This is a genomic window from Pseudomonas sp. LD120 (assembly GCF_009861525.1).
Classification (GTDB): domain Bacteria; phylum Pseudomonadota; class Gammaproteobacteria; order Pseudomonadales; family Pseudomonadaceae; genus Aquipseudomonas.
In genome coordinates this window covers 1,201,180-1,257,590 of record NZ_WVHL01000005.1, presented here as the reverse complement: position 1 = coordinate 1,257,590, position 56,411 = coordinate 1,201,180, and the positions used below count along the sequence as shown (strand labels likewise).

The following is a 56,411-nucleotide window of genomic DNA, read 5'->3' as shown; positions in this document are numbered from 1 at the left end:
GGCTGTTGTTCGGGATCTGGATGATGGCCATCCAGTACATCGACTACCCGGCGGACAACCACAAGATGAGCTGGCAGGACATGATCGCCTGGCTGCGCCAGAAGCGCTGGCAGAGCCTGGGCTTTGGCGGCATCGTCTACCTGGCGCTGATGATCCCCTTCGTCAACATCCTGATGATGCCGGCCGCCGTGGCCGGGGCGACGCTGTTCTGGGTGCGTGAGCGTGGGGTGGAAAACCTGCCGGGCAAATAAGCCCGGGACGTCATAAATCCATCACCCTAAGGTCACAATGACGACATGGCCTCAGTCGACACTGAGGTCATGACGACCGCCCTGCATATCACCCTGATCACTGAAACCTTCCCACCGGAAATCAATGGCGTGGCCAATACCCTTGGCCGCCTCTGTGAGGGGCTGCGTGCTCGCGGGCACCAGGTAGAACTGGTGCGCCCGCGTCAGGGCTGCGACCAGAGCCGTATCAGCGACGACACTTTGCTGCTGTGCCGAGGATGGCCACTACCGGGCTATCCGGGACTGCAATGGGGCCAATCGTCGATGCACAAACTGTTGCGACGCTGGCAGCGCCAGCGCCCAGACGTGCTCTACATCGCCACCGAGGGACCGCTGGGGCTATCGGCGCTGCGGGCTGCCAAACGCTTGGGAATTTCGGTGGTCAGCGGTTTCCACACCAACTTCCAGCAATACTCCAGCCAATACGGCCTGGGTTTGCTGACTCGCTTGTTGACGCACTATCTGCGTTGGTTTCACAACCGCTCGAAGCTGACCCTGGTGCCCAGCGCCAGCCAGCGCCTGGAGCTTGAACGCCGGCATTTCGAGCGCCTGGCGTTGCTGTCGAGGGGCGTCGACAGCCAGCTGTTCCACCCCGCCAAGCGCGTCAATGAGCTACGGGCCAGTTGGGGCCTGGACCACGATGACCTGGCGGTGATCCATGTCGGGCGCCTGGCCCCAGAGAAAAACCTCGGCCTGCTCAAGCGTTGCTTCGAGCAACTCAAGGCGACGTATCCACAGCGCAAAATGCAGTTGATCGTGGTGGGCGACGGCCCGCAACGCGCCGCCCTGGAAAAGACGCTACCCGATGCCTTGTTCTGCGGCAGCCAGCGCGACGAGACCCTGGCGGCCCATTACGCCTCAGGGGATGTGTTCCTGTTTCCCAGCCTCACCGAAACCTTCGGCAACGTGGTGCTGGAAGCCTTGGCCTCGGGGCTGGCAGTGGTGGCCTACGATCAAGCCGCGGCGGCGCAACACATCCGCCATGGCTACAACGGCGTGCTGGCCATGCCCGGAGATGAAAGCGCCTTTTGCGATGCGGCCAGTTGGCTACTTGAAGAAGCGGAAACCTTGCGCCGGGTGCGCCTCAACGCCCGGCAACACGCCAGCCGCCAAGGTTGGCCCGCCGTCATCGAGCAGTTTGAGGATCAATTGCGCAGCGCTTGCCAACACACACCAACAGAGCCGTATTCAGGGCAGATTGCAGCAGCGGCCAAACCCAGGATCGCCGCCAAAAGCCTCGGCGCGGCAAGGGAGCTGCCCCCCTCACCGCCTGGCGCGGGCAGTTAAACCAGAGTCATCAGCGCTTCACGACTGAATGGCTGGATGTCCTGCTCACGCCCCTCACGGACCTTCTGCGCCCAGTCCGGGTCCACCAGCAGCGCACGCCCCACAGCCACCAGGTCGAACTCATCATTGTTCAGGCGCTGCAGCAGGTTTTCCAGGCTGGCCGGTTGCGCCACCTTGTCGGTGTTGACCATGAACTGCAGGAACTCGCCATCCAGGCCAACGCTGCCCACCGTGATGGTGGGCTTGCCGGTGAGCTTGCGGGTCCAGCCTGCCAGGTTCAGGTCCGAGCCTTCGAACTCCGGCTCCCAGAAGCGTCGGGTCGAGCAGTGGAAGATGTCCACACCGGCGTCCGCCAGCGGCTTGAGGAAGGCGCCCAGAGCCTCCGGGGTCTGCACCAGGCGGGCGCTATAGTCCTGCTGCTTCCATTGGGAGAAACGCAGGATGATCGGGAAGTCCGGGCCCACGGCTGCACGCACGGCCTGGATCAGCTCGATGGCAAAACGCGAACGCTGGGCCAGGTCGCCACCGTACTCATCGGTCCGCTGATTGCTACCTTCCCAGAAGAACTGGTCCACCAGGTAACCGTGGGCGCCATGGATTTCCACGCCGTCCATACCGATGCGCTGGGCATCCTTGGCAGCCTGGGCAAACGCTGCGATCACTTCCTGAATGTCCTGGTGGGTCATGCCGTGCACCAGCACCTTGCCGTCCTTTAGCTTCTCGCTCGGACCATATCCGGGCACGCTGGCGTCCGGCTCGGTGCCCAGGCGCCGCACATTACCCACATGCCAGAGTTGCGGAACGATCCTACCGCCTTCAGCGTGAACCGCGTCCACCACCTTCTTCCAGCCAGCCAAGGCCGCTTCGCCGTAAAACTGCGGCACATTGGGGTAACCATTGGCGGCCGCGTGGCCCACCGTGGTGCCCTCGGTGATGATCAGGCCGACACCCGCGGCAGCACGACGACGGTAGTACTCAATGACCTTGCTATTGGGCACACCGCCTGGGGAAAACGAACGGGTCATGGGCGCCATTACCACGCGGGTCGGCAACTCCAACGTGCCGAGCTGGAAGGGTTTGAACAGGGCTTGAACAGGCATGCAGCACTCCGACAGTAAGGGCGTGAGTCAATGATCGACTGACCAGACAGCACCGGAAGCGGGCCCCGGCGCACTTATGATGAGGATAATATTCACCCCTCAAAGCGCCGCACAGCATTATTGATTTAAGTGATTTAGATGCAAAAACGCCGCAACACTGCGGCGCAAAACGGACGGAACAACAAGCCGGGCCAGTACGCCCGGCTGCCGGTTAGCTCAGGGCCTTTTCAATCGCCTGGACCACAAAGGGATCATCGGGAGCGGTGCGCGGCGAAAAACGCGCCAGTACCCGGCCGTCCTTGCCGAGCAGGAATTTTTCGAAATTCCAGGTGATGTCCCCAGGAAACTCGGCGCCCTCGCCCGCCAGCAGGCGGTACAACTGATGACGCTCCGGACCGTTCACCTCAAGCTTGCTGCTCAAGGGAAAAGTCACCCCGTAGTTGAGGCTGCAGAACTCCTGGATCTCTTGTTCACTTCCAGGCTCCTGCCCGGCGAACTGATTGCAGGGCAGGCCCAGTACGCTGAAACCCTGGCCCTTGTATTGCTGATAGAGATTCTCCAACGCCGCATATTGTGGTGTCAGACCACATTTGGAGGCGACATTGACCACCAGCACGACTTGCCCCTTGAAGGGCTCGAGCGGCAGCTCCTGACCATCCAGGGCTTTCAATTTAAGGTCGTGAAAAGCACTCATGACGAACTCCAAATTCCTGTGTTCTTACAGAAACAGCCTCTCGACAGTACAGCCAAAAGCCGCAGACTAAAAAAGCGCCCTCGCAGGCTGTGTGAAAACGTCGCGAGTGCAGGCAAGACAAGGCAAAAACAGGCGAGGAACGACCGGGGGCGCGTTCGACTTTAGGAGCCTAAATGAGCACTCCAATCTGAGTCGCGCACGAGCCTGTTTTTAACGCAGTATTGCCAAACGCAGTAGTTTTCACACCGCCTGCTCGGGCGCCTCTCCAGCACGCTTGAGCTTAGCGCAGAAAATCAGTGCTGATGGCCACCTTCGCCATGGACGTGGCCATGCGCGACTTCTTCTTGGCTGGCATCACGAATGGCAACGATCTTGACCTGGAAATTCAGGCGCTGACCGGCCAATGGGTGGTTGCCGTCGACGGTCACGTCGTCGCCGTCCAGATCACGGATGGTCACGATCTGCATCTGGCCATCTGGAGCCGACGCGTGGAACTGCATGCCCACTTCCAGTTCGTCGACACCTTCGAACATGCTGCGGCTCAAGGTGCTGACCAGCTCAGCTGTGTACTCGCCGTAGGCATCTTCAGGTTCTACGGAAACGTTCAGCTCGTCACCGACTTGCTTGCCTTCCAGAGCCTTTTCCAGACCAGGAATGATGTTACCTGCGCCTTGCAGGTAAACCAGCGGGGCGCCGCCGGCAGAGCTGTCGATGACCTCACCAGCGTCATTGGTGAGGGTATAGTCGATGGAGACAGCCTTATTGGCGGCGATCAGCATGGGGCGGGACCTTTTGCATAAGAATGAAGAACGGGCAAGTTTAGCGAAGCAATCGCTCGAAAGCGAACGGAACCCGGACCAACGGAACGGGAAAACTCCTCCAACAATCCGCGGATTTCATCAAGATGAAGACGGCCACTGGGTGGTCGAGCTGTCTTGCGGGCACACCCAGCACCTGCGTCACCAGCCGCCCTGGCAATCCCGGGCCTGGATCCTGGACCCACAGCGGCGAGCAGAAGAAATAGGCCAACCCTTTGCCTGTGGCTGGTGTGCTCAAGCACCGGATAACGCTAACCTTAGTGCCTGACGATTCGGCAGACGGCCTTAGACTGTCGCCCTTGCCATGCCCCCTCTGAGAATTCGCATGCAAACTTTTTTTATCGCCCCCACCGATTTTGGTGTGGGTCTGACCTCCATCAGCCTCGGGCTGGTGCGCACCCTGGAACGGGCCGGCCTCAAGGTCGGCTTCTTCAAACCCATTGCCCAGCCTCACCCCGGTGATACCGGCCCCGAGCGCTCCACCGAACTGGTGGCCCGTACCCACGGCCTGAAACCGCCGCCCCCCCTAGGCTTGGCTCATGTCGAACGGATGCTTGGCGACGGCCAGCTGGATGAGCTGCTGGAAGAAATCATCACTCTTTATCAGCAGGCAGCCATCGGCAAGGACGTACTGATCGTCGAAGGCATGGTACCGACCCGCAGCGCCAGCTACGCCGCGCGGGTCAACCTGCACCTGGCCAAAAGCCTGGATGCCGAAGTGATTCTGGTTTCGGCCCCGGAAAACGAAGTGCTCACCGAGCTGTCCGGGCGAGTCGAGCTGCAGGCGCAGTTGTTCGGCGGCCCGCGAGACCCGAAAGTGCTGGGGGTGATCCTCAACAAGGTGCGCACCGACGAAAGCATGGAGGCGTTCTCCGCACGCTTGAAGGAGCATTCGCCATTGCTGCGCAGCGGCGATTTCCGCCTGCTGGGGTGCATTCCCTTCCAGCCAGAACTCAACGCCCCACGCACCCGCGACGTGGCCGACCTGATGGGCGCCCAGGTGCTCAACGCCGGGGACTACGAAAGCCGGCGCATGACCAAAATCATCATTTGTGCCCGCACCATGCGCAACACCGTGGAGCTGCTCAAGCCTGGCGTACTGGTAGTGACTCCGGGCGATCGCGACGACATCATCCTCGCCGTGAGCCTGGCGGCGATCAACGGCGTGCCCCTGGCCGGCCTGCTGCTGACCAGCGACACCCTGCCCGACCCACGGATCATGGAGCTGTGCCGCGGCGCCCTGAACGCCGGCCTGCCAGTGCTTTCAGTGAGCAGCGGCTCCTACGACACCGCCAACCAGCTCAACGGTCTGAACAAGGAAATCCCCATCGATGACCGCGAGCGTGCGGAAATCATCACCGACTTCGTCGCCAGCCACCTGGACGCCAACTGGCTGCATCAGCGCTGCGGCACCCCGCGGGAAATGCGCCTGTCGCCCGCGGTGTTCCGCTACCAGTTGATCCAGCGCGCCCAGCAGGCCAACAAACGCATCGTCCTGCCCGAAGGCAGCGAACCCTTGACCGTACAAGCCGCCGCCATCTGCCAGGCGCGGGGCATTGCCCGCTGCGTACTGCTGGCCAAGCCGGAAGAGGTCCAGGCGGTGGCCCGGGCCCAGGGCATCGAGCTGCCCGAAGGCCTGGAGATTCTCGACCCGGACCTGATTCGCGAGCGCTACGTGGAGCCCATGGTGGCCCTGCGCAAGAGCAAGAGCCTCAATGCGCCGATGGCCGAGCAGCAACTGGAAGACCCGGTGGTGATCGGCACCGTGATGCTGGCCCTGGACGAAGTGGACGGCCTGGTGTCCGGGGTTATCCACTCCACCGCCAACACCATCCGTCCGGCCCTGCAACTGATCAAGACCGCCCCAGGTTGCACCCTGGTGTCCTCGGTGTTTTTCATGCTGTTCCCCGAGCAGGTGCTGGTCTACGGCGACTGCGTGATGAACCCGCACCCCAGTGCTAGCGAGCTGGCGGAAATTGCCCTGCAGAGCGCCGACTCGGCGGCGGCCTTCGGCATCACTCCGAGGGTCGCGATGATCAGCTATTCCAGCGGTGACTCGGCCAGCGGCGAAGAGGTGGAAAAGGTCCGTGAAGCGACCTTGCTGGCCCATGAGGCCCAACACTCGTTGCTGATCGATGGCCCGCTGCAATACGACGCCGCGGCCAACGAAAACGTCGCCCGGCAACTGGCCCCCAACAGTCTTGTGGCAGGCAAAGCCACGGTGTTCGTGTTCCCCGATCTGAACACCGGCAACACCACCCACAAAGCGGTACAGCGCAGCGCCGACTGCGTGAGCCTGGGTCCGATGCTGCAAGGCCTGCGCAAGCCCGTGAACGACCTGCCCCGGGGCGCGCAAGTGGACGACATCGTCTACACCATCGCCCTGACCGCGATTCAAGCCGCCAACCGACCGATGGACGTCTAAATGCTGGAATTTCTCCCTGCCGTAACACGCGGGATCATCGCCTCGCTCCTGCTGGCGCTGAACACCATCCTACTGTGCTCGTTCCTGTTCTGCGTGGCGATCTGCAAGGCCCTGCCTTTTGCCCTCACCCAGCGCTTTACCCTCTGGCTGATGAACCATACTCACGAAGCCTGGATCAGCAACAACAAGGCCTGGATGCAACTGGTGTGTCGCACCCGCTGGCACCTCAGCGGCCTTGAGGGCCTGGACTACCAGCACTCCTACCTGGTGACCAGCAACCACCAGAGCTGGGTCGACATCATGGTCTTGCAGTATGTGCTCAACCGACGCATCCGCCCGCTGAAGTTCTTCCTCAAGCAGGAGCTGATCTGGGTACCCGTGATTGGCCTGGCCTGGTGGGCCCTGGGCTTTCCGTTCATGAAGCGCTACTCCAAGGCCTATCTGCAGAAACACCCGGAAAAGAAAGGCAAGGACCTGGAAACCACCCGCAAGACCTGCGCGAAGTTTCGCAACAACCCGGTGGGCATTTTCAACTTCGTCGAAGGCACGCGCTTCACCGAAGCCAAGCATGCCCAGCAACAGTCGTCGTTCCGTTACCTGCTCAAGCCCAAGGCTGGCGGCATCGCCTTTGTGCTCGACGCCATGGGCGAGCAATTGCAGTCGATCATCGACGTGACCCTCCACTATCCCGCTGGCCGGCCCGGCTTCTGGGACCTGCTGTGCGGCAAGGTCAAAGAGGTGGTGGTGCACGTTGAAGAAGTGCGGATTCCGGGGCAGTTCATTGGCCGCAACTACGAGCAAGACGCGGCCTATCGCCAGGAATTCCAGGGCTGGATCAACCAGCAGTGGCTGGCCAAGGATGCCCTGCTGGAGAAGCTGCATCGCGAGTATCCGGCAAAGTCCTGAGGGGCTGTTTGCTGGCAAGCCGGCTTGCGGGGCTGTACCGTCCTTGCCGGCGAAGGCTATCTGAAGCGCACAAAAGCCCGCAGCCGATCACTCGACTGCGGGCTTTTTGCTACGGCTTAGATCGCGCCGCGGCGACGCAACAGGTCCAGTACCTGCTTGACGCTCTCTTCCACCGACAGCACCTGGGTATCGATCACCAGATCGGCATTGAGCGGCACGTCATAGGGGAAGGATTGGCCCGGGATGTTATCCCCACCAGCCGCGTACAGGCCTTGCGGATCACGCTCGGCGCACACCGCTGGCGAGGCCTGAACGTAAACGGTCAGCAAGCGATCCTCGCCGATCAGGTCCTTGGCCTGCTCGCGCCCTTCGGCACTCGGCGCCACGAACGCGGCCAGGGTCAGCAAACCGGCTTCGTTGAACTGACGGGCCACGTGCGCGGCACGACGCCAGTTCTCGGTGCGCCCGGCACGGTCGTGTGACAGGCCCTTGTTCAGGTCATGGCGCAGGTTCTGACCGTCGAGGACAAATACCGCACGTCCCATGTCGAACAAACGGCGCTCCACCGCGTAGGCCAAAGTGCTCTTGCCGGCGCCCGACAGGCCGCTGAACAGCACAGTAGCCGGTTGCTGGCCAAAACGCTGGGCACGCTCCTCGGTGGCTACGTGGGCCAGCTTGCCATGGTGGGTGGCGCTGCCATGAACCACTGGCTGGGCGATGATCATGCCGGCGCCGACAGTGCCATTGGTCAAACGATCGATAACGATGAAGGCGCCGGTGGTGCGGTTGCTTTCGTAGCCATCCAGGGCGATGGGCGCGTCGAGGCTGATCTTGACCTTACCGATCTCGTTCAGTTGCAGCGCACTGGCCGCGCCCTCTTCCAGGGTGTTCACATCGACCTTGTGGGCAATGCTGGCGATCGAGCCCGGCACGTAGCTGGTGGCGCGCTTGATGTCGTATTTCTTGCCCGGCAGCATCGGTTCTTCAGCCATCCACACCAGCATGGCTTCGACGTTGTCGGTGACCGGCGGTACGTTGTCGGCATGCACCAACAGGTCGCCACGGGAGATATCGATTTCGTCTTCCATGGTCAGGGTCACGGCCTGGCCCGGGCCGGCATGCTCCAACTCACCTTCGAAGGTGACGATGGATTTGACCCGGCTGCTCTTGCCCGACGGCAACACCACGATTTCGTCGCCCTTGTGCACGATGCCACTGGCCAGGGTACCGGCAAAACCACGGAAATTCAGGTTCGGACGGTTGACGTACTGCACCGGGAAACGCAGGTCGGTGAAGTTGCGGTCACCTGCCACTTCCACGGTTTCCAGGATCTCCATCAGCGACTGGCCGGTGTACCAGGGCGAACGCTCGCTCTTGTTCACTACGTTGTCGCCCTTGAGCGCCGACATCGGCACGAAGTGCAAGCTGGTGGGCTGCATCTTCAGGCCCTGGGCGAACTTCAGGTAGTCGGCCTTGATCGACTCGAACACGCCCTGATCGAAGTCCTTGAGGTCCATCTTGTTGATGGCCACAACGATGTGTTTGATGCCCAGCAGGGAGGCAATGAAGCTGTGGCGACGGGTCTGGGTCTGCACGCCATAACGGGCGTCCACCAGGATGATCGCCAGGTCACAGGTGGACGCGCCGGTGGCCATGTTGCGGGTGTACTGCTCATGGCCGGGGGTGTCGGCGATGATGAACTTGCGCTTGGCAGTGGAGAAGTAGCGGTAGGCGACATCAATGGTGATGCCCTGCTCGCGCTCGGCCTGCAGGCCGTCCACCAGCAACGCCAGGTCGATGTCGTCACCGGTGGTGCCGACCTTCTTCGAATCCCGGGTGATGGCTTCCAGATGGTCTTCGTAGATCATCTTCGAGTCGTGCAGCAGGCGCCCGATCAGGGTGCTCTTGCCGTCGTCGACGTTACCGCAGGTCAAAAAGCGCAGCAGCTCTTTACGTTCGTGCTGGCCCAGGTACGCGAGGATGTCCTCGCTGATCAAATCAGATTGATGGCTCATAGCGTTCAAGCTCCAAGCTGTACGCCTCAAGCGGCAAGCTTGTCGGCGTACAACTAGTCAGAATTTTTTTGATCAAGCCGCAGAGCATTTTGGAAAGCTCGCGAGTTTCTTTAATCCAATTTTCAGCCAGCGGCTTTGCTATGTAGGCAATCTCACTGCCGATGATGATCTGCGTGCGCAACTCCCCGTTGGAAGCTTTTGCAATCCAGAGAAACCAGCTTTTCTCCCTGGCACTACGTCGCTCCATACCTTCAGCGATATTGGAGGGCACCGAGAGTGCCGAGCGAGTGATTTGATTTTTGAAACCAAAGTCCTCGCATCGTGCCATCTCTCTAAAGATATCTACCGCTAGAGCCTTGCTTCTCTGCCAAACAACCAGCTTCTCGCAATCCATGCCGAGTCACTCGATGCAGGCTCACAGCAACCCGCTGCAAGCATCAAGCTGCAAGCTACGCATCACGCTTCTAACTTGCAGCTTGCCGCTTGTAACTTGAAGCTTAAAAGTAACCTTGACGTTTCTTGTCTTCCATCGAGCCGGCGCCATCGTGGTCGATGACCCGGCCCTGGCGCTCGGAAGTTCGCGTCAGGAGCATTTCCTGGATGATGTCCGTCAGGCTCTCGGCCTCGGACTCCACCGCGCCCGTCAACGGGTAGCAGCCAAGGGTACGGAAACGTACTTTCTTCTTGACGATGCGGGCTTTCTCTTCATCGGACAGATGCTCAAGGATGCGCTCGTCATCGATCATGATCAGGGTGCCGTTCTTCTCGATCACTTCACGCTCGGCGGCGAAGTACAGCGGCACGATCGGGATGCCTTCCAGATAGATGTATTGCCAGATGTCCAGCTCGGTCCAGTTGGACAGCGGGAACACACGGATCGACTCGCCCTTGTTGACCTTGCCGTTGTAGACGTTCCACAACTCGGGGCGCTGGTTCTTCGGGTCCCAGCGGTGCTTGCTGTCGCGGAATGAGTAGACGCGCTCTTTGGCGCGGGACTTCTCTTCATCGCGGCGGGCACCGCCGAACGCGGCGTCAAAGCCGTGTTTATCCAGGGCTTGCTTGAGGCCCTCGGTCTTCATGATATCGGTGTGCTTGGCACTGCCGTGGGTGAACGGGTTGATGCCCTGGGCCACGCCATCGGGGTTGACGTGGGTGATCAGGTCCAGGCCCAGATCCTCGACCATGCGGTCGCGGAACCGGTACATTTCCTGGAATTTCCACTGGGTATCGACGTGCATCACCGGGAACGGCAACTTGCCGGGGAAGAACGCCTTGCGGGCCAGATGCAACATCACGGCGGAGTCTTTACCGATGGAGTACAGCATCACCGGGTTATCGAACTCGGCGGCCACCTCGCGGATGATGTGGATGCTTTCCGCCTCCAGCTGTTTCAGATGCGTCAGTTTGTCGACCATGGCTACTCACGAAAGCTTTCTTATGGACGGCCAGCGGGCCGTGTTCGAGCGGGGCATGCTAGCACAGCAACCTGCTTCTAATCAGGACGCCAACTAGAACGAAACGATATATGAATATACCGCCCGGTTAGGCGCCAACACACCTGACCTGGCAGGCCCATGCAGGCACCGGCTGGATAGCCAAGGCGCCCTCGAAAGCACTGCGAGTGCCTAAGGAACGCCTCGCCGGCAAGCCGTTTCCTACAAGGTTCAGATGGGGTTTGGACAGTCGATGAACAGGTGTTCCAGGGCAAAGCGTCGAGCCAGGTAATCACCCAGGGCCTGGACCCCATAACGCTCGGTGGCGTGATGGCCGGCGGCAATGAAACTGATGTCGTTTTCCCGGGCGCTGTGGAAGGTCTGCTCCGAAGCCTCGCCACTCAGGTACAGATCGACACCGGCCTGCACCGCCTGATCGATGTAACCCTGGCCCCCCCCGGTGCACCAACCGACCCGGCGGATCATCGCGCTGCCGTCGATCAACAGGGGCTCGCGGCCCATCACTTCCTGCACCCGCCGGGCAAAGTCACGCGCGGTCATGGGCTCACCGAGCGACCCCACCAACCCGACGGTCTTGGGGTTCTCCGGATCCAGCGGCCCTTCCACGGTGATGTCCAATTGCCGGGCCAATTGCACGTTGTTACCCACCTCCGGGTGCAGATCCAGGGGCAGGTGATAGGCCAACAGGCTGATATCGTGCTTGAGCAGGGTTTTCAATCTACGCTGCTTCATGCCAACGACGCAGGGGTTCTCGCCCTTCCAGAAGTAACCGTGATGCACCAGCACCAGGTCGGCCTTGGCCTCCACCGCCGCATCCAACAGGGCCTGACTGGCCGTGACGCCACTGACAATACGCATCACCTGCGGACGCCCTTCGACCTGCAAACCGTTGGGACAATAGTCGGCGATACGTGAACTGCCCAGGTAACGATCCGCTTCTTCCACCAGTGTGCTCAGGGCAACCGCCATAAAAGACTCCTAAATATCCCGTTCAGAGGCGCGCGGCCTCGTATAATGCGCGACATTATGGGCCGTGCGCAGCCCTTCGTAACCACCCAGGACTTGCTCAATGCTCAAGGCTCTGCGTTTTTTTGGCTGGCCGCTTCTGGCCGGTGTGCTTATCGCGTTGTTGATTATTCAGCGTTACCCGCAATGGGTTGGCTTGCCCAATCTGAACGTCAACCTGCAGCAGGCGCCACAAACCACCGGCATCCAGCAAGGACCGCTGTCCTACGCCGATGCGGTCTTGATTGCCGCGCCAGCGGTGGTCAACCTGTACACCACCAAGGTCATCAACAAACCTGCCCACCCATTGTTTGAAGACCCGCAGTTCCGACGATTCTTCGGCGACAACCCACCCAAGCAGCAGCGCATGGAGTCGAGCCTGGGCTCCGGGGTGATCATGAGCCCTGAGGGTTACCTGCTGACCAACAACCACGTGACCGCCGGCGCCGAGCAGATCGTGGTGGCCCTCAAGGACGGCCGGGAAACCCTGGCTCGGGTCATCGGCAGCGATCCGGAAACCGATCTGGCGGTGCTCAAGATCGACCTGAAAAACCTGCCCTCGATTACCGTCGGACGCTCGGAAAACATTCGCGTCGGTGATGTCGCCCTGGCGATAGGCAACCCATTCGGGTTCGGCCAGACCGTCACCATGGGCATCATCAGCGCCACCGGGCGCAACCAGTTGGGCCTGAATAACTACGAAGACTTCATCCAGACTGACGCGGCGATCAATCCGGGCAACTCCGGCGGAGCCCTGGTGGACGCCAACGGCAACCTGACCGGGATCAACACCGCCATTTTCTCCAAATCCGGCGGGTCCCAAGGCATCGGCTTCGCCATCCCGATCAAGCTGGCCATGGACGTGATGAAGTCGATCATCGAACACGGCCAGGTGATTCGTGGCTGGTTGGGAATCGAAGTGCAACCACTGACTCAGGAACTGGCAGAGTCCTTTGGCCTGTCCGGGCGTCCGGGGATCGTGGTAGCAGGCATCTTCCGCGACGGTCCGGCACAAAAAGCCGGCATGCAACTGGGCGACGTAATCCTCAGCATCGACGGCGAACCTGCAGGTGACGGACGCCGCTCGATGAACCAAGTGGCGCGGATCAAGCCGACGGACAAAGTCGAGATCCAGGTAATGCGCAACGGCAAAGAGCTCAAGTTGATCGCGGAAATCGGTCTGCGGCCGCCGCCCGCACCGGTCAAAGAAGCAGAGTAAAAGTGGGCCCGGCCATGCCGGGCTAACAACATACACTCTCATTAGTCATGTTATATTGTTTCAATATCGCTATTGGAACAGCCCATGACGTCCCGAAAAATACTCCCCCTGGCAGGCCTGGCCCTGGGCTTGCTCGTAGATCCCGTGCTCGCCGAAGAAGCACAATCCCTGGAACTGGAAACCACTCGCATCACCAGCGAATACGAATCCGCCACCGGTCCAGTCAAAGGCTACCGGGCCACTCGCTCATCCAGCGCCACCAAGACCGATACCGCCATTCGCGACATCCCGCAGTCCATCAGCGTGATTCCCGCCAGCGTGCTCAAGGACCTGGGCAGCAGCAACGTCGAACGCGCCCTGGAGTTTGCCGGCGGAGTTTCCAAGCAAAACAACTTCGGTGGCCTGACCCTGTATGAGTACAGCATCCGCGGCTTCACCACCTCGGAGTTCTACAAGGACGGTTTCAGCGCCAACCGTGGTTACCCCAGCACCCCCGACGCGGCCAATATCGAGCGCATTGAAGTGCTCAAGGGCCCGGCCGCCAGCCTCTATGGCCGTGGCGACCCCGGCGGCACGGTCAACATCGTGACCAAGAAACCCCAGCCCGAAGCCTTCACCACCCTGCAGACCAGCGCTGGCAGCTGGGACCGCTACCGCACCACCCTGGACCTCAACACCCCGCTGGATGAACAGGGCAACCTGCTGTCCCGGGTCAACCTGGCGGTGGAGGACAACCACAGCTTCCGCGACCATGTGGACAGCCGCCGGTTGTTCATCGCCCCCTCCTTCAGTTGGCAGCTGAACCCGGACACCAGCCTGCTGGTGGAGAGCGAGTTCGTGCGCCACAGCTCGACCTTCGACCGTGGCATCGTCGCGCCCAACAATCGCTGGAGCGGCGTCTCGCGCTCGACCTTCCTCGGTGAACCCAACGACGGCAACATCGACAACCACAACACCATCCTCCAGGCCGCTCTGGAACATCACCTCAACGACAGCTGGAAGCTGCGCCTGGCCAGCCACTACAAGGAAGGCAAGTTGTGGGGCTTCGCCTCGGAAACCCGCCCGCTGAATACCGACCAGCACACCGTCAACCGGCGCTATCGCGAGCGCGACAACAACTGGCACGACAGCATCACCCAACTGGAACTGCACGGCCTGTTCGACATCGGCAGTTGGCAGCATGAGCTGCTGATCGGCAGCGAATACGAGAACTACCGCAAGAACGAGCGGGTCACCAGCCTCGCCGGCGGCACCTACGCTGTCGACATCTACGACCCGATCTACGGCCAGGCCAAGCCCAACGGCAAACGTTCCGGCACGGACTTTTTCGAACATGTCGAAAGCCAGGCCCTCAACCTGCAGGACCAGATTGTCTTCAACGACCGCTTGCGCGGCATGCTCGGCGTCCGCTTCGAACATTTCGAGCAACGGATCGACGACCACACCACCGGCAAACGCAGCCGCCAGAGCCACGACGCCCTGACCCAGCGCGCCGGCCTGCTCTATCAGTTGACTCCGCAAGTGGGCCTGTTCGCCAATGCCTCCACCTCGTTCAAGCCCAACAACGGGCTGGATGCGGACGGCAAGACCTTCAAGCCCGAGGAAGGTGTCGGTTATGAAGTGGGGATCAAGAGCGAGCTGTTCGACGAGCGTCTGAGCGCCACCCTCGCCGCCTTCCATATCGACAAGGAAAACGTCCTGGCCCTGGACCCCGGCACCGACGCCAGCCGCGCCGTGGGCAAGGCCCGCAGCCAGGGCTTCGACGTGCAAGTGACCGGCCAGTTGACCGATGCGGTGCGGGTGATTGGTGCCTATGCCTTGATCGATGCCGAGGTCACCAAGGGCGATCGGGCGATCCCCGCCGGCAGTCGCATACTCGGCGTGGCCAAGCACAGTGGCAGCCTGTTGGGCGTCTATGAGTTCCAGGACGGACGACTCAAAGGCTCGGACGTCGGCGCCGCCCTGACCTACGTCGGCGATCGCTCGGGCGAGGCCGGAGGCCGCTTCGAGTTGCCCGCCTACCGCACCCTGGACCTGCTGGCCCACTACAAGGCCAGCGACAACCTGACCCTGGGCCTGAACCTGAACAACCTGTTCGACGAGAAGTACTACGAGCGCTCCTACAGCAACTACTGGGTCAACCCCGGCGAGCCGCGAAACTTCACCGTCAGCCTGACACTCAACCTGTAGCCGGAAATCGCCATGCACAACCTCAAATCAATCGCCCTGCTGGGCCTGCTCGCCACCCTGGGTACAACCCAGGCCTCGGCCCACGGTCTGTGGACCGAACAGCGCCGCGGCAATATCGAAGTGATCTACGGCCACGGCGCCGAAGACGACGCCTTCAAGGCCAAGAAGGTCAGTGGTGCCTGGGCCTACGACGCCGCCGCCAGAATGATTCCGGTGACCGTACAACGCCTGGCCGACCACGCGCGCCTGCAACCACTCAAGCCACCGGCGGTGCTGGCCGTGGCGCTGGACAACGGTCCGTGGTCGCAAACAGCGGACAAACGCTGGGTCAACCAGGGGCGCAGCAAAGTCCCGGGGGCCATCGCCTCGACCCACACCTTCAAGTACAGCCTGGCGATCTATCAAGCGGGGGCGAAGCTGCCCAAGCTGGAACAGCTCAAGCTGCTGATCCTGCCGGAAGTCGACCCACTGACCGTGGGCCAGGGCAACAGCCTGCCGGTGCGGGTACTGCTGGATGGGCAGCCCGTGGCAGGGGTCAAGTTGATCGGCGACTACCGCAATGCACCGAGCACCCTGAGCACCGAAACCGATGCCCAGGGACGCGCTCAAGTGTTGGTGAGAAATGAAGGCTTGAACGTGATTGCCGCAGCGCTTGAAGTGCCGCTCAAGGAGGACCCGGATGTGGCTTCACGCGGCCTGTTCAGCTCCCTGACCTTCCTCGGCGAGCCGCACCACGAGTGAGAGCAGCCGGGGGCTGCAGCTACAGGCGGCAAGCTTGTAGCTGCAAGCGAGAGGCTCCAAGCATTGGCTCTGGGCGTCTAACTTGCAGCTTGCGGCTTAAAGTTGCCCCAATCCGTCGATCAGCGCCTGGTTCTGCTCCGGCGTGCCGATGCTGATGCGCAGGAATTGGGCGATCCGCTCCTGCTTGAAGTGACGCACTATCACTCCTTGCTCACGCAGCTTGGCCGCCAGGCCGGCTGCGTCGTGCTGGGGGTGGCGGGCAAAGATGAAGTTGGCCGCCGATGGCAGCACTTCAAAGCCCTTGGCCTGCAACTGCGCCACCACCCACTCGCGGCTGTCGATCACCCACTGGCAGGTCTTGGCGAAGTACTCGCGGTCCTCGAAGGCCGCTGCGGCACCGACGATCGCCAGGCGATCCAGCGGGTAGGAGTTGAAGCTGTTCTTGATCCGCTCCAGGGCCTCGATCAGGTCCGGGTGCCCCACCGCCAGGCCCACCCGCAGGCCGGCCAGAGAGCGCGACTTGGACAGGGTCTGGGTCACCAGCAGGTTGGGGTAGCGGTCCACCAGGCTGATCGCGGACTGGCCACCGAAGTCGATATAGGCTTCGTCCACGACCACCACCGAATCCGGGCTGGCCTGGAGGATCTGCTCCACGGCGTCCAGGGCCAGCAAGCAGCCGGTGGGCGCGTTCGGGTTGGGGAAGATGATCCCGCCATTGGGCTTGGCGTAGTCGCTCACGCGAATGCGGAACTGCTGATCCAGTTCCACCGCTTCGAAATCGATGCCGTACAGGCCGCAGTACACCGGGTAGAAGCTGTAGCTGATGTCCGGGAACAGCAGCGGCTTATCCTGCTGCAGCAGGCCATGAAAAATGTGCGCCAAGACTTCGTCGGAACCGTTGCCAAGGAACACTTGATTGCCCTGCACCCCGTAATAGCGGGCCACGGCCTGCTTGAGCAGGTCGCTGTTGGGATCGGGATACAGGCGCAGGTTGTCGTTGAGCTCGGCCTGCATCGCCGCCAAGGCCTTGGGCGAAGGTCCATAGGGGTTTTCATTGGTGTTGAGCTTGACCAGCTTGGTCAGCTTGGGTTGTTCCCCCGGCACGTAAGGCACCAGGTTCTTGACGAATGGACTCCAGAATTTGCTCATGTTCATTGCCCCTGATCTTGGTCGTCGACGATGCGGTATTCGGCGCTGCGGGCGTGGGCGGTCAGCGACTCGCCACGGGCCAGCACCGAGGCGGTCTTGCCCAGCTCGGACGCGCCCTGCTCGGAACAGAAGATGATCGACGAGCGTTTCTGGAAGTCATACACCCCCAGCGGCGAAGAGAAGCGCGCGGTGCCGGACGTCGGCAGCACATGGTTCGGCCCGGCGCAGTAATCGCCCAACGCCTCGGAGGTGTGACGGCCCATGAAGATCGCCCCGGCGTGACGGATCTGCGGCAACCAGGCTTGCGGGTCGGCCACCGACAACTCCAGGTGCTCGGGGGCAATGCGGTTGGCCACGTCCATGGCTTGCTGCATGTCGCGAACCTGGATCAGGGCGCCACGGCCATTGATCGAGGTGTTGATGATTGCTGCGCGCTCCATGGTCGGCAGCAGCTTGGCGATGCTCGCCGCCACCTGGTCGAGGAACTCGGCGTCCGGGCTGACCAGGATCGCCTGGGCGTCTTCGTCGTGCTCGGCCTGGGAAAACAGGTCCATGGCAATCCAGTCTGGATCGGTCTGGCCGTCGCAGACCACGAGGATCTCCGACGGGCCGGCGATCATGTCGATCCCCACCTGGCCGAACACATGGCGCTTGGCGGTGGCCACATAGATATTGCCCGGGCCGACCACCTTGTCCACCTGAGGCACGCTTTCGGTGCCATAGGCCAGCGCGGCCACGGCCTGGGCGCCACCGATGGTGAACACCCGGTCAACCCCGGCAATGCAGGCGGCGGCCAGCACCAGCTCATTGACCTCGCCACGGGGGGTCGGCACCACCATCACCACCTCGGTCACGCCCGCCACCTTGGCCGGGATCGCGTTCATCAGCACCGACGACGGATAGGAGGCCTTGCCCCCCGGCACGTACAGGCCGGCGCGGTCCAGCGGCGTGACCTTCTGGCCCAGCACCGTGCCGTCGGCCTCGGTGTAGCTCCAGGAGTCCTGCTTCTGCTTCTCGTGATAGCTGCGCACCCGCGCCGCGGCCTTTTCCAGGGCTTCGCGCTGGGCCACGGTGATTCGGGTCAGGGCCAGTTCCAGGCGCTCGCGCGGCAGGATCAGGTCAGCCATGGACGCCACTTGCAGGCCGTCGAAGCGCTGGGTGAATTCCACCAGCGCCGCATCGCCGCGCTCGCGCACGGCCTTGATGATGTCCAGCACCCGCTGATTGACCGAATCGTCAGAGACACTTTCCCAGCTCAGCAGATGATCCAGATGACGGGCGAAATCCGGGTCGGCAGCGTTGAGTCGGCGAATTGCAGTCGGAGCGGTCATAGCGAAGGCCTCAATGATTGGCGAATGCACAAAAGGGCAAGCTTGGATTTGCAAAGCTCAGGCGCCGCAAGACTACCAAGCCATCCGCGTGGGCACCTGAGCATTCTGGCTATGACACGGATAGATGGGCGCGGCTCAAGGCCGCGCATGTGAATCAGCCGCGGTGTCGCGATTCCACTGCCTTGCGCAGGGTGTCGATCAACGCCTGGATACGGGCGTGCTGCATCTTCATCGATGCCTTGTTGACCACCAGGCGGGAGCTGATGGTGGCGATCAGTTCCTGGGGCTCCAGGCCGTTGGCCCGCAGGGTGTTGCCGGTGTCGACCACGTCGATGATCTTGTCCGCCAGACCGATCAGCGGTGCCAGCTCCATCGAGCCGTAGAGCTTGATGATGTCCACCTGGCGGCCCTGTTCGGCGTAGTAACGCTTGGCCACGTTGACGAACTTGGTGGCCACGCGCAGGCGCCCCTTGGGTTCGACAGCACCAATGGCACCAGCAGTCATCAGCTTGCATTGGGCAATCTGCAGATCCAGAGGCTCGTACAGCCCCTGGCCGGTGTACTCCATCAGGACGTCCTTGCCCGCCACCCCGAGGTCGGCGGCGCCATGTTCGACATAGGTCGGCACGTCGGTGGCACGCACGATCAGCAGGCGAACATCGTCCTGGGTCGTGGGGATGATCAGTTTGCGGCTCTTGTCCGGATTCTCGGTTGGCACGATGCCCGCTTCAGCCAGAAGCGGCAGCGTGTCGTCGAGGATACGGCCCTTGGACAGTGCGATGGTCAACATGAGTAACGTAAGTCCTTATGCGGCGACTGATGCCCGGACGCAAATGGCGCCAGACATGCGTCGAGCCTGAAGACAGGCTCGACGTGGAACAGATTCGGCTGTGGGCACCTCCCTGTGCCCGTCCTGCAACTAGCCCGGTACGCGGCGGATCTTGGCGCCGAGCATCTGCAGCTTCTCTTCGATGCACTCATAACCACGGTCGATGTGGTAGATGCGGTCGATCAGGGTGTCGCCTTCGGCCATCAGGGCCGAGATCACCAGACTGGCCGAGGCCCGCAGGTCGGTGGCCATGACTGGCGCGCCCTTGAGGATCTCGGTGCCGGTAACGATCGCGGTGTTGCCTTCGACCTGGATCTTGGCGCCCATGCGGTGCAGCTCGTACACGTGCATGAAGCGGTTTTCGAAAATGGTCTCGATGACCGCGCCCGTGCCTTCGGCAATCGCGTTCAGGGAAATGAACTGCGCTTGCATGTCGGTTGGGAACGCCGGGTACGGAGCGGTACGCACGTTGACCGCCTTGGGGCGCTTGCCATGCATGTTGAGCTCGATCCAGTCGCTGCCGGTTGTAACCTCAGCGCCGGCTTCCTTGAGTTTTTCCAGTACGGCTTCAAGGATGGTCGGATCGGTGTCCTTGACCTTGACCCGCCCGCCAGTGACGGCTGCGGCCACCAGGTAGGTGCCGGTTTCGATACGGTCAGGCATGACTTTGTAAACCGCCGAATGCAGACGCTCGACGCCATCGATGGTGATGGTGTCGGTGCCGGCGCCAGAAATCTTCGCGCCCATGGCGATCAGGAAGTTCGCCAGGTCGACGACTTCAGGTTCGCGAGCGGCGTTTTGCAGCACGCTGCGGCCTCGGGCCAGGGCGGCGGCCATCATGATGTTCTCGGTACCGGTCACGCTCACGGTATCGAAGAAGAAGTTCGCGCCGCGCAAGCCGCCTTCCGGGGCCTTGGCCTTGATGTAGCCGCCTTCGACGTCGATGATCGCGCCCATGGCTTCCAGACCGCGGATGTGCAAGTCCACCGGACGTGAACCGATGGCACAACCACCAGGCAGGGCCACTTCAGCTTCGCCGAAACGGGCAACCATCGGGCCCAGCACCAGGATCGAGGCGCGCATGGTTTTCACCAGCTCGTAAGGCGCCACCAGGGTCTTGATGGTGCGCGGATCGATTTCGACACTGAGTTTCTCGTCGATCACCGGCTCGATGCCCATGCGACCGAACAGTTCGATCATGGTGGTGATGTCGTGCAGATGCGGAAGGTTGGCCACGGTAACCGGGCCATCGCACAGCAGGGTTGCCGCCAGAATCGGCAGCGCGGAGTTCTTGGCCCCGGAAATGCGGATCTCGCCATCTAAGCGAACGCCGCCGGTAATAATCAATTTATCCATAACAGTCTCGACGCCCTTGGGCTCAGGTGCGCTCGGCCCAGGCCGCGCGGCTGAAAAATTTCATCGTGATCGCATGGATGCTGCCATCGGCAATCCATGGATTCAAATGGGCATAGATGCTCTGCTGACGCTTGACCGGGCTCAAGGCCACCAGTTCGTCGCTAATCACGTTCAGCTGAAAGTTGCAGCCTTCGCCCTCAACTTCTACCTGAGCTCCGGGCAGCTTTCCCTCAAGAAAGCTCTTCACTTCGTTGGCCTGCATGCTCAACCTCAATCGGCGCCCTGTGCGCGCGGGTCGGACATCATACAAAAAAGCCCCGCGCCTGCGAACCCCGCATAGCAGGACTCTGACGGGGGGGGGTTCTGTATAGATGTGGATTGCTATGGATGCTCGAGGATCTCGGTAACCCCGCAGACTTCGGCGATTTCTCGCATGTCGTCGGGCAGGGCACGAATGCTGACTGTCTTGCCAAGGCCCTGAGCGTCGCGAATAAACGCCAGCAACAGCGCGAGACCGACACTGCTGGATTTCTCCACCGCCGAACAATCGAGCACCAACGCCGACGCCTGACTCGATTTAATCAGCGCCTGGCCCTGCTTGCGCAGCTCAGGACCGCTGCGATAATCCAGCACCCCGCTGATCAGCAACTCCCCGGCACCCCCCAGGCGCACACCCGCCTCACTCATTGCGCGCCCTTCTGCGCCGCACCCTCGGTGACTTCCTTGGCTTTGGCTACTTCGCCGGCCCAGCCATCGATGGTCTTGTCCAGGTTGTTGCCATTGCGCTGCATGGCGTCGGAGAACTGATCACGGAACAACTTGCCGATGTTGATGCCGTTGATAATGACGTTACGCACCTTCCACGCATCGTTGATCTTTTCCAGGGTGTAAGACACTGGGTAGATCACCCCGTTATTGCCCTTGACTTGCATATCGACGCTGGTGCGGCTACCGCTTTCGTCCTTGGCCGGAGAAACCGTGATGCCCTGGTTGTTGTACTCAAGCAACGCGTTGCCATAGAACTGCATCAGGCTGCGCTTGAAGTTTTCCTGGAAACGCGCCATCTGCTCCGGCGTGGCCTTACGCGAATACTTCACCGTCATGATGCTACGGGAGATGCCATCGGCATCCACCACGGGGCCGACAATGTCGTTCAAGGCGTTGTAGAAGTCATTCGGACTTTGCTTGTACTTCTCTTTATTAGCCGCCAGATCAGCAAGCAGGCGGGTGGTTGTATCCTGCACCAGTTCATGTGCGGAAGGGCCGCTTGTCGCGTTCGCCAGCAAAGGCAGTGCCGCCAGCAGAACCAAGAGACCACGTCGCAAAATAGAGATCATCGAAAAGCTCCTCATTTGGCGTCTTTGCTAACGGTATTGAGCAGGAATTTACCGATCAGGTCCTCCAGGACCAGCGATGACTGAGTGTCGTGGATGGTGCCACCATCCTTGAGCAAGGCTTCGTCCCCGCCCACGCTGATACCGATGTATTTCTCACCCAACAGACCCGCCGTCAGGATAGATGCGGTGGAGTCGGTCGGCAGGTTATCTACGCGCTTTTCCAACTGCATCGTCACCCGCCCCGTAAAACTGTCACGATCCAGATCGATCGCCGTGACCTTGCCGATGGTGACACCGGCCATGGTCACTTTCGATCGGACCGTCAAACCGGCGATGTTGTCGAAATATGCATACAACTTATAAGTATCGGTGCTCGTTGCCGGAGACAGGCCACTGACGCGCAGGGCAAGCAACAGCAAAGCCAGGATGCCAGCCAGCAGGAATAGGCCGACACCGATTTCCAGGGTGCGGTTTTGCATCAGAAATCTCCAAACATCAAGGCGGTCAGAATAAAGTCCAAGCCGAGTACAGCCAGCGAGGCGTACACCACGGTCTTGGTAGTGGCACGGCTGATCCCCTCTGAAGTGGGCTCACAGTCATAGCCTTGGAATACGGCGATCCAGGTCACTACAAACGCAAAAACAATACTTTTGATCACACCGTTAAGTACGTCATCACTGAAGGTCACGCTGTTCTGCATGTTCGCCCAGTAGGAGCCCTCATAGACGCCCAGCCAGTCGACGGCAACCCAGGAGCCGCCCCAGATGCCCACCACGCTGAAAATCATCGCCAGCAGAGGCAGGGAAATAAAGCCGGCCCACAGACGTGGCGCAATGATGTACTTGAGTGGATCGACACCGATCATTTCCAGGCTGGAGAGCTGTTCAGTGGATTTCATGTTGCCGATCTCCGCCGTCAGCGCCGAGCCGGCCCGTCCGGCGAACAGCAGCGCAGTGACCACCGGCCCCAACTCCCGCAGCAAGGTCAAGGCAACCATCTGCCCCACAGCCTGCTCCGAACCGTAGCTGGATAGAATGTTGAACCCCTGCAGCGCCAGCACCATGCCGATGAAAATCCCCGACACGACGATGATCACCAGAGACATCACACCCACCGAGTGCAATTGCTTGATCAACAAGCTGAAACTGCCGCCGATACCGCCACGTCCCAGCAGCGCATGAAACAGGAACAGCGCAGAACGCCCCAGTACCGCCAGGACATCGATGCCTGACTGACCGAAGAGACGAACCCTTTCGATTAGCGATATCTTGCGCATCAACGCTTCCCCAGAAGATCTGCGCGGTAGTCCGTCGCTGGAAAATGGAACGGCACCGGGCCGTCAGGATCGCCCTTCATGAATTGGCGAATACGCGGATTGTCGGAGTCCATCAGCGCTTTGGGAGTTCCGTGCCCCAGCACCTGGCCGTCGCCCACCACATAGAGGTAATCGGCAATGCTCGCGGTTTCCGCAAGGTCGTGGGAAACCAAAATGCTGGTAATGCCCAAGGCATCGTTGAGCAGACGAATCAAACGCACCAGAACACCCATGGCAATCGGGTCCTGGCCGACGAAAGGCTCGTCATACATGAGAATCTTCGGGTCCAGAGCAATGGCACGGGCCAGCGCGACGCGGCGTTTCATGCCGCCGGACAGCTCGTCGGGCATCAAATCGATGGCTCCACGCAAGCCCACCGCCTGCAGTTTGAGCAAGACAATGTCGCGAATCATTTCGTCCGGCAGTTGAGTATGCACCCGCAGCGGGAAGGCCACGTTCTCGAAGACATCCAGGTCCGTGAATAACGCCCCACTCTGAAACAACACGCCCATGTGCTTGCGCGCATCGAACAGATCACTGCGCGAGAGGGTCGGTAGATTCTGGCCATTGACCCACACCTCGCCACTGCTGGGCCGCAACTGCATGCCCATCAAGCGCAACAGGGTGGTTTTCCCGCAGCCTGAAGGCCCCATGATGCCGGTGACCTTGCCTCGCGGAATACGAATGTCCACGTTATTGAAAATGCTGCGCGTACCGCGCTTGAAGGTCAGTCCCTTCAGCTCGACCGCGTAGGCGTTATCGGCACTCATCTAAACTCCTTGCGATGCAGCCTATCACTCGGACGCTTGGCTCCCTGCCGGGAGTACACGCTCCTGGGCAGGCCGAACTGGCGGCGAACTATATCACTGCTGATACGGAGCCCCCAAGGCCGAAGCCGTCACCATTCAGCTCGGCGACAGGCAAAATCGGCGGATTCCTTGCAAGCAGTAGACAAAGGCTGACGAACTTGCGTGAGGGATTTGTTCATTGCCGCTATAATCGCCGCCTTTTCATCGGGCTATACGACTTCAGACATGAGCCAATCCAGCGACCTGATTCAATCAGCACAACGCACCATCCGCCTCGAACTTCAGGCCGTAGAAGGCTTGCTGCCCCACATCGACGCAGATTTCGTACGCGCTTGCGAGATGATTCTGGACAGCAAAGGCCGCGTGGTCGTGGTCGGCATGGGTAAGTCCGGGCACATAGGCAACAAGATCGCCGCCACCCTGGCCAGCACCGGAACCACCGCTTTCTTTGTCCATCCGGCCGAAGCCAGCCATGGCGACATGGGCATGATCACCCGCGACGACGTGATCCTGGCCCTCTCCAACTCTGGCTCCACCAACGAAATCGTCACCCTGCTACCGCTGATCAAGCGTTTGGGCATCCAACTGATCAGCCTCACCGGCAACCCTGATTCGCCACTGGCCAAGGCCGCAGACGTCAACCTCAATGTCCACGTCGAGCACGAAGCCTGCCCGTTGAATCTGGCCCCCACCTCCTCCACCACTGCCGCCCTGGTGATGGGCGACGCCCTGGCCGTGGCGCTGTTGGAAGCCCGTGGATTTACTGCCGAAGACTTTGCTTTCTCCCACCCGGGAGGCGCGCTCGGCCGTCGCCTGTTGCTCAAGGTCGAGAACGTCATGCACGAAGGCAACGATCTGCCACAGGTGCAACGGGGCACACTGCTCAAGGACGCCCTCATGGAAATGACCCGCAAGGGTCTCGGCATGACGGTCATTCTGGAGAACGATGGCTGCCTGGCGGGGATCTTCACCGACGGCGACCTGCGTCGCACCCTGGATCGCGCCATTGATATCCACCACGCCACCATCGATTCGGTGATGACCCCTCATGGCAAGACCGCGCGCGCTGATATGCTGGCCGCCGAAGCCCTGAAAATCATGGAAGACCATAAAATCAGCGCCCTGGTGGTGGTGGACAAGGATGACCGACCGATCGGCGCCTTGAACATGCACGACCTGCTGCGCGCGGGAGTCATGTAATGAATGCCGATCTGCTGCAACGCGGCAAACACATCAAGCTGGCGGTTTTCGACGTCGACGGTGTGCTGACCGACGGTCGCCTGTACTTCCTGGAAGACGGCAGCGAATTCAAGACCTTCAACACCCTCGATGGCCAAGGCATCAAGATGCTCATGGCCGCCGGGGTACAGACCGCGATTATCAGCGGACGCAAAACGCCCGTGGTGGAACGCCGCGCGAAAAACCTGGGTATCCCCCACCTGTATCAGGGGCGCGAAGACAAGCTGGTGGTGCTGGACGAACTTCTTGCCCAGCTAGGCCTAAGCTATGAACAAGTCGCCTATCTGGGTGACGACCTGCCCGACCTGCCGGTGATCCGCCGCGTCGGCCTGGGCATGGCGGTGGCCAACGCGGCCGGCTTTGTTCGCGAACACGCCCACGGCGTTACCGCAGCCCGTGGTGGCGAAGGTGCCGCCAGGGAGTTTTGCGAACTGATCCTGCAAGCCCAGGATCGCCTTGAAGCAGCCAACGCCGCTTACCTATAGAGCCTTCCAATGCTGAGTAAAAAGATTCGCAACATTCTGATTTTCGGGACCATCGCCCTGCTGTTCGCGGCGGTCGGTTACTGGAACATCAGCCCCGAGCGCTTCCTCGACAAGCCTGTCGTGCAGGTCGACGAGAACGCCATTGACTATTACGTGATCAACGCCCGCAGCGTGCAATACCTGCCCGACGGCAAACTGCAGTACGAAATGACCTCGGACAAGGTCGAGCACGTCAAGGCCAGCGAAGTGACCCTGCTGACCAAGCCCGATCTGCAGATGTACCGCGGCACCACCTTCCCCTGGCACGTCCAGAGCGAGCGCGGCGAAGTCAATCCGGACGGCACCGAAGTCGAGCTGATCGACTCGGTACGGGTTTCCCGCACCGACGAGCGCAACCGCAACCTGCTGATCACCACCAGCCGCATGACAGTATTCCCACAGAAGCAATATGCGCAGACCGAGCAAGCCGTTAGAATCGACGGCGCCGGCGGCGTGACTACGGCCAAGGGAATGAAAGCGTATTTGAAAGACGGCAGGATGAACCTGCTATCGAACGTAAGAGGACAGTATGAGGCTCGTTAAAACCCTCCCTATTTTGCTCAGTCTGGGCGCAGCACTGGGAAGCGTGAGCGCCTGGGCTCTGCCGAACGATAGCCAACAGCCAATCCGCATCCAGGCCGACGACGCCCAACTCGATGACAGGAATGGCGTAGCCACCTACAAGGGCGATGTAATCATCACTCAGGGTTCGATGAAGATCACCGGTAACACCGTGACCATCACCCGAGCCAAAAGCGGCGAAATCGACGTGGTGACCTCGGTAGGCAACCTGGCCTACTTTGAGCAATTGCAGAAGCAGACCGATCCAAAGCCCGTCCAGGCCTACGCGGTAACCATTCAGTACCACGCCCAGCAGAACCGCATCGTGCTGATCGACAAGGCCAAGGTCATCAACGACGGCAACACCACCGAAGGCGAGAAGATCGTCTATGACACCGTCAAGCAAGTGGCTAACGCCGGTCGCGCCAATGGCAGCTCGGTGACCGCGCCACGTCCGCGGATCGACATGGTCATCCAGCCGAAAAAGAAAACCGACGAGCAAAAGGCCCAGTAATGGCAACTCTGAAAGCTCAGCACCTGGCCAAGAGCTACAAGAGCCGCCAGGTCGTGCGTGACGTCAGCCTGTCCATCGACAGCGGCCAGATCGTCGGCCTGCTCGGCCCCAACGGCGCCGGCAAGACCACCTGCTTCTACATGATCGTCGGCCTGGTCCAGGCCGATCAGGGACGGGTCTTGATCGACGATCTCGACGTCAGCCACCAACCGATGCATGGCCGCGCACGCGCCGGCATTGGTTACTTGCCCCAGGAAGCCTCGATCTTTCGCAAGCTGTCAGTGGCCGACAACATCATGGCCATCCTCGAGACCCGCAAAGAGCTCGACAAAGCCGGTCGTCGCCAGGAACTGGAAAGCCTGCTGCAGGAATTCCACATCAACCACATCCGCGACAACCTCGGCATGAGTTTGTCCGGCGGTGAACGCCGTCGCGTGGAAATCGCCCGAGCCCTGGCCACCGCACCCAAGTTCATCCTGCTTGACGAACCCTTCGCCGGCGTGGACCCGATCTCGGTCGGCGACATCAAGCAGATCATCCACCACCTGAAAGCCAAGGGCATCGGCGTACTGATCACCGATCACAATGTCCGTGAAACCCTGGACATCTGCGAGACCGCCTACATCGTCAACGACGGACAACTGATCGCCGAAGGTGATTCAGAGACCATCCTGGCCAACGAACTGGTCAAGGAAGTCTATTTGGGCCATGAGTTCCGCCTGTAACGGCTGAGGTGTTGGGCTAGACGCCAGAGCGCCAGGAACGATAAACCCCTGCAAAGTTTATTGTTCCAGCGCTCTAGGCAAACACTTCAGTTTCAGGCATATAATTTGCTTATGTTTGGCGCTCCGGCGCCCTGTAGTGGATGGCGCATGTGCGCCGGCAAATAAGGTGTTAAGCCCCTGCCATGAAACCATCGCTAGTCCTTAGAATGGGCCAGCAGCTGACGATGACACCGCAGCTGCAACAGGCCATCCGCCTGCTCCAATTGTCGACCCTGGACCTGCAACAGGAAATCCAGGAGGCCCTGGAGTCCAACCCGATGCTCGAACGCCAGGAAGAAGGCGACGACTTCGACAACAGCGACCCGCTGGCCGACAACACCGAGTCCAAACCCAATACCGAGCCCCAGGAACCCTCCTACCAGGAAACCGCCCCCACGGTGGATAACCTTGAGGAAGGCGAGTGGAACGAGCGCATTCCCAACGAACTGCCGGTAGATACCGCCTGGGAAGACGTCTACCAGACCAGCGCCAGCAGCCTGCCCAGCAGCGATGACGACGAGTGGGACTTCACCACTCGCACCTCCGCGGGCGAAAGCCTGCAGAGCCATCTGCTCTGGCAACTGAACCTGGCCCCGATGTCGGACACCGACCGCCTGATCGCCGTAACCCTGATCGACTGCATCAACAATCAGGGTTATCTGGACGAGACCCTCGAGGAGATTCTCGAGGCCTTCGATCCGGAACTGGATATCGAACTGGACGAGATCGAAGCCGTCCTGCACCGCATCCAGCAATTCGAGCCCGCCGGTATCGGCGCACGCAATCTGGGTGAGTGCCTGATGCTGCAATTGCGCCAGCTGCCAGCGAAAACGCCTTGGCTGAGCGAAGCACAGCGCCTGGTCAATGACTACATCGACCTCCTGGGCAGCCGCGACTACAACCAGTTGATGCGTCGCATGAAGCTCAAGGAAGACGAATTGCGCCAAGTCATCGAACTGGTGCAGAGCCTCAACCCTCGCCCGGGCTCACAGATCGAATCCAGTGAAGCCGAATACGTGGTCCCGGACGTCATCGTGCGCAAGGACAACGAACGCTGGCTGGTGGAGCTGAACCAGGAATCCGTACCGCGTCTGCGAGTCAACGCGCAATACGCAGGTTTTGTCCGCCGCGCCGACACCAGCGCCGACAACACCTTCATGCGCAATCAGCTGCAGGAGGCCCGTTGGTTCATCAAGAGCCTACAGAGCCGCAACGAAACCCTGATGAAAGTCGCCACCCAAATCGTCGAGCACCAACGCGGCTTTCTCGAGTACGGCGATGAAGCGATGAAGCCATTGGTTCTGCATGACATCGCCGAAGCAGTGGGCATGCACGAGTCAACGATCTCCCGGGTGACCACGCAAAAATTCATGCATACCCCGCGGGGCATATATGAACTGAAATACTTTTTCTCCAGCCACGTCAGCACCTCGGAAGGCGGTGAATGCTCGTCCACGGCAATCCGCGCGATCATCAAAAAACTGGTGGCTGCGGAAAATCAGAAAAAGCCGTTGAGTGACAGCAAGATCGCTGGTTTACTGGAGGCACAAGGCATTCAGGTAGCCCGTCGTACCGTCGCCAAGTACCGCGAATCCCTTGGGATCGCGCCTTCCAGCGAACGGAAGCGGTTGATGTAACCGCCGGGCCGGCCACAGCGTTTCGGAGTGTGCCTGCAAGCTGGCTGAGCCAGCTGGTTGCAGGCATGGTCTAGGTGGCAGGCACCCTAGCCTGCCGCGTTATGCACTGGCAACGAAGGAGAAGCTGTATGCAAGTCAACATCAGTGGACACCAACTCGAAGTGACTGAACCCCTGCGCGCTTATATCGGCGAAAAACTCGACCGACTGGAGCGGCATTTCGACAAGATTACCAATGTGCAGGTCACCATGGCTGTCGAGAAACTGAAGCAGAAAATCGAAGCCACCTTGCACATCCACGGTGGGGAGGTCGTCGCCAATGCAGAACATGACGATATGTATGCCGCAATCGACCTGCTCACGGACAAGCTTGACCGCCAACTGAAAAAGCATAAGGAAAAGCAACTCCACCTTCTCCAAGGTACGGGTCGCTAACACTCCCCTCCCATGATCCGACTTGAAAACATCCTGACCCCCGGCCGTTCCTTGGTGAACGTGCCGGGCGGCAGTAAGAAACGTGCCCTCGAACAAATTGCCAACCTGATCAGCCGTGAAGTGCCCGATCTGGAGATGCAGGATGTCTTCGAGAGCCTGATTGCCCGTGAAAAACTTGGCTCTACCGGTTTTGGCAACGGCATCGCTATTCCGCATTGCCGCCTCAAAGGCTGCGAATCGCCCATCAGCGCCCTGATGCACCTGGACGCTCCCATTGATTTCGATGCCATTGATGGCGCTCCCGTGGACCTGCTGTTCGTGCTGTTGGTCCCCGAAGCCGCCACCGATGCCCACCTGGAGCTGCTTCGGCAGATCGCGAGCATGCTCGATCGCAAGGAAGTACGTGATCGGTTGCGCAGCGCCACCAGCAACGAAGCCTTGTATCAGGTCGTCCTGGACGAACAAAACGGTCAGTAATCATGCGCTTGATCATCGTCAGCGGCCGCTCCGGCTCAGGTAAAAGCACCGCCCTCGATGTTCTCGAGGACCACGGCTATTACTGCATCGATAACCTTCCCGCCGGCTTGCTGCCTGAGCTGGCTGAACGTGCATTGATTCACACTGAACTGGCGCAACCATTGGTTGCGGTGTCGATTGACGCGCGCAACCTGCCCAGCCACCTGTCGCGCTTTCCAGAGCTGCTGGAGGAAGTGCGCAGCCGACATATCCAATGCGATGTGCTCTACCTGGACGCCGACGAGGAAACCCTGCTCAAGCGCTTCTCAGAAACACGACGCCGTCACCCGCTGAGCAGCGCCAATCGCTCGTTGGCAGAAGCGATCCACGACGAGACCCAACTGCTGGGACCGATCGTCGATCTGGCCGATCTCAAGGTCAACACCACCAATCTGAACCTCTACCAGCTACGAGACACCATCAAGCTGCGGTTGCTCAATCAGCCGGAGCCCGGCACCGCGTTCCTGGTGGAGTCTTTCGGTTTCAAGCGCGGCATGCCGGTGGACGCCGACCTGGTGTTTGACGTGCGCTGCCTGCCCAACCCGTATTGGAAGCCCGAACTGCGCGCCCAATCCGGGCTCGACGCCCCCGTAGCCGAATACCTGGCCGCGCAGCCTGATGTCGAAGAGATGTTCCAGGACATCGAAAGCTATCTGCTCAAATGGCTGCCGCGCTTTGCCGCCAGCAACCGCGCTTATGTGACCATCGCCATTGGCTGTACCGGTGGCCATCACCGCTCCGTATACCTGACCGAACGCCTGGGCCAGGTACTGCAGAAATCCCTGAAGAACGTCCAGGTTCGCCACCGCGACCTTAGCTGAAAGGATCTACCCCGCGATGCCTGCTCTGGAAATTGAGATCATCAACAAACTGGGCCTGCATGCCCGCGCCTCAGCAAAATTCGTCGGCGTGGCCGGCCAGTTCCCTTGCCAGATCCGCGCCGGTAGAACACCTGAATCCATGGTCGATGGCAAGAGCATCATGGCGATGATGATGCTGGCCGCCGGCAAGGGCACCAAGATCCACCTCATGACCGAAGGTGAGCGAGAGCAGGAAGCGCTGGATGCCTTGGTAACGTTGATTAACAACTTCTTCGACGAAGGCGAATAAGCCCAAGCGGACCGGCCACCACACGACACTCAGGCCAGTGCCGTGTCCATGACCATCATCAGACAAAAGCCAAGGCACAACCCGAGACTGGCAAGCTTTTCGTGACCATTGCGGCGCGACTCGGGAATCACTTCGTGGGTCACCACCAGCAGCATGGCACCCGCCGCCAGGGCCAAACCCAGCGGCAGCAGCACCTGCGCCAGGCTGACCAACCAGGCACAGAGCAAGGCAAAGACCGGCTCCACCAAGCCTGAAGCGGCGCCAATCAGAAATGCCCTGACCCGCGACATCCCCGCCCCCGCCAGCACCAGAGCGATCACCAGCCCCTCCGGCACATCCTGCAGGGCAATACCCATGGCCAAGCTGTCTGCATCCGCTATGCCGCCCCCTGCCGACACCCCTACCGCCATGCCTTCCGGAATGTTGTGGGCAATGATGGCAAAGACAAACAGCCAGATGCGTGGAGCAATCACCGGATGCTCCGCCGTACCCACCAACACTTCGGGGCTGGCTCCTGAGACCTTGCGATCCACCAGGAACAAGCCAAAAGCCCCCAGCATGATGCCGGCGCAAACCAGGCCACTGGAGCCCCAGGCAGACAAGCCCACGTCTTGAGCAGCGGCAATACCGGGAACGATCAGCGAAAACGCCGTCGCCGCCAGCATCACCCCAGCGCCAAAACCCAGCAATGTATCGCTCACGGCCATCGGCATTCTGCGGATCACCAGCACCGGGACCGCCCCCAGCGCCGTGCCCAGTGCGCAGATGGACCCACCCTGCAAGGCGCGCAACAACCTTGGTTCCAGATCCAACCAGCTCAGCCCTTGAGCCACCAGCAGCGCAGTGCCCGCCAACAGCAACAGCGAACCGAAGGCATAACGAAACATCCGTCCGCTGCTGATCGCCAGTGTTTCAGTGCCCATACTCGGCCTTAGGTCTTGTTATGAATGGAGGTATCAGGCCATCGCAGCCTGATAGCGTTGAGCGACTTCCGGCCAATTGATCACGTTGTAGAACGCATTGATGTATTCCGGGCGACGGTTCTGATAGCGCAGGTAATAGGCGTGCTCCCACACATCCAGGCCGAGAATCGGCGTATTGCCATTCATCAGCGGGCTGTCCTGGTTACCGCTGCTTTCCACCAGCAGCTTTTTCTCTGGAGTCACGCTGAGCCAGGCCCAACCACTGCCGAAACGGGTCAGCGCAGCCTTGGTGAACGCCTCCTTGAAGTGCTCGAAACCACCCAGTTGCTGCTCGATTGCCTGAGCCAGGGCACCCTCGGGCTTACCGCCGCCGGCTGGGGTCATCACCGCCCAGAACAGCGAATGGTTGGCGTGGCCACCCCCTTGGTTGATCACCGCGGCCCGAAGTTTTTCCGGCAGTTGCTGGACGCTGGCCACCAATTTTTCGACTTCCCAACCCGCCCATTCAGTGCCTTCTACAGCAGCATTGAGATTGTTGATGTAGGTCTGGTGGTGCTTGCTGTAGTGAATCTCCATGGTCTGCGCATCAATGTGCGGCTCCAGGGCGTCGTAGGCATAAGGCAGTGCAGGCAAGGTAAAGGACATATCAATGGGCTCCGTAAGAGGGGCTGTCGGCTAGCGGGCTGTCGGCTGACAGGCCCGCGACGTTGCTGTCCAGCAAACGATGAGTACGGGGGTATTCACCGTGATCGCCGATGAAATTCAGCAGTTCGACGTAGGTCTTGCTGCTCTGGCGCAAAGCCGCTTCGCGCAAGGCAGGGCTGAGGCGGCTGTTCTGCATGGTCTGCAGCAGGCGCTGGTGGATCGCGCAGAGGTACTCCGCGCTCTCCTCCGGCTGGTTCAGGCGCAAATGCAGGTCCGCCAGGTTGTGATGGGAAATCACACAGGCTGCCACCGCCTCGTCGGCATCCTCCCAGCGCTCGAACAACACCTGAGCCAAGGCCAGTGCCTGCAGGTAGAACTCGCGAGCATCCACCAGTTCACCCTGCATAAAGAGGCGATTGGCCCTTTCGATCGTGCGCTTCCAGTGCTCCATGGTGAGCCTCCAAAGCGGTGTTGGGAGTTACACGCCGCCTGCGGTGAGTTTTTCCGGGTCCAGCAGGACCTCAAGCTGGCTGCGTGGCAGATCAGTGAGTTCAAGTGCCACGTCGATCACCGGGCGACCTTGCTTGTAGGCAGTCTTGGCAATTTCAGCGGCCTTCTGATACCCGATAATCGGGTTCAGAGCAGTCACCAGGATCGGGTTGCGTGACAGTGCTTCCTTGAGCTTGGGCTCGTTGACCTTGAAGCTGGCAATGGCCTTGTCCGCCAACAGGCGACTGGAGTTGGCCAGCAGTTCAATACTGCCGAGCAGGTTCTGGGCAATGATCGGCAGCATCACGTTGAGCTCGAAGTTGCCCGATTGCCCGGCCACGGTGATGGTGCTGTCGTTACCAATGACTTGGGCCGCGACCATCGCCACGGCTTCCGGAATCACCGGATTGACCTTGCCCGGCATGATCGACGAGCCCGGCTGCAGCCCCTCCAGCTCGATCTCGCCAAGCCCCGCCAGTGGACCGGAGTTCATCCAGCGCAGGTCGTTGGCGATCTTCATCAACGACACCGCAGTGGCCTTGAGCTGGCCGGACACCGTGACCGCAGTGTCCTGTGAGCCGATCAGGGCGAACAGGTTCTTGCCCGGGGTGAACTGCACCTGGGTCAGCTTGCTCAACTGCTGGCTGAAGCGCGCAGCGAACTCGGGGTGAGCGTTGATTCCGGTACCCACGGCGGTGCCGCCCTGAGCCAGGGCCTGCAGGCTCGGCAGCAGGTCCTGCAAGTGAGCGATATTGGCCTTGAGCTGCTGCGCCCAACCGTCCAGCACCTGACTCATGCGCACCGGCATCGCGTCCATCAGGTGCGTGCGACCGGTCTTGATGAAGGGGTGCACCTGCACCGCCTTGCGCTCAATGACGTCCACCAGGTGCACCAGTGCCGGCAGCAGTTGCTCATGCAGGGTCAGGGCTGCGCTGACGTGAATGGTGGTGGGAATGATGTCGTTGCTGCTCTGACCACAGTTGACGTGGTCATTGGGATTGACCACCTCGCCCAGCAAACGGCTGGCCAGGGTCGCCAGCACTTCGTTGGCGTTCATGTTGGAACTGGTACCGGAGCCGGTCTGGAAGATGTCCACCGGAAAGTGCTGCATATAGTCGCCTTCCAACAGACCCTGGGCGGCATCGACAATGGCCTTGCCCTGGGAGGCGCTGAGCTGCCCAAGCTCGACGTTGGCCTCGGCCGCTGCAGCCTTGGCCAGAATCAGGGCACGAATGAAAGCTGCCGGCATGCGTTGCCCGCTGATGGGAAAGTTATCCACCGCGCGCTGAGTCTGCGCGCCATACAAGGCCTGCTCCGGGACCTGCAGTTCGCCCATGCTGTCGCGTTCGATACGGGTATTACTCATCGGGAAATCCTTGCACCAGTTCAATCAGAGGAATGGAAGGCAACAGCGAGCAGGTCGCCAGTTGCCAGGCATGGCTTTGCCAGCGCTTGAGCCGGCACTTGCACAAAGACAACCGCTCCATGTCACGCAATGGCCGCCAGGCCTGATCCAGGCACAGGCTGCGCCAGTGCCAGGGCAGCGCAATATCGGTAGCGGTATTGATCAACAAACGGAAGGAGGTTTCAGCGACGGTCCAGGCCGACATCGCGGTGCAGCAGGCCAGGTAGTGGCCCTCGGCGAGGTAATGCTCGATCAGACGTGGTTCGTCCGGTTCCAGTGCGCAACGGATCTGGCGACTCATCCAGCGCCAGCTTTCGAGGTAGGGCTGCTCGTGCAAGGCAGAACTCATGACCTGGGCTCATTGAATAATGATTTTCATTATTAAATGACATTGAGAATCAAATCAATCTGACTTGTACGAATTTTGCCCAATTCTTGTAGGAACCGACTTGCCGGCGAGTGGGCCCTTGAGCCTGGTGTCAGGCGTCAGGACGCCTTCGCGGGCAAGCCAACTTCTACAAGAACGGCGTACATAAAAAAACGCGCCACCCGGGGAGGTGGCGCGTTGGGGTGACTCAGGAGGGCGGTCAGCTACCAGCGACAGTCATGCGTTCGATCAGCACCGAGCCGGTGCGAATATTGCTGCGCAGTTCTAGGTCGTTACCCACGGCAATGATCTGCTTGAACATGTCCCGCAGATTACCGGCAATGGTGACTTCCTGCACAGCGAACTGGATTTCTCCATTCTCCACCCAGAACCCAGCCGCACCGCGAGAGTAGTCGCCGGTGACCATGTTCAGGCCGTGGCCCATCAACTCGGTCACCAACAGGCCACGCCCCATGCGTCGCAACAACGCCGCCTGGTCTTCATCGCCATGGGTGACGAACAGGTTATGCACGCCGCCGGCATTGGCGGTGCTCGGCATGCCAAGCTTGCGCCCAGAATAGGTGCCGAGCACATAGGACACCAACTCACCGTCCTTGACGAAAGGCTTGGCGTAAGTGGCCAGGCCATCACCATCGAACGCCGAACTGCCCATGGCGCGCATCAGGTGCGGACGCTCATCGATGGTCAGCCACTGGGGAAACAGCTGTTGGCCCAAGGCGCCTTCAAGGAAGGATGACTTGCGATACAGATTGCCGCCGGAAATCGCGCCGAGAAAACTGCCGAACAGGCCGCCGGCCAGTTCCGCGGAAAACAGCACCGGCACTTCGCAGGTCGGCACCGGGCGCGCGCCCAGACGGCTGGCGGCACGCTGGGCCGCGCGCTGACCAATGCTCTCGGGCGACGCCAACCGTGGCCCCTGACGATTCACGTCGTACCAATAGTCACGCTGCATCTGGCCGTCAGCCTCGGCAATCATCACGCAGCTCAGACTGTGGCGAGTGGAGGCATAACCACCGATAAAGCCATGGCTGTTGCCATACACCCGGCAGCCCTGATGGGTGCTCAAGGTGGTGCCGTCGGCATTCTTGATCCGGCTGTCGGCGGCAAAGGCCGCCGCCTCACAGGTCAAGGCCTGCTCGATGGCTTGCTCGGGAGTGATGTCCCAGGCATGGAACAGGTCGAAATCCTGCAGGTCCTTGGCCATCAGGGCGGCATCAGCCAAACCCGAGGCATCGTCTTCGGAGGTGTGCTTGGCGATTGCCAGGGCCGCGGCCACGGTTTCACGAATGGCCTCGGGGCCGCTGGCAGAGGTGCTGGCCGACCCCTTGCGCTGACCCACATAGAGGGTGATGCCAAAGCCCTGGTCGCGGTTGAACTCCACGGTTTCCACTTCTCGCTGGCGCACCGAAGTCGACAGGCCCTGCTCCAGAGACACCGCCACTTCGCAGGCACTGGCCCCCTGGCGCTTGGCCTCGGCAACGATCTGCTCGACTTGCTCCTGCAGGGCCGGCAAAGCCTGTGGGCCGACGCTTTGTGCTGCACTCATGCTGTTCTCCACTCAAATTCTGCTTTCGATTAAGGCCGGCGAGCGACCGGGCCGGACAAGCGGCCCTCGACTGGTTATCATGGCGGCGTTTCTTTGCGGACTGCCACCATGGTTGATTCTTACGACGACTCCCTCGATGGGGAGAAAAGCAAATCCCAGGTCAAACGCGAGCTGCATGCTCTGGTTGATCTCGGCGAGCGCCTTACCACTCTCAAGCCTGACTTGCTAAACAAACTGCCGTTGACCGACGCCTTGCGCCGGGCCCTGGCGGATGCGCCCAAGCACGTCGCCCATATCGCTCGAAAGCGCCACCTGCAATTCATCGGCAAGCTGATGCGTGACCAGGACACCGACGCGATTCTGCAACTGCTCGACCAACTCGACGCCTCCACCCGGCAGTACAACGAACGTTTCCACAACCTGGAACGTTGGCGTGACCGCCTGATCGGCGGCGGCGATGACGTCCTGGAAAAGTTCGTCAACGAATATCCGGATGCCGATCGCCAGCAATTGCGCTCCCTGATTCGTCAGGCCCAGCATGAGGTGGCCCATAACAAGGCACCGGCCTCCAGCCGTAAAATCTTCAAGTACATCCGCGAACTGGACGAAACCCAACGCGGCCTGCGTTGAGCCCTCCACGGATGAGCTGCCCAGCAGCTCATCCGGCGCCCTCTTCTCTTATGCCCCTGTGCCACCCACGGTGATCGCATCGATCTTCAGGGTCGGCTGGCCGACGCCCACTGGCACTGATTGCCCGTCCTTGCCACAAGTGCCGACACCGCTATCCAGGGACAAGTCATTGCCCACCATCGACACCCGGCTCATCGCTTCCGGGCCATTGCCAATCAGGGTCGCCCCTTTGACCGGCGCGGTGATCTTGCCGTCTTCGATCAGGTAGGCCTCGCTGGTGGAGAACACGAACTTGCCGCTGGTGATGTCCACCTGGCCGCCGCCAAGATTGGCGCAATAGATGCCCTTCTTCACCGAGGCGATGATTTCCGCCGGATCGCTTTCACCAGCCAGCATGTAGGTGTTGGTCATGCGCGGCATCGGCAGGTGCGCATACGACTCGCGACGACCATTGCCGGTACGGGCCACGCCCATCAGACGGGCGTTGAGCTTGTCCTGCATGTACCCCTTGAGCACACCGTTCTCGATCAGGGTGGTGCATTCAGTGGGGGTGCCTTCGTCATCCACGCTCAGAGAACCGCGGCGACCGGCAAGGGTGCCGTCGTCGACGATGGTGCAGAGCTTAGAAGCCACCCTCTCGCCCATGCGGCCGCTGTAGGCCGAACTGCCCTTGCGGTTGAAGTCCCCCTCCAGACCGTGGCCCACGGCTTCGTGCAACAGCACCCCGGACCAGCCAGAGCCGAGTACCACCGGCAAGGTGCCGGCCGGTGCCGGAATGGCTTCGAGATTGACCAGGGCCTGACGCAGCGCTTCACGGGCATAGCCCATGGCCCGATCTTCAGTCAGGAAATAGCGGTAGTCGGTACGCCCGCCGCCACCGTGGCCACCGCGCTCGCGGCGACCGTTCTGCTCGACGATGACGCTGACATTGAAGCGCACCAACGGCCGCACATCCGCCGCCAGGCCGCCGTCGGTGGAGGCCACCAGAATCCGCTCCCAGACCCCGGCCATGCTCACGCTGACCTGCTGGATACGCGGATCCAGAGCCCGGGTCGCGGCGTCAACGCGCTTGAGCAGCTCGACCTTTTCGGCACGGCTGATGACTTCCAGGGGGTTGTCCGGCGCATACAGTTGCGCCACGTCCTGGCTGGTGAATGCCTGCACGGTACCGCTCTGCCCGGCCCGGGAGATCGAGCGGGCAGCACGGGCCGCCAGGCCCAGGGCTTCTAGGGTGATGGCGTTGCTGTAGGCAAAGCCGGTCTTTTCGCCGGACTGCGCCCGCACCCCGACCCCTTGGTCGAGATTGAAACTGCCTTCCTTGACGATCCCGTCTTCCAGGGACCAGGACTCGGAAATCTGTCCCTGGAAATACAGGTCGGCGGCATCGATGCCCGGGCCGGCCAGATCCCCCAGCACGCCCTGCAAGCTTTCGATGGTCACGCCGCCCGGGGCTAGAAGATGTTCACTGACTGAGGACAACAACCCGCTCATATGCTTTGGCCTTAAATTCGTCGTACTGATGCAAGCCGTTGAACGCCTTGCGAGAAAATGCGCCGATGACTGAACACCGGCATCCGCGCCCGAATGGACGCCTGTTCGCTGCTGTCGCGCTCGGCCAGCAGCACGCCCTCACCTTGATCCTGCTGCGCCAGCACTCGCCCCCAGGGGTCGATGATCGCCGCGTGGCCGTAGGTTTCCCGCGGGCCTGGGTGCACGCCGCCCTGGGCCGCCGCCAGCAGGTAGCACTGGGTTTCAATGGACCGGGCCCGGATCAGCACCTCCCAATGGGCGGCGCCGGTCACCGCGGTAAAGGCTGAGGGCGCGCTGATCAATTCGGCGCCGGCGGCGCGCAGTTCGCTGTACAGCTCAGGGAAGCGCAAGTCGTAACACACCGTCAGCCCCAAACGCCCCACCGGGGTATCCGCCACCACTATGCGGTGTCCATGAGCATAGTCATCGGATTCACGGTAGCGGCCGCGATTGTCGGCCACGTCGACATCGAACAAATGCAATTTGTCGTAGCGCGCCACCACTTGCCCCTGGTCATCCACCAGCAACGAGCAGGCATTGGACTTGGCGTCGGGCTGATCCTCGGGTGGCAGCGGCAAAGTGCCGGCGACAATCCATAACCTGAGGTCGCAAGCGGTCTGTTTCAACCACGGCAGGATCGGTCCCTCGCCGAGGGCCTCGGCGCGACCGATGGCAGCCATGTCGCGACGGCCCATGGCAGCGAAGTTTTCTGGCAGCACCGCCAGTGTGGCGCCCCCCGCAGCAGCGCGCTCAAGCAAGCCACGAGCCTGTGCCAGATTGGCCAGAACATCGCTCTGGCTGACCATTTGAATCACCGCAAGAGACATGGCGTACTCCGTGTTGGGTAGGTCGTCATGCTACTCCATGGGCGTGAGTCGAGGATTCTCAAAACGGCTTGTCTAAGGTGATTTTCGGCTCTTTCCATGGGCCTTTGACGTTGTATTTGACGCTGGCAAAGCGCGCCACACGATCGCCGATCAACTTGTCGATCAAAAACAACGCACCGCCCACCGCCGGCGCACCGGCAATCAAGGCGGCAATCGGCAAGTTGTTGGTCACCGGCAACGTCACCAGCAGCTTGGCGTCCACTTGGTCGGCCACCATGTCCAAGGTGCCATTGAGCTCCAGGTTGCTCGACGGCCCGGTCAAGGTGATCGGTTCACGAGTGACATAGACCCCGTTGCTCGCCGCCAATACGCCTTTGACCCGGTCATAGCTCAGCCCCTTGCCGAACAGGTCAGAGAAGTCCAGGCGCAAGCGTCGACCAATGGAGTTGAAGTTAAGCAGCCCGAACACCCGCAGCGCCTGGGCACCGCCCTCAACTTCAACGAACTGGCCCTTGCGCAACGTGGCGTCCAAGCTGCCGGAGAACCGCTTCAGACCGACCCAGGCCGGCGAGCCGGGCCAGCGGCCATCAACATCCAGATGAAACGATTCACTGGTGACGGTGGGGGCAAAGCCCCAGCCCTTGAGCACATCGCCCAGGTTCTTGCCGCCAATGCGACCGCGGTACCAACTGCTGCTGGCGCCAGCGGTGCCTTCCCAGCCGCCCTCGCCTTTGAGCTGCATGCCCTTGAGCCCCAGGTCCAGGCTGTTGAAGGTCATGCCCTTGGCGCTGGGACGAACCTTGAGCGCCCAACGACCGATCAGGGCCGGCCCCTGGAACAGTTGGGCGATGGCAATATCCAGCGCCGGGACATTCTTCGGGTCCACCGAAGCCAGAGGGTCTGGCGCATTATCATCGGCCTGCGCCGCCGGATCGGCAGCAGGCAGGCGCACGTACTGCATGTCGATGGTCATTGGCGCAGCCTGGGCGTCAGCAATAGCGACAGTGCCTCTGGCCTGTTGACTGTCGATCTGCAACTGCCAGGCGCTTGGCTTGCGGGTCAGCAGCAGGTTGACCTGATCCAGATGAGTGCCAAAGGCGCTGAGCGTGCCGACCTTGAAATTCGCGCTGCTGAGCAGTTGCTTGGCGCTGTCGCCCGGGTTCTGCCCGGCATAGCGGTCCACCAGCGCCTTCCAGGGCTCGACGTCCAGTTCCGACAGAACCCCACGTATCCGCAGTCCTTTGCTGGTCGGCAACAAGGCCGTGCCATCGCCCAGGAACAGCTCTCCGCGCCCTTCGGCGAGCTTGCCGCTGGGAGCCGCGAACGTGAAGTCGGCCAGCTCACCGTAGTCGAACCAGTAACGGCGTTCAGCTCCTTGCAGGGTCATGCGGAACACACTGTTGCGCCCTGTACTGGCGGTCATGCCGAACGGGGCTGGCAAGTCCACCGCCACGCCCCTGAGGCTGGAACTGACCCTCAATTGGCTATCGGCACCATCGAGGTTCAGTTGCAATTGATACGGCACCTCGCCGGACACCGGCAGGGGCTGACTGATGTTCAACCAGTCAGTGAGCTTCTTGACCGCAACCTGCCCCTTGGCGACCACCCGAGTGCTGGCCTTGCCACGCTTACCGTCGGCAAAAATCTGTGCGCTTACGGGCCGCTCAAAGGCCTGGGCACTGATGCCTTCGCCACTCAGGCCCTTGGTGCTGTCGAAGCGGAAGCTGCCCTTGAGCTGCGTCAGTTCCAGCTCCGGGTCTTTGAGTTTGAGACGCGCCTGCTCCGTCTTGAAGCCCACCACGATCTTCGGTTCTTCACCTTTGACCAGGGGAATGTCCAGGTTCAGCGTGCCTTGCAGCTCACCCTCACCCTGCCAGCCGGCAAACGTCGAGGCCGTACCGATAGGCGCTTCCTGAAGAATCTTCACCCCATCGCCCAAGCCACCGGCAAAACTGCCATCGATGAACATGTGGGTGCTCTGGCCGCTAGGGGCGTGGGGGATGTTGACGAACACGTCGCGTACCTGAGTGTTCAGCAGTTGGCCCTGGCTGGCGACGATACGCACGCCGCTGTCCTCGACGAACACATCGCCGCTGACTCTGCTCAGGTGCGGCCACCCCGGCTGGAATGCCAGTTCGGCGTCATGCACCTTGAAGAACAGGCTGATGCTGCGAGCCGCCTCGATGGCGTCATGGTTCAACGACCCCTGGTACTGGAAGAAGCCCTGATCCACCGCCCCCTTGAGAATCGCTGTGCGCAGCCATTGGTCAAGCGCCGGGCTAAGCGCCTGGGGCAAGTACTTGGCGGTGTAGCGCCCATCGCCCTCCAGCAGACCGACCCGCAGGTCCATGTAGTCTTCCTGGCTGTGATCGAAATGCAGGCGGATCAGGAAGTCACCCGCGATCTTGCCTTCCTCGCCCAGCACCTTCAAGTAAGGGGCAATCAGGGTGAAGCCGTCCTTATCCAACGTCCAAGTCAGCGTGGCGTTGGCCTGGATGTACTGCCAGGGTTTGGCGAAGATTGGAGACAGGTGCAAGGAAAAGTCCTTGCTGTCCATGCGCAGCTCACCCTTGCCCAGGTCACCGCTGATACTACCGCTGACGTTCCGCGCCGCCGGGGCGCCGTGGTAGGCGTCGAAACCGACTCGATCGAGGTTGGCTGCAAAGCTCAGGCGCCGGTCGCCAGTGGCTTGGGGGCGATAGTCGAGTAGCACATTGCGCAGCCCACCGGTGACCTTCAAACGATCGATGGCCGTGGCCAATCCCTCGGGCAATGGAGCCAAGGCATCGAGAATCGGCGTCAACGGTGCCAGGTCCAGGCGATCGGCCTGTACGTGCCAGAGTTCTTCGCCTTGTTCGGCGGCCTGGCTCTGCTGCAGTTGCAGGCGCGACTCCCAACGCGTGTCGCCAAGGCTCAGTGCCAGGGAGTCGAGTTGCACCTGCACGCCTTGTTCGTTGCGCTGGAAGAACGCATTCAGCGCCAGATTCTTCAGCGTGACAGGGCTGCGCCCGGCATACGCACCGGTGAACTGCGGCGCATTCAGGCGCAACGCGGCATTCTGCACCGTGCCCTGCGCCCAGTTCAGCCACAGCTCGCCACCGGCCTTGAGTTCGGAGAGCTTCCATTGTTGGGTAAGCCGGGCAGGCAACCAGCGCGACCAGTCGCTTTGCGGCAGGCTCAGGTACAACTCGGCCTGTGCGTCACGCCAGGCGTCAGCGCGGATACGGGTGCGTAGGTTCATCGCCAAGGGTTGACCGTCCGGCAGGGTCAGGCGCAAGTCCAAACGCTGACGGCTGGGACCGGTGCGCAGGTTGAGTCCCACATAGGTCAAGGCCACAGGCGAGTGACCTTGGGCCAGCAAAGTGACCTGACTGTCGAGCAGCGACAGTTCCGCCACCTGCTGCAAGCGCGTCAGCAACTGCCCCGGATCCAACGGCTGGTCCTGCTGCATCGGCAAGCCTTGCAACTGCCACTGGCCATCCTCGCCTTCTTTGAGGCTGATGCTCAGGCCACTGAGTTCCACGCGCCCGACCCGCAGGTCGCGAGCCAACAGGCTGCCGAGCATATCCGGCGCCACGCTGACTTGATCCAGGCGCAACGCGTTGGCGCCCTGTCCCACCCGGACATCGTGGGCCAGAAAAATCGGTGACAGCCCGCTCCAGCGACCTTCCAGGCGGCCGATCTGCACCGGCAACCCCACAGCTTTCTCTACCTTGGCTTCAACCTCGGCCTGATACTCAGCCACCAACGGGGTCAGCTCGCGCCCCAGGCTGACGTACAAAGCAGTCGTCACCAGGCCCAATGCACAGAGGCCCAACCCCCAGCGAGTCAGCGTGGCGAACAGACGAATCAACTGCTCCATCTCAGGTGGCTCCCATGGCAAAAAGTCATGCAAAAAGCTGAGGCCAGCCGCTTCCAATCATGTGAAACATGCGGAATCAGAGCAGCACCACGTCGTATTGTTCCTGGGAATACATGGTTTCGACCTGGAACCGAATGGTCCGGCCGATAAACCCCTCCAGCTCAGCCACGTTGCCCGACTCTTCATCCAGCAAGCGATCGACGACTTTCTGATTGGCCAGCACTCGATACCCTTCTGCCTGATAAGCCCGGGCTTCACGTAGGATTTCACGGAATATTTCATAACAAACGGTTTCCGGGGTTTTCAACTTACCCCGTCCCTGGCAACTGCTGCACGGCTCGCAAAGCACCTGCTCCAGGCTTTCCCGAGTGCGCTTACGGGTCATTTGCACCAGACCCAACTCGGTGATGCCGATGATGTTGGTCTTGGCGTGATCACGTTCCAGCTGTTTTTCCAGTGTTCGCAACACTTGGCGCTGGTGCTCTTCATCTTCCATGTCGATGAAGTCGATGATGATGATCCCGCCCAGGTTGCGCAGACGCAGTTGCCTGGCAATGGCGGTGGCGGCTTCGAGATTAGTCTTGAAGATGGTCTCTTCAAGATTGCGGTGCCCCACGAAGGCGCCCGTGTTGACGTCGATGGTGGACATGGCTTCCGCAGGGTCCACCACCAGGTAACCGCCGGACTTGAGCGGCACCTTGCGCTCCAGCGCTTTCTGGATTTCGTCTTCGACACCATAGAGGTCGAAAATCGGTCGCTCGCCGGGGTAGTGCTCAAGGCGATCGGCGATTTCCGGCATCAGCTCGGCGACGAACTGGTTGGTCTTCTGGAAGGTCTCCCGGGAGTCGATGCGGATCTTCTCGATCTTCGGCCCCACCAGATCCCGCAGGGTACGCAGCGCCAAGCCGAGGTCTTCGTAGATCACGCTGGGCGCACCAATGGTCTTGATCTGGGTGCCGATCTGATCCCAGAGCCTGCGCAGGTAACGGATATCCATCATGATCTCGTCAGCCCCGGCGCCCTCGGCGGCGGTGCGCAGAATAAAACCACCTGCCTCCTTGATGCCTTCCTGGGCCACACAATCGCTGACCACCTGCTTCAGGCGCTCGCGCTCGGCTTCGTCTTCGATCTTCAACGAAATACCGACATGGGCGGTGCGCGGCATGTACACCAGATAACGAGAGGGGATCGACAGTTGTGTGGTCAGGCGTGCGCCCTTGGTGCCGATGGGGTCCTTGGTGACCTGCACCACCAGGCTCTGCCCTTCGTGCACCAGGGCGCTGATGCTCTCGACCGCCGTGCCTTCGCGGGTAGAAATTTCCGAAGCATGGATGAAGGCCGCGCGATCAAGACCGATGTCGACAAAGGCCGCCTGCATGCCGGGCAACACCCGCACTACTTTGCCTTTATAGATGTTGCCGACGATACCCCGGCGCTGGGTCCGCTCAACATGAACCTCTTGCAGCACTCCGTTTTCAACCACCGCCACGCGCGATTCCATCGGCGTGATGTTGATCAGAATCTCTTCACTCATGGCAGTGTCTCGTTCAGGCGTGTTCATAGAGGGCCGCAGCAGTCGGGTACGGCGCCTTAGCGCACTGGAAGGTTTTGCCAACAGGGTATGCCGAAATGGCCGAGCAGTTCTGCGGTTTCGCATACCGGTAGGCCCACCACAGCGGAATAACTGCCATTGAGCCCGGACACAAACACCGCAGCAAGTCCCTGGATAGCATAACCGCCAGCTTTATCCCGAGGCTCGCCGCTGGCCCAATAGATCGCCGCCTCCTGCGCCGAGATGGGACGAAACCGTACCAGGCTGCGCACCACCCGCGATTCGCAGCGATCGCCATCGAGCAGGGCAATGGCCGTCAGCACTTCGTGCTCACGCCCGGAAAGCGCCATGAGCATCGCCAGAGCGTCGGCCTGATCCAGTGGCTTGCCAAGAATCCGCCCATCGAGCACCACTGCGGTGTCGGCGCCCAGCACACAAGCCGGCGCCCGGGACTCACTGCTGGTAATCAGTGCCCGGCCAGCCGCTGCCTTGTCGCGGGCCAAGCGCTCAACGTAGGTGGCGGGAAGTTCATCGGCCCGCGGGGTTTCATCGATATCCGCACTGATGGCGGTGAAGGGCACACCAATCTGCGTGAGCAACTCACGTCGACGGGGCGAACCGGAAGCGAGGTAAAGCGGATTCATCAAGACATCTCCCTGTCGAGATACGGGCCAATGCCTGACCGAATTAATTGATTTTGAAACGCCGGCGCAAGCCGCGCAGGCCAAAGCTGACCCAAGGCCACAACAAAGCGCTGACCAGTGCAGGCAGCACCAGTGCCAGCGTTGGCTGGCGATTGCCGGTCAAGGCACTGAGCCAGAGTTGCACCAACTGCGCCAGACCGAAGATCACCAGGATCACCAGGCTTTGCTGCCACATCGGGAACATCCGCAGGCGCTGCTGCAAGGACAGCACAAGGAAAGTGATCAGGGTCAGGATCAAGGCGTTCTGCCCCAGCAACGTGCCGTAAAGCACATCCTCCGCAAGCCCCAGGCACCAGGCAGTGACCATGCCGACCTTATGCGGCAGGGCCAAGGACCAGAACGCCAGCAACAGGGCCAACCACAATGGGCGCAGGATCTCCATGAACTGCGGCAGCGGCGACACGCTGAGCAGCAGACCGATCAGAAACGTCAGCCAGACAATCCAGCCGTTTTGTGAGTAGCTCGTGCCCGCCATTATTCTCTTCCTCCGGTGGCAGCCGGCGACCGGGTCGCCGCAGGTTTCACCACAGGTTTATTGACCGGCTTGGCCGGAGTCGCCACGGCCGCCGCCGGGACTGCACTCGCAGGCCCCAAGACAGGGGCTGAGGCAGGCTTGGGCAATGCGCCTTCCACAGGCGCGGCGCTGCCGTCCTGCCGATCCTGAGCTTCCTGGGCCTGCGCCGCATCATTGGCGCGCTCTTCCGCGGTACGCGGATCGCTGAACACCAGTAGCAGGTATCGACTGCGGTTCAACGCCGCCGTGGGCACCGCTCGCACAATGGCGAACGGCTGGCCCGAGTCATGGATCACTTCCTTGACCGTAGCCACCGGGTAGCCAGCCGGGAAACGCAGGCCAAGGCCGGAGCTGACCAGCAGATCGCCTTCCTTGATATCCGCGGTATCGGCCACGTGGCGCAACTCCAGGCGTTCCGGATTACCGGTACCGCTGGCGATGGCGCGCAGGCCGTTGCGATTGACCTGTACCGGAATGCTGTGGGTGGTGTCGGTGAGCAGCAGCACGCGCGAGGTGTAAGGCATCAACTCCACCACCTGCCCCATCAGGCCACGGGCATCGAGTACCGGCTGACCAAGGAACACACCGTCTCGCTCGCCTTTATTGATGATGATGCGGTGGGTAAAGGGATTGGGGTCCATGCCGATCAACTCGGCCACCTCAACCTTCTCGTTAACCAGCGCCGAGGAGTTGAGCAACTCACGCAGACGCACGTTCTGCTCGGTCAGGGCGGCAAGCTTCTGCATGCGCCCCTGCAGCAGCAGGTTCTCGGTCTTGAGTTTTTCGTTTTCGGCGACCAGCTCGGTGCGACTGCCAAACTGGCTGGCCACGCCTTGCCACAGCCGTTGCGGCAGGTCGGTGATCCAATAGGACTCCATCAACACCAGCGACATCTGGCTGCGCACTGGCTTGAGCAGCGTGAAGCGGGCATCGACTACCATCAGTGCGACCGATAGTACGAACAGCACCAGCAGGCGCACGCCTAATGAAGGGCCCTTGGCGAAAAGCGGTTTAATAAGCCGCTCCTCCCAGGCAAATGTTGTGTTTATTCATACGGCATCAAACAGGCCTGGATGCAGATTGACAGAAGTTAAACGCCACAGGCAGCACTGCAAAGTGCTGCCTGTGAGCGCTACAGCATAGATGCCCGCAGCAAGATCACTCGCTGGAAAGCAGGTCCATGGTGTGTTTGTCCATCATTTCCAATGCACGACCACCGCCACGAGCTACACAGGTCAGCGGGTCTTCGGCAACGATCACCGGCAGACCGGTTTCCTGAGCCAGCAGTTTGTCCAGGTCACGCAGCAGCGCACCACCACCGGTCAGCACCAGACCACGCTCGGCGATGTCCGAAGCCAGTTCCGGAGGCGACTGCTCCAAAGCGCTTTTCACCGCCTGAACGATGGTTGCCAGGGACTCTTGCAGAGCCTCCAGCACTTCATTGGAGTTCAGGGTGAAGGCACGTGGCACACCCTCGGCCAGGTTACGGCCACGCACGTCGACTTCACGGACTTCGCCACCAGGGTAGGCAGTACCGATTTCCTGCTTGATGCGCTCAGCGGTGGACTCACCGATCAGGCTACCGTAGTTGCGACGCACGTAGGTGATGATCGCTTCGTCGAAACGGTCGCCGCCGACACGCACGGATTCGGCATAAACCACGCCGTTCAGGGAGATCAGGGCGATTTCAGTGGTACCACCACCGATATCCACAACCATCGAGCCACGCGCTTCTTCAACCGGCAGGCCGGCGCCAATCGCAGCGGCCATCGGCTCTTCGATCAGGAACACTTCACGGGCACCGGCGCCAAGGGCCGATTCACGGATAGCACGACGTTCAACCTGGGTGGACTTGCATGGAACGCAGATCAGCACACGAGGGCTGGGCTGCAGAAAGCTGTTTTCATGAACTTTATTGATGAAATACTGCAGCATCTTTTCGCAGACGCTGAAGTCAGCGATCACACCGTCCTTCATTGGACGAATGGCGGCTATGTTGCCCGGAGTACGACCGAGCATGCGCTTGGCCTCAGTACCAACCGCGACAACACTTTTCTGATTACCGTGGGTCCGAATGGCCACAACCGATGGTTCATTCAGGACAATACCGCGCTCGCGCACGTAAATAAGGGTGTTGGCAGTGCCCAGGTCAATGGAAAGATCGCTGGAAAACATGCCACGCAGTTTCTTGAACATGGGAAAGGGACCCTAGGCAACGCGTGGGTAAAAAAGTGCGGCAAACTCTAACAACGACAGGGATTTTGGGCAAGGCGCCAATATGTTAAATTGGCCGCTTTTCTGTGCACCAAACCCCACAATCGCGGCCATAAGACCGTAGAAATGCGGTAGTGTTCCGACAATCTAACACGCGGACGAAATCCGTTTTTGTTTTCCACTGGAGAATCCCATGGCGCTTGAACGCTCCGACGTGGAAAAAATCGCTCATTTGGCCAGCATCAAGCTCAATGAAGGCGATCTTCCACACATCACCGCCGCCCTGAACAGCATTCTCGGGCTGGTGGATGAAATGCAGGCAGTCGATACCGACGGTATCGAGCCCCTGGCCCACCCTCTGGAAGCCAGCCAGCGCCTGCGCGCAGACGTTGTGACCGAGTCCAATCATCGCGAGGCTTATCAGGCCATCGCACCAGCGGTCGAAAGCGGCCTGTATCTGGTTCCGAAAGTCATCGACTAAAGGGAAAGAGCCTGCAATGCATCACATGACTCTGGCCGAGATCGCCCGCGGACTCGCCGACAAGAAATTCTCTTCCGTAGAACTGACCCAGACCCTGCTGGCGCGCATCGCCCAGCTGGATCCGCAGATCAACAGCATCATCAGCCTCACCGAGGACCTGGCACTGTCCCAGGCCCAGGCCGCCGACGCCCGTCGCGCCAACGGTGAGAGCGGTGCCCTGCTGGGCGCGCCAATCGCCCACAAGGACCTGTTCTGCACCCAGGGCATCCGCACCAGTTGCGGTTCGAAGATGCTCGACAACTTCAAGGCGCCCTATGACGCCACCGTGGTCGCCAAGCTGGCCGCAGCCGGGGCCGTGACCCTGGGCAAGACCAACATGGACGAATTCGCCATGGGCTCGGCCAACGAGTCGAGCTGGTACGGCGCGGTGAAAAACCCATGGAACCTGGAACACGTGCCCGGTGGTTCGTCCGGCGGTTCCGCTGCGGCCGTTGCCGCGCGCCTGCTGCCCGCCGCCACCGCCACCGACACCGGCGGCTCGATCCGCCAGCCCGCTGCCTTCACCAACCTCACCGGCCTGAAGCCGACCTACGGTCGCGTTTCCCGCTGGGGCATGATTGCCTACGCTTCCAGCCTCGATCAGGGCGGCCCGCTGGCACGCACCGCCGAAGACTGCGCGATCCTGCTGCAAGGCATGGCCGGCTTCGACCCGAACGACTCCACCAGCATCGATGAACCGGTGCCGGACTACAGCGCCAGCCTCAGCGGCTCGCTGCAAGGCCTGCGCATCGGCGTGCCGAAGGAATACTTCAGCGCCGGTCTCGACCCGCGCATCGCCGACCTGATCCACAACAGCATCAAGGAGCTGGAAAAGCTCGGCGCGGTGATCAAGGACATCAGCCTGCCGAACATGCAGCACGCGATTCCTGCGTACTACGTGATCGCCCCGGCGGAAGCCTCCTCCAACCTGTCGCGTTTCGACGGCGTGCGCTTCGGCTACCGTTGCGAGAACCCGGCCAACCTTGAAGACCTGTACAAGCGCTCCCGTGGCGAAGGTTTTGGCAGCGAAGTGCAGCGCCGGATCATGGTCGGCGCCTACGCGCTGTCCGCCGGCTACTACGACGCCTACTACCTCAAGGCGCAGAAAATCCGCCGCTTGGTGAAGAACGACTTCATGACCGCGTTCAACGAAGTCGACATCATCCTCGGCCCGACCACGCCCAACCCGGCCTGGAAGCTCGGTGCCAAGAGCAGCGATCCGGTCGCCGCGTACCTGGAAGACGTCTACACCATCACCGCCAACCTCGCGGGCCTGCCGGGCCTGTCGATGCCGGCCGGTTTCGTCGACGGCTTGCCGGTCGGCGTGCAACTGCTTGCCCCGTATTTCCAGGAAGGCCGCTTGCTCAACGTTGCGCACCAGTATCAGTTGAACACTGACTGGCACACCCGCACCCCAACCGGCTTCTGAGGAGACACACATGCAATGGGAAGTCGTGATCGGGCTGGAGATTCATACCCAGCTCACCACTCAATCGAAGATTTTCTCCGGTAGCTCCACCGCCTTCGGTGCCGAGCCCAACACCCAGGCCAGCCTGATCGACCTGGGCATGCCCGGCGTACTGCCGGTGCTGAACCAGGAAGCGGTGCGCATGGCGGTGATGTTCGGCCTGGCGGTAGACGCCGAGATCGGCCAGCACAACGTGTTCGCCCGCAAGAACTACTTCTACCCGGACCTGCCCAAGGGCTACCAGATCAGCCAGATGGAACTGCCAATCGTCGGCAAGGGCCACCTGGACATCCCTCTGGAAGACGGCACCATGAAACGCGTCGGCATCACCCGCGCGCACCTGGAAGAAGACGCCGGCAAGAGCCTGCACGAAGAGTTCAACGGTGCCACCGGCATTGACCTGAACCGCGCCGGCACGCCGCTGCTGGAGATCGTGTCCGAGCCGGACATGCGCAGCGCCAAGGAAGCCGTGGCCTACGTCAAGTCGATCCACGCCCTGGTGCGCTACCTGGGCATCTGCGACGGCAACATGGCCGAAGGCTCGCTGCGTTGCGACTGCAACGTGTCGATCCGCCCCAAGGGCCAGGTCGAGTTCGGCACCCGCTGCGAGATCAAGAACGTCAACTCGTTCCGCTTCATCGAGAAGGCCATCAACTCCGAGATCCGTCGCCAGATCGAGCTGATCGAAGACGGCGGCAAGGTGATCCAGCAGACCCGCCTGTACGACCCGAACAAGGACGAAACCCGTCCGATGCGCAGCAAGGAAGAAGCCAACGACTACCGTTACTTCCCCGATCCGGACCTGCTGCCGGTGGTCATCGAGGACACCTTTCTCAATGAGGTGCGCGCCACCCTGCCCGAGCTGCCACCGCAGAAACGCGAGCGCTTCCAGGAGCAGTTCGGCCTGTCGGTCTACGACGCCAGCGTCCTGGCCACCAGCCGCGAACAGGCGGACTACTTCGAGAAAGTCGCGAGCATCGCCGGCGACGCCAAGCTCGCCGCCAACTGGGTCATGGTCGAGCTGGGCAGCCTGCTGAACAAGCAGGGCCTGGAAATCGACGAAGCCCCGGTTTCAGCCGAACAGCTGGGCGGCATGCTCGTGCGGATCAAGGACAACACCATCTCCGGCAAGATCGCCAAGACCGTGTTCGAAGCCATGGCCAATGGCGAGGGCAGCGCCGACGAGATCATCGACAAGCGTGGCCTCAAGCAAGTCACCGACAGTGGCGCGATCTCCGCGGTGCTGGATGAAATGCTCGCGGCCAACGCCGAACAGGTCGAACAGTACCGCGCCGCCGATGAGGCCAAGCGCGGCAAGATGTTCGGTTTCTTCGTCGGTCAGGCGATGAAGGCCTCCAAAGGCAAGGCCAACCCGCAACAGGTCAACGAACTGCTGAAAAGCAAGCTCGAAGGCTGATCGCGGTTTAACCGCAAGCGGCTCGGGCCGCTTGCATGTGACGAGGGAGCGGGCTCCCGTTCGGTCGCGCAGCAACGGCCTACCGGCCAGCGCCATTGCCCCAAGGAGCATCACCGCCAGCTTGCGGTCTGCCAGACAGACCGGCGGGAGCCCGCTCCCTCGCCACATCAACCATCGGAGCGCCCGAATGAAGCGTCTGGTTGCCACTAGCGCACTGCTCGCCCTGCTCACTGGCTGCGCCACCAGCCACGTCATCGACCCTCGGGGCTATGACGAAACCGGCACGGCCTCCTATTACGGCGCTCGCCACCACGGCAAACGCACCGCCAGTGGCGAACCTTTCGACCAGAACGGCCTCACCGCCGCCCACCGCGAACTGCCCTTCGGCACCCGCGTGCAAGTCACCAACCTGGGCAATGACAAGCGCGTCGTGGTCCGCATCAATGATCGCGGCCCGCACGTTCGTGGCCGCCTGATCGACTTATCCCGCGGCGCCGCCCAACAGCTGGACATGCTGCGCAGCGGCACCGCCAACGTACGTATCCAAGCCCTCAGCGACTGACCGACGGAGCCCAAGCCATTACCGCCTTTGCCGAACTGCCCCTGCTCAGCCTGATTCAGCTCATCAGCGGTCTGGTGATGCTGATCGCCGGCGCCGACTTATTGGTGCGCGCGGGCGTGCGCTTGTCGGCACGCCTGCGTGTGCGTCCGCTGATCATGGGCCTGAGCATCGTCGCCTTCGGCAGCAGCGCACCGCAGATGGCCATCAGCCTGCAAGCGACCCTGGCCAACAACACCGATATCGCCGTGGGCAGCGTGATCGGCAGCAGCATCTTCAACATCCTGGTGGTCCTTGGCCTGTCAGCGCTGATCATTCCCCTGCGGGTATCACGCCAGTTAGTACGCCTGGATATCCCACTGATGATCGGTGCCAGCCTGCTGGTCTTTGTCCTGGCCTATGACGAACGCCTCACGCCCTCCGACGGCCTGATCCTGCTGTCGGTCCTGGTGTTGTATCTGATTCTGCTGCTGCGCCAGTCCAGGCACCCGGCGCGCTCGCACCTGCCCGCCAGCAGCAGGCGCGGTTCCGCCCCTCGCCTGAGCAGTATGCTGCTGGTGCTCCTCGGCCTGGGACTGCTGGTCTTAGCCGGCCACCTGCTGCTAGGCGCCGCGGTGACCGTGGCCGACGACCTGGGGTTGTCGGAGCGGGTCATGGGGCTGACCGTGATCGCCGTTTGTACATCCCTGCCGCAGATGGCCACCTCGTTGCTCGCCGCGCTGCGAGGCCAGCGGGATATTGCCGTGGGCAACGTGATCGGCAGCAACCTGTTCAACCTGCTGGGGGTACTGGGGTTCACCGCGCTGGTGGCGCCGACTCCACTCTCGGTGTCGCCCAATGCCCTGGCCTTCGATCTGCCGGTACTGCTCGGCGTAGCCCTGTTGTGCCTGCCGGTGTTCTATTCGGGGTATCGCATAACCCGCGCCGAAGGCCTGCTGTTTCTCGGGCTGTACCTGGCTTATGGGCTGCACGTGGTGTCCTTCACCACCGGCATGCCCCTGGCCGGCAAGCTGGAACACTTGATGCTGTTTTTTGTCCTGCCAGCGCTGGTAGCCTTTCTGCTGTTCAGTTCGCTACGGGCCTGGCGCCGCCAACACAAGAGAGAAGCGCCATGAGCGAGAACAAGAAAAGCGGACTGCAAATGCGTCGCCTGGTAATGGGCGACGCCTTCATCGATCGCGCCCTGGGCAATGCCACCGAGTTCACCCAACCCCTGCAGGATTTCGTCAACGAGCATGCCTGGGGCGGCGTGTGGAACCGTGAGGGGCTGCCCTTGAAAACCCGCAGCCTGATCACCCTGGCGACGCTGACTGCCCTCAAGTGCCCACAAGAGCTGAAAGGCCACGTGCGTGGTGCGCTGAACAACGGCTGCAGCGTGGAAGAGATACGTGAGGCGCTTCTGCATTGCGCAGTGTATGCCGGGGTGCCGGCGGCGATCGATGCGTTTCGCGCTGCCCAGGAAGTGATTGAGGCTTACCAGCAGCCGCAGTAAAAACCGTCACCGGCTGGCTGGCTGGCTGGCGGCGGACGCTAGATCCATCCCCCCCACTGCAGCACAAAGATCCCGATGTTGGTGGTCACCGCCGCCATCATCGTGGTAATGACGATAATCGCCGCCGCCAGCTCATGATTGCCATTGGTCGCCCGGGCCATGACAAAGCTGGCCGCAGCGGTGGGACTGCCAAAGTACAGGAACAAGATCCCCAGTTCCGCCCCGCGAAACCCATACATCCACGCCCCCAGTGTGGCCAGCAGCGGCAAGCTGATCATCTTCAGCAGGCTCGAACTCATGGCTACCTTTCCGCTGTTGCGCAAGGCCGCAAAGGACAAAGTACCGCCAATACAGATCAGCGCCAGGGGCAGGGTCATCTGCGCCAGGTACTTACCCGAGGTTTCCAGCCAACCCGGCAGCGGGATCTGCCAATAGGCAAAAGGTACTGCCGCCAGCACGCTGATGATCAGCGGATTGCGCATCACACTTTTGCAAATGCTCCAGGGATCGGACTTGATCACCGGGCTGTAGACCGCCAGAACAATGGTCGACAGGGTGTTGTAAAACATAATCACCAACGCCGCGAGCACCGCCCCCAGGGAAATCCCGTAATCCCCGTACATGCTCGCCGCCAGCGCCAGTCCGATAATCCCGTTGTTGCCGCGAAACGCGCCCTGGGTATAGATGCCGCGATCAGCCCACGGACAACGCCAGATCGCCCACCCCCAGGCCAAGGCGAAAGACACCAGCGTGGCCAGGCAAAAATAGATCAGCACCGCCGGCTTCAACGCCGAGTGCAGGTCTGCGTGGACTATGCCGAGAAACAACAACGCCGGCATGGTGACGTTGAACACCAGCGCCGATGCGGTGTGGATAAAGTTGTCGTTGATCCACTCAATGCGCTTGAGCAACAACCCCAGAAACAACATGGCAAAGACCGGCGCCGTGATCGTCAGCGTTGCAAAAAAGATGGCCAGCATGGGCGAGTGGACCTTGTGCCTGTCGTTAGGGGGCTAATGATAATCCAATCAAAGCCCACCGGCGCGACTCGCTCCTTGACGCCTACCGATTTTCCTCTAGGCTCAAAATAACTGTATATACATACAGTTAAAATAATCATCTTTATGACATCTCAAGGAGCTAGAAATGTCAGGTTTTTCTGCACGGACACAGCACCAACCACAACATGCCGGCAAAATCATTGCCGACCTGGACAGCCTGTTCAGTGAAAAAGGCGTCGCGATTTCTGGCGATGGCGACACGCTGCTACTGGTTGTCGACGGTCACCACACCCTCAAGTACCACCGGCCAGAGACACCAACCCAGCCACCAGAGCACGTGGCGAAATCGTCCCCCCAACTACGTTTCGAGGGCGCTGAGCACACGGCAATCGGCGACGCGACCTTGCTGCGCTTCGACAATAACGCTGCGCCGGTGCCCGCCTGGCAGGTCCAACTGCACCTACCCAATGGGCTGGCCCTGACCTATGGCCAGGTGGTCGCCCTGGGTGGCGATTTCTATGGCATCCCCGACCAACCGATCTGCGAAGGCGCGACGCCTGCCGAGCGTCTGCAACGCTTCAATAATGCCTTCGACTCGCTGGCGCGACTGGCAACCTCGAAAGACGAAGCCCGACAGATCCTGGCGATCATGCAACAGGAGGTCAGCGCCGCCAACCAGGCCATCCGTGACGGCAAGCAACCCCATGAAGCCTATGACGCCCTGGGAGACAGCCTCTCCGAAGAGTGGAACAAGGTCACCGGCGGTGGCAGCCTGGTATCCGCGTTGTTCCCCTTGGGACGCTATTTGAAACTGGCGGCAAACAACGCCGATCACTTCGCGCAATGGGCCTTGCAAGCCTATATCGCCGGGCATACCGCAGCGCTGCAACACGCCGCACATGCCGGCGCGACCACCGATGAGAGACAACTGGAACTGGCCTATGCAATGAACGCCTTTGCCGATCACTTCCTGACCGATCTGTTTTCCGCCGGTCACGTCCGCGTGCCACGCAAGCAACTGGCGGCAGCGGTCACTCCCAGCGACCTGGGCTCTCTGATCACCCGATTCATGCACGACGAAGACAGCACGTTCGGCCTCACGCTCAGCAATGCGCAAGGTGATCACTGGCACGCCTATGGCGACAAGCGCTACTTC

General features: G+C 61.1%; 57 protein-coding genes and 1 pseudogene (2 of these 58 only partly in view). 26 read left to right on the top strand and 32 right to left on the bottom strand.

The features are described from left to right. Together cysZ and PLD_RS20005 are read left to right on the top strand one after the other, a co-directional pair. Positions 1-251, top strand: partial view of a sulfate transporter CysZ gene (cysZ, locus tag PLD_RS20010; RefSeq protein WP_159895750.1) — the end only. Its footprint begins 499 nt before the window's first position; only the last 251 of its 750 coding nucleotides appear in the window; the start codon falls outside the window, past its left edge; it ends in the stop codon at positions 249-251. A 45-nt stretch (positions 252-296) separates the two neighbouring features. Continuing rightward, on the top strand, positions 297-1,577 hold the full coding sequence (locus PLD_RS20005) for a glycosyltransferase family 1 protein (RefSeq protein ID WP_159895748.1): 1,281 nt from the start codon (positions 297-299) through the stop codon (positions 1,575-1,577). On the opposite strand, the gene PLD_RS20000 is transcribed toward PLD_RS20005, so the two are convergent. The 3 genes from PLD_RS20000 to PLD_RS19990 all read right to left on the bottom strand — a co-directional run bounded on the left by PLD_RS20000 (position 1,574) and on the right by PLD_RS19990 (position 4,150). After that, entirely contained in the window at positions 1,574-2,677 is a 1,104-nt protein-coding gene (locus PLD_RS20000) for an NADH:flavin oxidoreductase (RefSeq protein WP_159895746.1), read from the bottom strand. The two genes, PLD_RS20005 and PLD_RS20000, sit on opposite strands and share 4 nt — an antisense overlap. Before the next feature lie 211 nt (positions 2,678-2,888). Further along, complete coding sequence (locus PLD_RS19995; RefSeq protein ID WP_159895744.1) at positions 2,889-3,371, bottom strand: glutathione peroxidase; 483 nt, start codon at positions 3,369-3,371, stop codon at positions 2,889-2,891. Between the two features lie 293 nt (positions 3,372-3,664). Beyond that, positions 3,665-4,150: a peptidylprolyl isomerase gene (locus PLD_RS19990; protein WP_159895742.1), complete on the bottom strand. Its 486-nt coding sequence runs from the start codon at positions 4,148-4,150 to the stop codon at positions 3,665-3,667. Here PLD_RS19990 and PLD_RS19985 point away from each other — a divergent pair. From PLD_RS19985 to PLD_RS19975, 3 genes are read left to right on the top strand one after another with little or no spacing between them, the layout of a single operon-like run. Next, a complete protein-coding gene (locus PLD_RS19985) occupies positions 4,119-4,457 on the top strand; it encodes a DUF3565 domain-containing protein (RefSeq protein WP_159895740.1) in 339 nt (112 codons plus the stop codon). The two genes, PLD_RS19990 and PLD_RS19985, sit on opposite strands and share 32 nt — an antisense overlap. A gap of 57 nt (positions 4,458-4,514) precedes the next feature. After that, a complete protein-coding gene (gene pta, locus PLD_RS19980) occupies positions 4,515-6,614 on the top strand; it encodes a phosphate acetyltransferase (RefSeq protein ID WP_159895738.1) in 2,100 nt (699 codons plus the stop codon). Next, positions 6,615-7,520, top strand: coding sequence for an acyltransferase (locus PLD_RS19975; RefSeq protein WP_159895736.1), 906 nt, complete (start codon positions 6,615-6,617; stop codon positions 7,518-7,520). A gap of 116 nt (positions 7,521-7,636) precedes the next feature. Here the strand turns inward: PLD_RS19975 and cysN are convergent, their stop codons facing one another. From cysN to PLD_RS19955, 4 genes and pseudogenes are all read right to left on the bottom strand, one after another. Then, positions 7,637-9,535: a sulfate adenylyltransferase subunit CysN gene (gene cysN, locus PLD_RS19970; protein ID WP_159895734.1), complete on the bottom strand. Its 1,899-nt coding sequence runs from the start codon at positions 9,533-9,535 to the stop codon at positions 7,637-7,639. Positions 9,536-9,596: 61 nt separating this feature from the next. Further along, a pseudogene (locus PLD_RS19965) lies at positions 9,597-9,929 on the bottom strand (four helix bundle protein); the annotation flags it as partial. 103 nt (positions 9,930-10,032) lie between these two features. Next, complete coding sequence (gene cysD / locus PLD_RS19960) at positions 10,033-10,950, bottom strand: sulfate adenylyltransferase subunit CysD (protein ID WP_159895730.1); 918 nt, start codon at positions 10,948-10,950, stop codon at positions 10,033-10,035. Positions 10,951-11,199: 249 nt separating this feature from the next. After that, a complete protein-coding gene (locus PLD_RS19955) occupies positions 11,200-11,958 on the bottom strand; it encodes a Nif3-like dinuclear metal center hexameric protein (protein WP_159895728.1) in 759 nt (252 codons plus the stop codon). 100 nt (positions 11,959-12,058) lie between these two features. On the opposite strand from PLD_RS19955, the gene algW reads away from it, so the two are divergent. The 3 genes from algW (at position 12,059) to PLD_RS19940 (ending at position 16,144) form a co-directional block, all read left to right on the top strand. Then, positions 12,059-13,213, top strand: coding sequence for a Do family serine endopeptidase AlgW (gene algW, locus PLD_RS19950; RefSeq protein WP_159895726.1), 1,155 nt, complete (start codon positions 12,059-12,061; stop codon positions 13,211-13,213). Positions 13,214-13,297: 84 nt separating this feature from the next. Then, the gene (locus PLD_RS19945) at positions 13,298-15,403 is read left to right on the top strand and encodes a TonB-dependent siderophore receptor (RefSeq protein ID WP_159895724.1); all 2,106 of its coding nucleotides are present in this window, start codon (positions 13,298-13,300) and stop codon (positions 15,401-15,403) included. Between the two features lie 12 nt (positions 15,404-15,415). Then, positions 15,416-16,144, top strand: coding sequence for a DUF4198 domain-containing protein (locus tag PLD_RS19940; protein WP_159895722.1), 729 nt, complete (start codon positions 15,416-15,418; stop codon positions 16,142-16,144). A gap of 96 nt (positions 16,145-16,240) precedes the next feature. Here PLD_RS19940 and hisC read toward each other — a convergent pair whose 3' ends face one another. From hisC to PLD_RS19890, 10 genes are all read right to left on the bottom strand, one after another. Then, entirely contained in the window at positions 16,241-17,293 is a 1,053-nt protein-coding gene (hisC, locus tag PLD_RS19935; protein WP_159895720.1) for a histidinol-phosphate transaminase, read from the bottom strand. 2 nt (positions 17,294-17,295) lie between these two features. Continuing rightward, the gene (gene hisD / locus PLD_RS19930; protein ID WP_159895718.1) at positions 17,296-18,624 is read right to left on the bottom strand and encodes a histidinol dehydrogenase; all 1,329 of its coding nucleotides are present in this window, start codon (positions 18,622-18,624) and stop codon (positions 17,296-17,298) included. Between the two features lie 154 nt (positions 18,625-18,778). After that, positions 18,779-19,414 carry an ATP phosphoribosyltransferase gene (gene hisG, locus PLD_RS19925; protein ID WP_159895716.1) on the bottom strand — a complete coding sequence of 212 codons (636 nt, stop codon included), beginning with the start codon at positions 19,412-19,414 and terminating at the stop codon, positions 18,779-18,781. Between the two features lie 129 nt (positions 19,415-19,543). Continuing rightward, positions 19,544-20,809, bottom strand: coding sequence for a UDP-N-acetylglucosamine 1-carboxyvinyltransferase (murA, locus tag PLD_RS19920; protein ID WP_159895714.1), 1,266 nt, complete (start codon positions 20,807-20,809; stop codon positions 19,544-19,546). 22 nt (positions 20,810-20,831) lie between these two features. After that, complete coding sequence (locus tag PLD_RS19915; protein ID WP_016966651.1) at positions 20,832-21,071, bottom strand: BolA family protein; 240 nt, start codon at positions 21,069-21,071, stop codon at positions 20,832-20,834. A gap of 119 nt (positions 21,072-21,190) precedes the next feature. Further along, on the bottom strand, positions 21,191-21,496 hold the full coding sequence (locus PLD_RS19910; protein ID WP_159895712.1) for a lipid asymmetry maintenance protein MlaB: 306 nt from the start codon (positions 21,494-21,496) through the stop codon (positions 21,191-21,193). After that, complete coding sequence (locus PLD_RS19905; RefSeq protein ID WP_159895710.1) at positions 21,493-22,146, bottom strand: phospholipid-binding protein MlaC; 654 nt, start codon at positions 22,144-22,146, stop codon at positions 21,493-21,495. Before PLD_RS19905 ends, PLD_RS19910 begins: the two co-directional genes overlap by 4 nt. A gap of 11 nt (positions 22,147-22,157) precedes the next feature. Further along, positions 22,158-22,625: an outer membrane lipid asymmetry maintenance protein MlaD gene (mlaD, locus tag PLD_RS19900; protein ID WP_159895707.1), complete on the bottom strand. Its 468-nt coding sequence runs from the start codon at positions 22,623-22,625 to the stop codon at positions 22,158-22,160. Then, a complete protein-coding gene (gene mlaE / locus PLD_RS19895; RefSeq protein WP_159895705.1) occupies positions 22,625-23,422 on the bottom strand; it encodes a lipid asymmetry maintenance ABC transporter permease subunit MlaE in 798 nt (265 codons plus the stop codon). Before mlaE ends, mlaD begins: the two co-directional genes overlap by 1 nt. Next, positions 23,422-24,231 (bottom strand): ATP-binding cassette domain-containing protein, encoded by an 810-nt coding sequence (locus PLD_RS19890; RefSeq protein ID WP_159895703.1) that lies wholly within the window; start codon positions 24,229-24,231, stop codon positions 23,422-23,424. Before PLD_RS19890 ends, mlaE begins: the two co-directional genes overlap by 1 nt. Positions 24,232-24,495: 264 nt before the next feature. Between PLD_RS19890 and PLD_RS19885 the strand changes: the two genes are divergently transcribed. The 10 genes from PLD_RS19885 to PLD_RS19840 all read left to right on the top strand — a co-directional run bounded on the left by PLD_RS19885 (position 24,496) and on the right by PLD_RS19840 (position 31,569). Continuing rightward, positions 24,496-25,470 (top strand): KpsF/GutQ family sugar-phosphate isomerase, encoded by a 975-nt coding sequence (locus PLD_RS19885; RefSeq protein WP_159895701.1) that lies wholly within the window; start codon positions 24,496-24,498, stop codon positions 25,468-25,470. Further along, on the top strand, positions 25,470-25,994 hold the full coding sequence (locus tag PLD_RS19880) for an HAD family hydrolase (RefSeq protein WP_159895699.1): 525 nt from the start codon (positions 25,470-25,472) through the stop codon (positions 25,992-25,994). The genes PLD_RS19885 and PLD_RS19880 overlap by 1 nt, the downstream gene beginning before the upstream one ends. Before the next feature lie 9 nt (positions 25,995-26,003). After that, a complete protein-coding gene (gene lptC, locus PLD_RS19875) occupies positions 26,004-26,576 on the top strand; it encodes an LPS export ABC transporter periplasmic protein LptC (protein WP_159895697.1) in 573 nt (190 codons plus the stop codon). After that, on the top strand, positions 26,563-27,108 hold the full coding sequence (gene lptA, locus PLD_RS19870; RefSeq protein ID WP_159895695.1) for a lipopolysaccharide transport periplasmic protein LptA: 546 nt from the start codon (positions 26,563-26,565) through the stop codon (positions 27,106-27,108). The genes lptC and lptA overlap by 14 nt, the downstream gene beginning before the upstream one ends. Next, positions 27,108-27,833: an LPS export ABC transporter ATP-binding protein gene (lptB, locus tag PLD_RS19865; RefSeq protein WP_011059270.1), complete on the top strand. Its 726-nt coding sequence runs from the start codon at positions 27,108-27,110 to the stop codon at positions 27,831-27,833. Before lptA ends, lptB begins: the two co-directional genes overlap by 1 nt. A gap of 182 nt (positions 27,834-28,015) precedes the next feature. Next, positions 28,016-29,509 (top strand): RNA polymerase factor sigma-54, encoded by a 1,494-nt coding sequence (locus tag PLD_RS19860; protein WP_159895693.1) that lies wholly within the window; start codon positions 28,016-28,018, stop codon positions 29,507-29,509. 128 nt (positions 29,510-29,637) lie between these two features. Next, a complete protein-coding gene (gene hpf, locus PLD_RS19855) occupies positions 29,638-29,943 on the top strand; it encodes a ribosome hibernation-promoting factor, HPF/YfiA family (RefSeq protein ID WP_016966642.1) in 306 nt (101 codons plus the stop codon). 12 nt (positions 29,944-29,955) lie between these two features. Then, a complete protein-coding gene (ptsN, locus tag PLD_RS19850) occupies positions 29,956-30,420 on the top strand; it encodes a PTS IIA-like nitrogen regulatory protein PtsN (RefSeq protein ID WP_159895691.1) in 465 nt (154 codons plus the stop codon). A gap of 2 nt (positions 30,421-30,422) precedes the next feature. Beyond that, positions 30,423-31,280, top strand: a complete 858-nt coding sequence (rapZ, locus tag PLD_RS19845; protein ID WP_159895689.1) for an RNase adapter RapZ — start codon at positions 30,423-30,425, stop codon at positions 31,278-31,280. 16 nt (positions 31,281-31,296) lie between these two features. Further along, on the top strand, positions 31,297-31,569 hold the full coding sequence (locus tag PLD_RS19840; RefSeq protein ID WP_159895687.1) for an HPr family phosphocarrier protein: 273 nt from the start codon (positions 31,297-31,299) through the stop codon (positions 31,567-31,569). Between the two features lie 29 nt (positions 31,570-31,598). Here PLD_RS19840 and PLD_RS19835 read toward each other — a convergent pair whose 3' ends face one another. The 6 genes from PLD_RS19835 to pmbA form a co-directional block, all read right to left on the bottom strand. Further along, positions 31,599-32,492, bottom strand: coding sequence for a ZIP family metal transporter (locus PLD_RS19835; protein WP_159895685.1), 894 nt, complete (start codon positions 32,490-32,492; stop codon positions 31,599-31,601). 33 nt (positions 32,493-32,525) lie between these two features. Continuing rightward, positions 32,526-33,137, bottom strand: coding sequence for a superoxide dismutase (locus PLD_RS19830; RefSeq protein WP_159895683.1), 612 nt, complete (start codon positions 33,135-33,137; stop codon positions 32,526-32,528). A gap of 1 nt (position 33,138) precedes the next feature. After that, entirely contained in the window at positions 33,139-33,588 is a 450-nt protein-coding gene (locus PLD_RS19825; protein ID WP_159895681.1) for a hypothetical protein, read from the bottom strand. Between the two features lie 27 nt (positions 33,589-33,615). Beyond that, positions 33,616-34,992, bottom strand: coding sequence for an aspartate ammonia-lyase (locus PLD_RS19820; protein WP_159895679.1), 1,377 nt, complete (start codon positions 34,990-34,992; stop codon positions 33,616-33,618). Beyond that, positions 34,985-35,380, bottom strand: coding sequence for a FagA protein (locus PLD_RS19815; protein WP_159895677.1), 396 nt, complete (start codon positions 35,378-35,380; stop codon positions 34,985-34,987). The genes PLD_RS19820 and PLD_RS19815 overlap by 8 nt, the downstream gene beginning before the upstream one ends. 238 nt (positions 35,381-35,618) lie before the next feature. Continuing rightward, the gene (pmbA, locus tag PLD_RS19810; protein ID WP_159895675.1) at positions 35,619-36,965 is read right to left on the bottom strand and encodes a metalloprotease PmbA; all 1,347 of its coding nucleotides are present in this window, start codon (positions 36,963-36,965) and stop codon (positions 35,619-35,621) included. A gap of 108 nt (positions 36,966-37,073) precedes the next feature. On the opposite strand from pmbA, the gene yjgA reads away from it, so the two are divergent. Then, positions 37,074-37,595, top strand: a complete 522-nt coding sequence (gene yjgA, locus PLD_RS19805; protein ID WP_016966626.1) for a ribosome biogenesis factor YjgA — start codon at positions 37,074-37,076, stop codon at positions 37,593-37,595. Positions 37,596-37,643: 48 nt separating this feature from the next. Here the strand turns inward: yjgA and tldD are convergent, their stop codons facing one another. The 8 genes from tldD to mreB all read right to left on the bottom strand — a co-directional run bounded on the left by tldD (position 37,644) and on the right by mreB (position 48,780). Continuing rightward, the gene (gene tldD / locus PLD_RS19800) at positions 37,644-39,086 is read right to left on the bottom strand and encodes a metalloprotease TldD (protein ID WP_159895673.1); all 1,443 of its coding nucleotides are present in this window, start codon (positions 39,084-39,086) and stop codon (positions 37,644-37,646) included. An 11-nt stretch (positions 39,087-39,097) separates the two neighbouring features. After that, the gene (locus PLD_RS19795; RefSeq protein WP_159895671.1) at positions 39,098-39,952 is read right to left on the bottom strand and encodes a carbon-nitrogen hydrolase family protein; all 855 of its coding nucleotides are present in this window, start codon (positions 39,950-39,952) and stop codon (positions 39,098-39,100) included. Between the two features lie 58 nt (positions 39,953-40,010). After that, complete coding sequence (locus PLD_RS19790; protein ID WP_159895669.1) at positions 40,011-43,814, bottom strand: YhdP family protein; 3,804 nt, start codon at positions 43,812-43,814, stop codon at positions 40,011-40,013. A gap of 76 nt (positions 43,815-43,890) precedes the next feature. Beyond that, on the bottom strand, positions 43,891-45,348 hold the full coding sequence (gene rng, locus PLD_RS19785) for a ribonuclease G (RefSeq protein WP_159895667.1): 1,458 nt from the start codon (positions 45,346-45,348) through the stop codon (positions 43,891-43,893). A 56-nt stretch (positions 45,349-45,404) separates the two neighbouring features. After that, positions 45,405-46,010, bottom strand: a complete 606-nt coding sequence (locus PLD_RS19780; RefSeq protein WP_159895665.1) for a nucleoside triphosphate pyrophosphatase — start codon at positions 46,008-46,010, stop codon at positions 45,405-45,407. A 43-nt stretch (positions 46,011-46,053) separates the two neighbouring features. After that, on the bottom strand, positions 46,054-46,545 hold the full coding sequence (mreD, locus tag PLD_RS19775; protein WP_159895663.1) for a rod shape-determining protein MreD: 492 nt from the start codon (positions 46,543-46,545) through the stop codon (positions 46,054-46,056). Then, positions 46,545-47,600, bottom strand: a complete 1,056-nt coding sequence (mreC, locus tag PLD_RS19770; protein ID WP_159898178.1) for a rod shape-determining protein MreC — start codon at positions 47,598-47,600, stop codon at positions 46,545-46,547. Before mreC ends, mreD begins: the two co-directional genes overlap by 1 nt. Positions 47,601-47,742: 142 nt before the next feature. After that, entirely contained in the window at positions 47,743-48,780 is a 1,038-nt protein-coding gene (gene mreB / locus PLD_RS19765; RefSeq protein ID WP_002555108.1) for a rod shape-determining protein MreB, read from the bottom strand. Positions 48,781-48,991: 211 nt separating this feature from the next. Here mreB and gatC point away from each other — a divergent pair, with 211 nt between their 5' ends. The 6 genes from gatC (at position 48,992) to PLD_RS19735 (ending at position 54,254) form a co-directional block, all read left to right on the top strand. After that, positions 48,992-49,279 (top strand): Asp-tRNA(Asn)/Glu-tRNA(Gln) amidotransferase subunit GatC, encoded by a 288-nt coding sequence (gatC, locus tag PLD_RS19760; protein ID WP_159895661.1) that lies wholly within the window; start codon positions 48,992-48,994, stop codon positions 49,277-49,279. Between the two features lie 16 nt (positions 49,280-49,295). Further along, positions 49,296-50,747 carry an Asp-tRNA(Asn)/Glu-tRNA(Gln) amidotransferase subunit GatA gene (gene gatA / locus PLD_RS19755; protein ID WP_159895659.1) on the top strand — a complete coding sequence of 484 codons (1,452 nt, stop codon included), beginning with the start codon at positions 49,296-49,298 and terminating at the stop codon, positions 50,745-50,747. Positions 50,748-50,757: 10 nt separating this feature from the next. Then, the gene (gatB, locus tag PLD_RS19750; protein WP_159895657.1) at positions 50,758-52,203 is read left to right on the top strand and encodes an Asp-tRNA(Asn)/Glu-tRNA(Gln) amidotransferase subunit GatB; all 1,446 of its coding nucleotides are present in this window, start codon (positions 50,758-50,760) and stop codon (positions 52,201-52,203) included. Positions 52,204-52,390: 187 nt separating this feature from the next. Next, the gene (locus PLD_RS19745) at positions 52,391-52,765 is read left to right on the top strand and encodes a septal ring lytic transglycosylase RlpA family protein (protein ID WP_159895655.1); all 375 of its coding nucleotides are present in this window, start codon (positions 52,391-52,393) and stop codon (positions 52,763-52,765) included. A gap of 77 nt (positions 52,766-52,842) precedes the next feature. Further along, entirely contained in the window at positions 52,843-53,877 is a 1,035-nt protein-coding gene (locus tag PLD_RS19740; RefSeq protein ID WP_371929100.1) for a calcium/sodium antiporter, read from the top strand. After that, a complete protein-coding gene (locus PLD_RS19735; protein WP_159895653.1) occupies positions 53,874-54,254 on the top strand; it encodes a carboxymuconolactone decarboxylase family protein in 381 nt (126 codons plus the stop codon). Before PLD_RS19740 ends, PLD_RS19735 begins: the two co-directional genes overlap by 4 nt. 38 nt (positions 54,255-54,292) lie before the next feature. Here the strand turns inward: PLD_RS19735 and PLD_RS19730 are convergent, their stop codons facing one another. After that, the gene (locus tag PLD_RS19730; protein WP_159895652.1) at positions 54,293-55,234 is read right to left on the bottom strand and encodes an AEC family transporter; all 942 of its coding nucleotides are present in this window, start codon (positions 55,232-55,234) and stop codon (positions 54,293-54,295) included. A gap of 166 nt (positions 55,235-55,400) precedes the next feature. Here PLD_RS19730 and PLD_RS19725 point away from each other — a divergent pair, with 166 nt between their 5' ends. Beyond that, positions 55,401-56,411 carry the 5' portion of a phospholipase gene (locus tag PLD_RS19725; protein WP_159895650.1) on the top strand. Its footprint extends 636 nt past the window's final position, so 1,011 of the gene's 1,647 nt are visible here — the first part of the coding sequence; it begins with the start codon at positions 55,401-55,403; its stop codon lies off the right edge, out of view.

Bases quoted from the DNA above. Each gene is read 5' to 3' on its own strand.
- PLD_RS20005 (WP_159895748.1), top strand. From the start codon at position 297: ATGGCCTCAGTCGACACTGAGGTCATGACGACCGCCCTGCATATCACC.
- PLD_RS20000 (WP_159895746.1), bottom strand. From the start codon at position 2,677: ATGCCTGTTCAAGCCCTGTTCAAACCCTTCCAGCTCGGCACGTTGGAG.
- PLD_RS19995 (WP_159895744.1), bottom strand. From the start codon at position 3,371: ATGAGTGCTTTTCACGACCTTAAATTGAAAGCCCTGGATGGTCAGGAG.
- PLD_RS19985 (WP_159895740.1), top strand. From the start codon at position 4,119: ATGGAGACAGCCTTATTGGCGGCGATCAGCATGGGGCGGGACCTTTTG.
- PLD_RS19990 (WP_159895742.1), bottom strand. From the start codon at position 4,150: ATGCTGATCGCCGCCAATAAGGCTGTCTCCATCGACTATACCCTCACC.
- pta (WP_159895738.1), top strand. From the start codon at position 4,515: ATGCAAACTTTTTTTATCGCCCCCACCGATTTTGGTGTGGGTCTGACC.
- PLD_RS19975 (WP_159895736.1), top strand. From the start codon at position 6,615: ATGCTGGAATTTCTCCCTGCCGTAACACGCGGGATCATCGCCTCGCTC.
- cysN (WP_159895734.1), bottom strand. From the start codon at position 9,535: ATGAGCCATCAATCTGATTTGATCAGCGAGGACATCCTCGCGTACCTG.
- cysD (WP_159895730.1), bottom strand. From the start codon at position 10,950: ATGGTCGACAAACTGACGCATCTGAAACAGCTGGAGGCGGAAAGCATC.
- PLD_RS19955 (WP_159895728.1), bottom strand. From the start codon at position 11,958: ATGGCGGTTGCCCTGAGCACACTGGTGGAAGAAGCGGATCGTTACCTG.
- algW (WP_159895726.1), top strand. From the start codon at position 12,059: ATGCTCAAGGCTCTGCGTTTTTTTGGCTGGCCGCTTCTGGCCGGTGTG.
- PLD_RS19945 (WP_159895724.1), top strand. From the start codon at position 13,298: ATGACGTCCCGAAAAATACTCCCCCTGGCAGGCCTGGCCCTGGGCTTG.
- PLD_RS19940 (WP_159895722.1), top strand. From the start codon at position 15,416: ATGCACAACCTCAAATCAATCGCCCTGCTGGGCCTGCTCGCCACCCTG.
- hisC (WP_159895720.1), bottom strand. From the start codon at position 17,293: ATGAGCAAATTCTGGAGTCCATTCGTCAAGAACCTGGTGCCTTACGTG.
- hisD (WP_159895718.1), bottom strand. From the start codon at position 18,624: ATGACCGCTCCGACTGCAATTCGCCGACTCAACGCTGCCGACCCGGAT.
- hisG (WP_159895716.1), bottom strand. From the start codon at position 19,414: ATGTTGACCATCGCACTGTCCAAGGGCCGTATCCTCGACGACACGCTG.
- murA (WP_159895714.1), bottom strand. From the start codon at position 20,809: ATGGATAAATTGATTATTACCGGCGGCGTTCGCTTAGATGGCGAGATC.
- PLD_RS19915 (WP_016966651.1), bottom strand. From the start codon at position 21,071: ATGCAGGCCAACGAAGTGAAGAGCTTTCTTGAGGGAAAGCTGCCCGGA.
- PLD_RS19910 (WP_159895712.1), bottom strand. From the start codon at position 21,496: ATGAGTGAGGCGGGTGTGCGCCTGGGGGGTGCCGGGGAGTTGCTGATC.
- PLD_RS19905 (WP_159895710.1), bottom strand. From the start codon at position 22,146: ATGATCTCTATTTTGCGACGTGGTCTCTTGGTTCTGCTGGCGGCACTG.
- mlaD (WP_159895707.1), bottom strand. From the start codon at position 22,625: ATGCAAAACCGCACCCTGGAAATCGGTGTCGGCCTATTCCTGCTGGCT.
- mlaE (WP_159895705.1), bottom strand. From the start codon at position 23,422: ATGCGCAAGATATCGCTAATCGAAAGGGTTCGTCTCTTCGGTCAGTCA.
- PLD_RS19890 (WP_159895703.1), bottom strand. From the start codon at position 24,231: ATGAGTGCCGATAACGCCTACGCGGTCGAGCTGAAGGGACTGACCTTC.
- PLD_RS19885 (WP_159895701.1), top strand. From the start codon at position 24,496: ATGAGCCAATCCAGCGACCTGATTCAATCAGCACAACGCACCATCCGC.
- PLD_RS19880 (WP_159895699.1), top strand. From the start codon at position 25,470: ATGAATGCCGATCTGCTGCAACGCGGCAAACACATCAAGCTGGCGGTT.
- lptC (WP_159895697.1), top strand. From the start codon at position 26,004: ATGCTGAGTAAAAAGATTCGCAACATTCTGATTTTCGGGACCATCGCC.
- lptA (WP_159895695.1), top strand. From the start codon at position 26,563: ATGAGGCTCGTTAAAACCCTCCCTATTTTGCTCAGTCTGGGCGCAGCA.
- lptB (WP_011059270.1), top strand. From the start codon at position 27,108: ATGGCAACTCTGAAAGCTCAGCACCTGGCCAAGAGCTACAAGAGCCGC.
- PLD_RS19860 (WP_159895693.1), top strand. From the start codon at position 28,016: ATGAAACCATCGCTAGTCCTTAGAATGGGCCAGCAGCTGACGATGACA.
- hpf (WP_016966642.1), top strand. From the start codon at position 29,638: ATGCAAGTCAACATCAGTGGACACCAACTCGAAGTGACTGAACCCCTG.
- ptsN (WP_159895691.1), top strand. From the start codon at position 29,956: ATGATCCGACTTGAAAACATCCTGACCCCCGGCCGTTCCTTGGTGAAC.
- rapZ (WP_159895689.1), top strand. From the start codon at position 30,423: ATGCGCTTGATCATCGTCAGCGGCCGCTCCGGCTCAGGTAAAAGCACC.
- PLD_RS19840 (WP_159895687.1), top strand. From the start codon at position 31,297: ATGCCTGCTCTGGAAATTGAGATCATCAACAAACTGGGCCTGCATGCC.
- PLD_RS19835 (WP_159895685.1), bottom strand. From the start codon at position 32,492: ATGGGCACTGAAACACTGGCGATCAGCAGCGGACGGATGTTTCGTTAT.
- PLD_RS19830 (WP_159895683.1), bottom strand. From the start codon at position 33,137: ATGTCCTTTACCTTGCCTGCACTGCCTTATGCCTACGACGCCCTGGAG.
- PLD_RS19825 (WP_159895681.1), bottom strand. From the start codon at position 33,588: ATGGAGCACTGGAAGCGCACGATCGAAAGGGCCAATCGCCTCTTTATG.
- PLD_RS19820 (WP_159895679.1), bottom strand. From the start codon at position 34,992: ATGAGTAATACCCGTATCGAACGCGACAGCATGGGCGAACTGCAGGTC.
- PLD_RS19815 (WP_159895677.1), bottom strand. From the start codon at position 35,380: ATGAGTTCTGCCTTGCACGAGCAGCCCTACCTCGAAAGCTGGCGCTGG.
- pmbA (WP_159895675.1), bottom strand. From the start codon at position 36,965: ATGAGTGCAGCACAAAGCGTCGGCCCACAGGCTTTGCCGGCCCTGCAG.
- yjgA (WP_016966626.1), top strand. From the start codon at position 37,074: ATGGTTGATTCTTACGACGACTCCCTCGATGGGGAGAAAAGCAAATCC.
- tldD (WP_159895673.1), bottom strand. From the start codon at position 39,086: ATGAGCGGGTTGTTGTCCTCAGTCAGTGAACATCTTCTAGCCCCGGGC.
- PLD_RS19795 (WP_159895671.1), bottom strand. From the start codon at position 39,952: ATGTCTCTTGCGGTGATTCAAATGGTCAGCCAGAGCGATGTTCTGGCC.
- PLD_RS19790 (WP_159895669.1), bottom strand. From the start codon at position 43,814: ATGGAGCAGTTGATTCGTCTGTTCGCCACGCTGACTCGCTGGGGGTTG.
- rng (WP_159895667.1), bottom strand. From the start codon at position 45,348: ATGAGTGAAGAGATTCTGATCAACATCACGCCGATGGAATCGCGCGTG.
- PLD_RS19780 (WP_159895665.1), bottom strand. From the start codon at position 46,010: ATGAATCCGCTTTACCTCGCTTCCGGTTCGCCCCGTCGACGTGAGTTG.
- mreD (WP_159895663.1), bottom strand. From the start codon at position 46,545: ATGGCGGGCACGAGCTACTCACAAAACGGCTGGATTGTCTGGCTGACG.
- mreB (WP_002555108.1), bottom strand. From the start codon at position 48,780: ATGTTCAAGAAACTGCGTGGCATGTTTTCCAGCGATCTTTCCATTGAC.
- gatC (WP_159895661.1), top strand. From the start codon at position 48,992: ATGGCGCTTGAACGCTCCGACGTGGAAAAAATCGCTCATTTGGCCAGC.
- gatA (WP_159895659.1), top strand. From the start codon at position 49,296: ATGCATCACATGACTCTGGCCGAGATCGCCCGCGGACTCGCCGACAAG.
- gatB (WP_159895657.1), top strand. From the start codon at position 50,758: ATGCAATGGGAAGTCGTGATCGGGCTGGAGATTCATACCCAGCTCACC.
- PLD_RS19745 (WP_159895655.1), top strand. From the start codon at position 52,391: ATGAAGCGTCTGGTTGCCACTAGCGCACTGCTCGCCCTGCTCACTGGC.
- PLD_RS19740 (WP_371929100.1), top strand. From the start codon at position 52,843: ATGCTGATCGCCGGCGCCGACTTATTGGTGCGCGCGGGCGTGCGCTTG.
- PLD_RS19735 (WP_159895653.1), top strand. From the start codon at position 53,874: ATGAGCGAGAACAAGAAAAGCGGACTGCAAATGCGTCGCCTGGTAATG.
- PLD_RS19730 (WP_159895652.1), bottom strand. From the start codon at position 55,234: ATGCTGGCCATCTTTTTTGCAACGCTGACGATCACGGCGCCGGTCTTT.